Annotated in this window: 45 protein-coding genes; 19 read left to right on the forward strand and 26 right to left on the reverse strand. The window is 43.6% G+C overall.

The features are described from left to right. Nucleotides 1–280 precede the first annotated feature (280 nt). From AC1DUD_RS03900 to AC1DUD_RS03925, 6 genes are all read right to left on the reverse strand, one after another. The gene (locus AC1DUD_RS03900; protein ID WP_477371811.1) at nucleotides 281–1,297 is read right to left on the reverse strand and encodes a c-type cytochrome; all 1,017 of its coding nucleotides are present in this window, start codon (nucleotides 1,295–1,297) and stop codon (nucleotides 281–283) included. Nucleotides 1,298–1,308: 11 nt separating this feature from the next. Next, the gene (locus AC1DUD_RS03905; protein ID WP_477371814.1) at nucleotides 1,309–2,709 is read right to left on the reverse strand and encodes an aryl-sulfate sulfotransferase; all 1,401 of its coding nucleotides are present in this window, start codon (nucleotides 2,707–2,709) and stop codon (nucleotides 1,309–1,311) included. Nucleotides 2,710–2,796: 87 nt separating this feature from the next. Beyond that, nucleotides 2,797–4,317: a RagB/SusD family nutrient uptake outer membrane protein gene (locus tag AC1DUD_RS03910; protein WP_477371816.1), complete on the reverse strand. Its 1,521-nt coding sequence runs from the start codon at nucleotides 4,315–4,317 to the stop codon at nucleotides 2,797–2,799. A gap of 39 nt (nucleotides 4,318–4,356) precedes the next feature. Then, complete coding sequence (locus AC1DUD_RS03915) at nucleotides 4,357–7,467, reverse strand: SusC/RagA family TonB-linked outer membrane protein (RefSeq protein WP_477371819.1); 3,111 nt, start codon at nucleotides 7,465–7,467, stop codon at nucleotides 4,357–4,359. Nucleotides 7,468–7,943: 476 nt separating this feature from the next. Continuing rightward, a complete protein-coding gene (locus AC1DUD_RS03920; RefSeq protein WP_477371821.1) occupies nucleotides 7,944–9,293 on the reverse strand; it encodes a Gfo/Idh/MocA family protein in 1,350 nt (449 codons plus the stop codon). Between the two features lie 23 nt (nucleotides 9,294–9,316). Further along, the gene (locus AC1DUD_RS03925; RefSeq protein ID WP_477371824.1) at nucleotides 9,317–10,627 is read right to left on the reverse strand and encodes a DUF3472 domain-containing protein; all 1,311 of its coding nucleotides are present in this window, start codon (nucleotides 10,625–10,627) and stop codon (nucleotides 9,317–9,319) included. Between the two features lie 454 nt (nucleotides 10,628–11,081). On the opposite strand from AC1DUD_RS03925, the gene AC1DUD_RS03930 reads away from it, so the two are divergent. The 8 genes from AC1DUD_RS03930 to AC1DUD_RS03965 all read left to right on the forward strand — a co-directional run bounded on the left by AC1DUD_RS03930 (nucleotide 11,082) and on the right by AC1DUD_RS03965 (nucleotide 18,067). Then, the gene (locus AC1DUD_RS03930; RefSeq protein WP_477371826.1) at nucleotides 11,082–12,107 is read left to right on the forward strand and encodes a LacI family DNA-binding transcriptional regulator; all 1,026 of its coding nucleotides are present in this window, start codon (nucleotides 11,082–11,084) and stop codon (nucleotides 12,105–12,107) included. 82 nt (nucleotides 12,108–12,189) lie between these two features. Beyond that, nucleotides 12,190–13,275 (forward strand): phosphotransferase enzyme family protein, encoded by a 1,086-nt coding sequence (locus AC1DUD_RS03935; RefSeq protein ID WP_477371828.1) that lies wholly within the window; start codon nucleotides 12,190–12,192, stop codon nucleotides 13,273–13,275. Nucleotides 13,276–13,402: 127 nt separating this feature from the next. Next, nucleotides 13,403–15,262, forward strand: a complete 1,860-nt coding sequence (topB, locus tag AC1DUD_RS03940; protein ID WP_477371831.1) for a DNA topoisomerase III — start codon at nucleotides 13,403–13,405, stop codon at nucleotides 15,260–15,262. Nucleotides 15,263–15,369: 107 nt separating this feature from the next. Then, the gene (locus AC1DUD_RS03945; protein WP_477371833.1) at nucleotides 15,370–15,930 is read left to right on the forward strand and encodes a Crp/Fnr family transcriptional regulator; all 561 of its coding nucleotides are present in this window, start codon (nucleotides 15,370–15,372) and stop codon (nucleotides 15,928–15,930) included. Nucleotides 15,931–16,016: 86 nt separating this feature from the next. Further along, nucleotides 16,017–16,691, forward strand: a complete 675-nt coding sequence (locus AC1DUD_RS03950) for a hypothetical protein (protein ID WP_477371835.1) — start codon at nucleotides 16,017–16,019, stop codon at nucleotides 16,689–16,691. After that, entirely contained in the window at nucleotides 16,691–16,984 is a 294-nt protein-coding gene (locus AC1DUD_RS03955; protein ID WP_477371837.1) for a hypothetical protein, read from the forward strand. The genes AC1DUD_RS03950 and AC1DUD_RS03955 overlap by 1 nt, the downstream gene beginning before the upstream one ends. A 5-nt stretch (nucleotides 16,985–16,989) precedes the next feature. Further along, nucleotides 16,990–17,643, forward strand: a complete 654-nt coding sequence (locus AC1DUD_RS03960; protein WP_477371839.1) for a hypothetical protein — start codon at nucleotides 16,990–16,992, stop codon at nucleotides 17,641–17,643. Nucleotides 17,644–17,656: 13 nt separating this feature from the next. Continuing rightward, nucleotides 17,657–18,067 carry an SRPBCC domain-containing protein gene (locus AC1DUD_RS03965; protein WP_477371841.1) on the forward strand — a complete coding sequence of 137 codons (411 nt, stop codon included), beginning with the start codon at nucleotides 17,657–17,659 and terminating at the stop codon, nucleotides 18,065–18,067. 70 nt (nucleotides 18,068–18,137) lie between these two features. Here the strand turns inward: AC1DUD_RS03965 and AC1DUD_RS03970 are convergent, their stop codons facing one another. The 12 genes from AC1DUD_RS03970 to AC1DUD_RS04025 all read right to left on the reverse strand — a co-directional run bounded on the left by AC1DUD_RS03970 (nucleotide 18,138) and on the right by AC1DUD_RS04025 (nucleotide 32,549). After that, nucleotides 18,138–19,721, reverse strand: a complete 1,584-nt coding sequence (locus AC1DUD_RS03970) for an arylsulfatase (protein ID WP_477371843.1) — start codon at nucleotides 19,719–19,721, stop codon at nucleotides 18,138–18,140. A 9-nt stretch (nucleotides 19,722–19,730) separates the two neighbouring features. Beyond that, a complete protein-coding gene (locus tag AC1DUD_RS03975) occupies nucleotides 19,731–20,462 on the reverse strand; it encodes a thioredoxin domain-containing protein (RefSeq protein WP_477371845.1) in 732 nt (243 codons plus the stop codon). A gap of 2 nt (nucleotides 20,463–20,464) precedes the next feature. Further along, on the reverse strand, nucleotides 20,465–22,345 hold the full coding sequence (locus AC1DUD_RS03980; RefSeq protein ID WP_477371847.1) for an arylsulfatase: 1,881 nt from the start codon (nucleotides 22,343–22,345) through the stop codon (nucleotides 20,465–20,467). Nucleotides 22,346–22,472: 127 nt separating this feature from the next. Beyond that, entirely contained in the window at nucleotides 22,473–24,308 is a 1,836-nt protein-coding gene (locus tag AC1DUD_RS03985; RefSeq protein WP_477371850.1) for an arylsulfatase, read from the reverse strand. A gap of 11 nt (nucleotides 24,309–24,319) precedes the next feature. Next, the gene (locus tag AC1DUD_RS03990; protein ID WP_477371852.1) at nucleotides 24,320–24,796 is read right to left on the reverse strand and encodes a hypothetical protein; all 477 of its coding nucleotides are present in this window, start codon (nucleotides 24,794–24,796) and stop codon (nucleotides 24,320–24,322) included. Between the two features lie 242 nt (nucleotides 24,797–25,038). Continuing rightward, nucleotides 25,039–26,595, reverse strand: a complete 1,557-nt coding sequence (locus AC1DUD_RS03995; protein WP_477371854.1) for a RagB/SusD family nutrient uptake outer membrane protein — start codon at nucleotides 26,593–26,595, stop codon at nucleotides 25,039–25,041. 25 nt (nucleotides 26,596–26,620) lie between these two features. Next, nucleotides 26,621–29,710 (reverse strand): SusC/RagA family TonB-linked outer membrane protein, encoded by a 3,090-nt coding sequence (locus tag AC1DUD_RS04000; protein ID WP_477371857.1) that lies wholly within the window; start codon nucleotides 29,708–29,710, stop codon nucleotides 26,621–26,623. Further along, nucleotides 29,707–29,883, reverse strand: a complete 177-nt coding sequence (locus AC1DUD_RS04005; RefSeq protein WP_477371859.1) for a hypothetical protein — start codon at nucleotides 29,881–29,883, stop codon at nucleotides 29,707–29,709. The genes AC1DUD_RS04000 and AC1DUD_RS04005 overlap by 4 nt, the downstream gene beginning before the upstream one ends. 195 nt (nucleotides 29,884–30,078) lie before the next feature. Then, a complete protein-coding gene (locus AC1DUD_RS04010) occupies nucleotides 30,079–31,221 on the reverse strand; it encodes a formylglycine-generating enzyme family protein (protein WP_477371861.1) in 1,143 nt (380 codons plus the stop codon). Further along, entirely contained in the window at nucleotides 31,221–32,186 is a 966-nt protein-coding gene (locus AC1DUD_RS04015) for a sterol desaturase family protein (RefSeq protein ID WP_477371863.1), read from the reverse strand. Before AC1DUD_RS04015 ends, AC1DUD_RS04010 begins: the two co-directional genes overlap by 1 nt. Further along, the gene (locus AC1DUD_RS04020) at nucleotides 32,179–32,376 is read right to left on the reverse strand and encodes a hypothetical protein (protein WP_477371865.1); all 198 of its coding nucleotides are present in this window, start codon (nucleotides 32,374–32,376) and stop codon (nucleotides 32,179–32,181) included. The genes AC1DUD_RS04015 and AC1DUD_RS04020 overlap by 8 nt, the downstream gene beginning before the upstream one ends. Beyond that, nucleotides 32,373–32,549, reverse strand: coding sequence for a hypothetical protein (locus AC1DUD_RS04025; RefSeq protein WP_477371867.1), 177 nt, complete (start codon nucleotides 32,547–32,549; stop codon nucleotides 32,373–32,375). Before AC1DUD_RS04025 ends, AC1DUD_RS04020 begins: the two co-directional genes overlap by 4 nt. A gap of 609 nt (nucleotides 32,550–33,158) precedes the next feature. Between AC1DUD_RS04025 and AC1DUD_RS04030 the strand changes: the two genes are divergently transcribed. Next, nucleotides 33,159–33,770 carry a hypothetical protein gene (locus tag AC1DUD_RS04030; RefSeq protein ID WP_477371870.1) on the forward strand — a complete coding sequence of 204 codons (612 nt, stop codon included), beginning with the start codon at nucleotides 33,159–33,161 and terminating at the stop codon, nucleotides 33,768–33,770. A gap of 266 nt (nucleotides 33,771–34,036) precedes the next feature. On the opposite strand, the gene xth is transcribed toward AC1DUD_RS04030, so the two are convergent. Further along, the gene (gene xth, locus AC1DUD_RS04035; RefSeq protein ID WP_477371872.1) at nucleotides 34,037–34,819 is read right to left on the reverse strand and encodes an exodeoxyribonuclease III; all 783 of its coding nucleotides are present in this window, start codon (nucleotides 34,817–34,819) and stop codon (nucleotides 34,037–34,039) included. Between the two features lie 112 nt (nucleotides 34,820–34,931). After that, nucleotides 34,932–35,123, reverse strand: a complete 192-nt coding sequence (locus AC1DUD_RS04040) for a hypothetical protein (protein ID WP_091211519.1) — start codon at nucleotides 35,121–35,123, stop codon at nucleotides 34,932–34,934. A gap of 123 nt (nucleotides 35,124–35,246) precedes the next feature. Between AC1DUD_RS04040 and AC1DUD_RS04045 the strand changes: the two genes are divergently transcribed. From AC1DUD_RS04045 to AC1DUD_RS04070, 6 genes are read left to right on the forward strand one after another with little or no spacing between them, the layout of a single operon-like run. Next, the gene (locus AC1DUD_RS04045) at nucleotides 35,247–36,095 is read left to right on the forward strand and encodes an ABC transporter ATP-binding protein (RefSeq protein WP_477371875.1); all 849 of its coding nucleotides are present in this window, start codon (nucleotides 35,247–35,249) and stop codon (nucleotides 36,093–36,095) included. Further along, the gene (locus AC1DUD_RS04050; protein ID WP_477371878.1) at nucleotides 36,088–36,858 is read left to right on the forward strand and encodes a hypothetical protein; all 771 of its coding nucleotides are present in this window, start codon (nucleotides 36,088–36,090) and stop codon (nucleotides 36,856–36,858) included. The genes AC1DUD_RS04045 and AC1DUD_RS04050 overlap by 8 nt, the downstream gene beginning before the upstream one ends. 11 nt (nucleotides 36,859–36,869) lie before the next feature. Continuing rightward, nucleotides 36,870–37,274: a GntR family transcriptional regulator gene (locus AC1DUD_RS04055; RefSeq protein ID WP_477371880.1), complete on the forward strand. Its 405-nt coding sequence runs from the start codon at nucleotides 36,870–36,872 to the stop codon at nucleotides 37,272–37,274. Continuing rightward, nucleotides 37,261–37,998: a hypothetical protein gene (locus AC1DUD_RS04060; RefSeq protein WP_477371883.1), complete on the forward strand. Its 738-nt coding sequence runs from the start codon at nucleotides 37,261–37,263 to the stop codon at nucleotides 37,996–37,998. Before AC1DUD_RS04055 ends, AC1DUD_RS04060 begins: the two co-directional genes overlap by 14 nt. Before the next feature lie 17 nt (nucleotides 37,999–38,015). Further along, the gene (locus AC1DUD_RS04065) at nucleotides 38,016–38,903 is read left to right on the forward strand and encodes an ABC transporter ATP-binding protein (RefSeq protein ID WP_477371885.1); all 888 of its coding nucleotides are present in this window, start codon (nucleotides 38,016–38,018) and stop codon (nucleotides 38,901–38,903) included. A gap of 22 nt (nucleotides 38,904–38,925) precedes the next feature. Further along, nucleotides 38,926–42,564: a hypothetical protein gene (locus tag AC1DUD_RS04070; protein ID WP_477371887.1), complete on the forward strand. Its 3,639-nt coding sequence runs from the start codon at nucleotides 38,926–38,928 to the stop codon at nucleotides 42,562–42,564. 281 nt (nucleotides 42,565–42,845) lie between these two features. Here AC1DUD_RS04070 and AC1DUD_RS04075 read toward each other — a convergent pair whose 3' ends face one another. From AC1DUD_RS04075 to AC1DUD_RS04095, 5 genes are all read right to left on the reverse strand, one after another. Further along, a complete protein-coding gene (locus AC1DUD_RS04075; protein WP_477371890.1) occupies nucleotides 42,846–44,474 on the reverse strand; it encodes an alpha-L-fucosidase in 1,629 nt (542 codons plus the stop codon). Between the two features lie 73 nt (nucleotides 44,475–44,547). After that, nucleotides 44,548–46,080, reverse strand: coding sequence for a SusD/RagB family nutrient-binding outer membrane lipoprotein (locus AC1DUD_RS04080; protein ID WP_477371892.1), 1,533 nt, complete (start codon nucleotides 46,078–46,080; stop codon nucleotides 44,548–44,550). A gap of 19 nt (nucleotides 46,081–46,099) precedes the next feature. Then, on the reverse strand, nucleotides 46,100–49,549 hold the full coding sequence (locus AC1DUD_RS04085) for a SusC/RagA family TonB-linked outer membrane protein (RefSeq protein WP_477371894.1): 3,450 nt from the start codon (nucleotides 49,547–49,549) through the stop codon (nucleotides 46,100–46,102). Between the two features lie 11 nt (nucleotides 49,550–49,560). Continuing rightward, nucleotides 49,561–50,595, reverse strand: a complete 1,035-nt coding sequence (locus AC1DUD_RS04090; RefSeq protein ID WP_477371896.1) for a FecR family protein — start codon at nucleotides 50,593–50,595, stop codon at nucleotides 49,561–49,563. A 78-nt stretch (nucleotides 50,596–50,673) separates the two neighbouring features. Then, nucleotides 50,674–51,294: an RNA polymerase sigma factor gene (locus tag AC1DUD_RS04095; protein ID WP_477371898.1), complete on the reverse strand. Its 621-nt coding sequence runs from the start codon at nucleotides 51,292–51,294 to the stop codon at nucleotides 50,674–50,676. A 258-nt stretch (nucleotides 51,295–51,552) separates the two neighbouring features. On the opposite strand from AC1DUD_RS04095, the gene AC1DUD_RS04100 reads away from it, so the two are divergent. Continuing rightward, nucleotides 51,553–52,587 (forward strand): LacI family DNA-binding transcriptional regulator, encoded by a 1,035-nt coding sequence (locus AC1DUD_RS04100; protein WP_477371900.1) that lies wholly within the window; start codon nucleotides 51,553–51,555, stop codon nucleotides 52,585–52,587. 219 nt (nucleotides 52,588–52,806) lie between these two features. Here AC1DUD_RS04100 and AC1DUD_RS04105 read toward each other — a convergent pair whose 3' ends face one another. Next, nucleotides 52,807–53,571, reverse strand: a complete 765-nt coding sequence (locus AC1DUD_RS04105; protein WP_477371902.1) for a DeoR/GlpR family DNA-binding transcription regulator — start codon at nucleotides 53,569–53,571, stop codon at nucleotides 52,807–52,809. 151 nt (nucleotides 53,572–53,722) lie between these two features. On the opposite strand from AC1DUD_RS04105, the gene AC1DUD_RS04110 reads away from it, so the two are divergent. From AC1DUD_RS04110 to AC1DUD_RS04120, 3 genes are read left to right on the forward strand one after another with little or no spacing between them, the layout of a single operon-like run. Further along, nucleotides 53,723–55,303 carry a glycerol-3-phosphate dehydrogenase/oxidase gene (locus AC1DUD_RS04110; RefSeq protein WP_477371904.1) on the forward strand — a complete coding sequence of 527 codons (1,581 nt, stop codon included), beginning with the start codon at nucleotides 53,723–53,725 and terminating at the stop codon, nucleotides 55,301–55,303. Nucleotides 55,304–55,360: 57 nt separating this feature from the next. Continuing rightward, the gene (gene glpK / locus AC1DUD_RS04115) at nucleotides 55,361–56,875 is read left to right on the forward strand and encodes a glycerol kinase GlpK (protein ID WP_477371906.1); all 1,515 of its coding nucleotides are present in this window, start codon (nucleotides 55,361–55,363) and stop codon (nucleotides 56,873–56,875) included. A gap of 24 nt (nucleotides 56,876–56,899) precedes the next feature. Continuing rightward, complete coding sequence (locus AC1DUD_RS04120; protein WP_477371908.1) at nucleotides 56,900–57,628, forward strand: MIP/aquaporin family protein; 729 nt, start codon at nucleotides 56,900–56,902, stop codon at nucleotides 57,626–57,628. Nucleotides 57,629–57,671: the final 43 nt, after the last annotated feature.

Genomic DNA, 57,671 nt, shown 5'->3' on the forward strand with positions numbered 1-57,671 from the left:
GCATCTATTATTTAGTGCAATTGTTAAATAGCAGGCGTAATACCCTTTTTATTTACTTTTTTTTCATGTCCCCTCAGGGTCTCTCGCAGAGGACCCTGAGGGTCACCGCGCGGATATTTAAAACAACGATCTGCATGGCGTATACCTCAGGGTCCTCTGCGAGAGACCCTGAGGGAACGTTTAGTCTATCGTAAAAACCCCTCCCTACACCCTCCCAAGGGAGGGAATCTCACTGCCCAACGCTTCATGGATCCCGACAATCAATCGAATAGTGTGTCTTTTAAATAGCAGGCGTAATCCCCTTACCTTCCCAATAATCAATAATGGGTTTATAAGGCCCATATTTATGCTGTTGTTCAGAGAAAGGATCTTTAAAGGGCCCTTTATCATAATCAATCGCTTTTTCTTCGTAATGCGGATAATCAACCTCTTTTGTGGTTGAAGGTAAAGGACGTTTATGCTTTTTATCATCATTAACAAAAGCGGCTATATCAAGCGCTTCGGCATCGGTCAGAAAAGCTTTTCCTGTGGTTGTTTTATCATAAGGCATATTGCCCTTTAACCATTGGGCCAGTTTAACCACCCTATGCATGCTCGAACCCGGACGATAAGCCAACATACCCCATACGGGCGGATACTCGTAAGTTACATTATCAAAGCGCATTTTGCCCTCGCCGTTTTTAGCATGGCAACGTTCGCAGTTTTGAGCGTATAACACTTCGCCCCTGTCTGATGATGCCGCAACGTCCGGTAACTCAACTTCCATGTTCTTTAAGCCTTTAGTAGTTTTTGCAACGTTTGATGAGTCACTCAAAAACTTCAGATAAGCCATGATCGAGATCATCTCCCTGCTATCCAGTGGCAGCGGTCTGCCAAGGTTTGGGCGCATTACGCAATTGTTGATCCGCTCGGCCAAAGATAAGATCCTGCCTTCTCTTGCACGGTATTGAGGATAATCACGAAACGACCTTACCAAATTAAAAGCGTATGGCCTTGTACCTGCATCGCGATGGCAATTGGTACAGTTCATTTTATTGCCGGTATAATGCCCGTTAACACCCTCCGGACCTATGTAATAGGCGGTATGCAACATCAGTTGCCTGCCGTAACGCACAGCATCACCGTATTTACCACCGGGCATTTTTGCGGTATCGACAGAAACCAGATTATTTACAGTTGCTGAATCGGCGTTATCTGCTTCTTCAGCTTTGCTTCCGCTGCACGACACCAACTGCCCCACGTTTGCCAAAGCAAATAGCACTAACAGGAAAGTTATATATTGATATTTCTTTTTCATATTCAAATGAGTTATGGTTTTAAATATGGATCAAGCTGTTCGTATTTGATAAAACCGGCGCGATAGGTTGGCACGGCAGTTTCCATTGTCCACTGCAAAACGCCTTTGTTATCGGCCAGTACCACGATATGCCTTTTTGAGCAGCATACCAGTGTGGTTGTATCGTTGATCATGTACGCACTGCCCATCCGGCCATTAAAAATTTCTTTAGGCAGTTTGATGTGCATGGCAATAGTTGAAGTTTGATTTTTCTCATCAATTTTCATGGCATACACGCCCGACTGATGTTTCTCCACTCCATTATCAAAAAACATGAGATTCCCCTGCTTATTGATATGGGCGGCGTGGGCCTGGGTAAAGTTGCAGTCGGCAGGCATAGCAATGGTGCCGCCCTTTCCAAACTTGTAAATTACTTTGCCATTATGCGCATCTATCTTCCAGATCTGCCCGTTGTTATAAAACGACATCAGGTAGTTACCATCAACATCATAATTGAGGCTGTTGGCGTGCATCCAATCTTTTTTAGTTTTCAGGATCTTAGGGTCTTTCAGCGGATCCATTACATCAAATACGCTCCATTTATAAAGCTGTTTACCTGTTTTATCCATCACCATAATACCATCGCCGTTAACGGTATCCTGCTTATTGCCTCCTACCGATGTCAAATCCATTAGCCGTTGATCAACAAAAATGGTTACCAGCTGGCCTTTATCATTCTTCAGTATTTCGTGGTGGATGGTTTGTTTAAAATCGCCCTGTCCCTTGGTGAGGTGCAGTAGCGTATCGCCCAGCATATTGATCTCCAAAATTTCGCTGCCGTAACTGGTTGGCTCGTCATTTCGTCCCAAAATAGAAAGCAGGGTTTTATCCTTTGTGAAATTGATCACCTTAAAACCCAGCCTGTCAATCATATGGTACCACCTGACCTGCCCTTTGGTATCAACCAAAAATGCTACGCCCGGCGCATAGCGTTTGTTAATGAGCATCAAACCGTCATTAAACTGGGCCGGCAGCGAAGCTTTTGCAGCTGTTTTTGCATGAAACTGTTCCTGCAAAAACAACGGTAACTGATGCGATTTAAAAGTATGAGTTTTACTGACAACGGTATCACCGCCATCAACAGTTACGATATGGTATGAATAGGTAGTATCGGGTAAAATATTGCAAAGTACAAGCTTGTATGATGTAGCATTGCCGGTAGTGGTCGACCGGTATTTTACCGGCTGCTTACCCTCTATCCAATACTCTGCATACAGATCAACAGGTTTACTGGTCATAACATCAAGCTTTATTTTCAGCTCGTTGTTATTGTATAAGCCTATATGGATTTCTTTCACCAGGTTGCCACCCGAACACCCGCAAATGATCGAGACTAAAAAACCAACCGCTAAAATTTTAAACCATTCCTTCATCACTAAATTTTGTAATCCAGGTTAAACAATAAAGAATATACAGCGCATTAATGCTGTATACTCTTTATCCATAATAAATTTCAATGCTTATTGCTGCCTGCCCGCATTGTTTAGGCTTGGGTTAATAGTAACCTGCGCAAGCGGATAAGGAAAATATTCATCACGCGGCAACTGTACAGTGTTGGTTTGGCCAATCCGTTTCAGGTAAGCATTCACGATCACATCATATTTACCGAAGCGTTTCAGGTCGGCCCTTCTTTTACCTTCATAATACAGCTCCCAGCCACGTTCCTGTAATAAGGCATCGCGGAAGGTTGCCTGGGAAAGATTAGCCTGTACCAACAACTTAGCGTGCGATCTGCCTTTAACCTGGTTCACCAATGAAACAGCTTCGGCGGTTGGCCCGCCTAATTCATTTAAAGCTTCGGCACGGCTCAGCAATACATCCGCATAGCGCAAAATATCGACACTGTGACCATCATAATAGGTGTTGGCACCGTTAGGATCAGCATACTTCATGGTCGCAACATCCGGCATATACAATACACCATCAGGAGCAGTAGCGCCTAATGAAGGAGCCTGTTTGTGGGTTAAGCCATCAACACCCTGGTATTGGGTAAAGAACATTTTTTTACGATCGTCCTCATCACCATAGCTGTTATAGAAATCCCAGGTTACGGCATAGTACTGCCACCTGTCGGTTAATACGGGGTGGCTTAGCGGACCAAAGTGGTTCAATAACTCGGTGCCGTTAACGTTAGCATCGCTCAATACCGAGAAAATATTTTCGGAGCACCATGTATTTGACTCCTTAAACAAACCTTCATAAGTTGAATATAACTGGTAAATACCCAAATCCATAACCTGTTTCGTCAAATCGGCAGCTTTTTGCCATTGATGCTCGCGCAGGTAGACCTTAGCCAACAGGAACATAGCGGCTCCTTTTGTAGCACGGCCAACGTCATTGCTTGTATAGATATCGCTTTTGGTATAATCGGCAGGTAATACGTTGATCGCGTTTTGAAGATCGCTGATCATTAACGCGTCAACATCCGCTACCGGGCTTGGAGGAGTTTTGGCTTTGTAGTCGGGATTGGCTACATCTTTTTCGGTATTCAGGATCACCGGGCCCCAGGCATCGGTAAGATCAGAATAAGCTATAGCACGCAAAAATTTCATCTCGGCCAAAAACTGACTTTTTTGTGCATCGGTGATGCTTTTCATTCCCGAGATATTGTAGATAGCATTGTTTGCGTTGGCTACAAGCTTATATATCTGCCTGTAATCTTCAGCTATCAAACCGTTTGCTGAATTCCATTGCACCAATGATAGTTGCCCCGGGTCACCAGCGTAGCTACAGTGGCCTACATCGGTAGTTAAATCGGTGAGGGCGAAGTGCCTTACTGTCCAATAATCAAAGTTATCACCTACCGCCGGGCCTTTAAGCCGGGCATAAACCGCGTTTACAGCCGCAATAGCGTCAGACTTGGTGAGGAACGCGTTTTGGCTTGTTAAGCTGCTATATATTTTAGGTTCGAGGCTGGATTTATTACAGGAAAACTGTGTAACTACCGCAGCTGCAAGGAGTAGAATATTATATTTTTTCATTTGATTTAAATTTTGTTGATCCCTTAAATGGATAATTCATTAATGGATAGATGCCTTAATACCGAATGTTACCGTTTTAAATGCCGGGAAGGAGTTAAAATCCAAACCGCCTCCGAGAGCTGACCGGATCGGAACCTGACCAGGGTGTGCGCCAGTATCATCGGCATGTACGTTTGCTTCCGGGTCAGTACCTTTATAACCGGTAATGGTCCACAGGTTTTGCGCTTCGGCATAAATCCTGATGCCTTGTAAAATTTTCATATTTTGAAATAACGAGGCCGGGAAATTGTATGCCAGTGTAAGCGATTTTAAACGCACGTAAGAGGCATTTTCAACAAATCGTGAGTTTACATAGCTACCGTAGGTGCTCAGGTAATAACCTTCGCGCGGGATAGCTGTATTTTCATTTTTACCTGCAACAAACCTATTTAATGCGGCTGCACCGGTGGTTGATTCCAGTACCATGTTATTCATATTGTACAGGTAGTAATCAAATGCTCCCTGGAAAAATATCCCCAGATCAATGCCTTTGTAATGAAAATCGTTACCAAAACCGGCCATGTAATGCGGATTTGAATTGCCCAGGTAAGTACGGTCGGCCGGGGTAATTACACCATCGCCATTAACATCTTTATATTTAGGATCACCTGCTTTTGAATTTGGCTGCGGACCATATTTTTCGCCGGTTTTAACAACACCTTCATAAACATAGCCATACAGCTCACCTAACTCAATACCAGGCACAACCCTTGTAAACTCCTGCCCCGAAACGGTACCGCTTGGGTTAGCCGTGTTAGTGCTTATAATAGAAACGCCAGGACCTAAGTCTAACGCCTTTTGTTTGTTGTAGGCAAATGTAAGGGTAGTATTCCATGACAGGTTTTTGCTGCGCAGGTTGCTGGTATTTACCGAAAGCTCAATACCCCTGTTTTGGATGGCACCGCCATTTATCCATTGTGTTCCGTTACTGGCGCCCCATTCTGCCCCAATCGGAACCTGGATCAGCAGGTCGGTAGTTTTTTTGCTGTAATAATCAACACTTGCGTTGATACGGCCATTAGCAAAGCCCATATCCAAACCAATATCTAATTGCCTTGTGGCTTCCCACTTAAGGTTAGGATTTGCAAGGTTTTTGGGCTCGATACCCGGTTGTAATTGCCCGCTTCCGTTAATTACCGTGTTATAGGAGCCAAAAGTTGCAAGATATAAGCTTGCAGGGATACGGTCATTACCGGTAACACCATAACTAACACGAGCTTTTAAATTTGAGAAAGTATTCAGATCTTTTACAAAATCCTCATCAGTTAATTTATAAGCTACAGCACCCGCCGGGAAAAATCCAGAACGTTTGTTTGAACCAAACTGTGACGAGCGGTCATCGCGATAAGAGAACGATGCCAGGATCTTATCTTTATAAGCATAGTTTAACCTTGTGAAGTACGAGGTAAGAAAAGCCTCCGCTTTGCTGCTTCCGTAACCGTTACTTAATGATCCCGCATTTAAATTATAGTATAAGAATGCATCAGTTGAGAAACCTTTTGCACCAGAAAGTAATGATTCAGCAACATCTTTTTGGTTTGATGTACCCAACAATATGGTAAAATCGTGATCTTTTTTGATATTGAATTTATAAGTGAAGTAGTTCTCAGCAATCCACCTGAAGTTTGAATAGATCTGTTCTGCAGCTACACCACCTTGTTTTGCACCGGCAATTGTGGTAGTTGGCAAATACTGCCCTGTAGTGGTTTGGTTAAACTCCGTACCCGCAGTAAGGTGATAAGTTAAACCGTTGATGATCTTGTAATCCAAACCAACATTGGCGTTAATTAATTTATTACCGCTATTATTTATTGGCTCTAACAAACCGGCCAATGCGTTGGTCTTTGTGCCTTGGGTAACATAATAGTTATAAGTACCATCTGCGTTGTAAGGCGCTACGTTAGGCGGTGCGGTAAGTAAACTGAACAATGGCGCAGTGATATCGCCTGAGTATGATTGCAAAGTTGCACTTGAAGTAGCACCGTAAAAGTTACCGCTGATCTTAATATTTTCATTCACGGTTTTCTCGGCACCAATCCTTGCAGTATACCTTTCAAAACCGGTACGTTGTAATACACCTACTTGTTTAATGTGATTACCAGCAACATATATCTTTGAATTCTGATCGCCTGCACTTAAACTGATGCTTTGATTTTGAACAGTAGCGTTGCGGGTAGCCAGCTTTAACCAGTCGGTATTTGCCACCTGGAAACTTGAAGGATATGGCTGAGGCTTACCATCTTCAAGAGCCGTAGCATTTTGAATGTCGGTATACTGCTGCCCTGTCAACAGATTGGGCTTGTACGTCAGGTATTGAGTACCACCAGAAATATCAGCATCTAAAGAAACTTTACCATTTTTTCCTTTTTTTGTGGTGATCAAAACAACACCATTACCACCTCTTGAACCGTAAATGGCAGTTGCAGATGCGTCTTTCAGTACCTGGATATCTTCAATATCGTTCGGGTTAACCTGGCTGCCAGCTTCACTTATGAAACCGTCAACTACATAAAGCGGTGCTGTAGAAGTATTGATGGAGTTGCCCCCCCTTACGGTAATATTGATACCTGAACCCGGTGCAAAACTGGCCTGCTGTACCTGCACACCAGCTGCTTTACCCTGAATAGCCTGGCCGATGTTAGATGTAGTACCGCCAAGGATAAGGTTATCACTTTTTATAGAACTGATTGAACCGGTTAGGTCGCCTTTTTTAACGGTACCATAACCAACCACAACTACCTCGTTCAGTTTGTTGAGATCTTCCTGTAAAGTAACAGTTATATCGGTTGAGCTTCCAACGGATACTTCCTGGGTTTTAAATCCCACATAAGAAACAACCAATATCGTCGAATTACCTTTTAATGTAATTTTAAACTTACCGGTAACATCGGTAGATGTAGTATTTTTAACCCCTTTTTGGGTTACTGTAGCTCCTATGATGGGGCCGTCTTTATCTTTTACATTACCACTGATAATTGTTTGCGCATTTGCAAGCGCAGGCAATAATAAAAGCAGGCAACAGCACATCAATTTAAAAAGGCCGCTTATCTGCCTCCTTAAATAAATGTGTTTGCTGAAGCCCTGATCGGGGTGTGAGTAAATTTTAATCATACGTGGTGGGTGTTGGTATTAATTAATTGTTAGTTTTTTATTGTGATTTAGCTTGTTTTTGAATAATGGAAATTAGAGATACAGGATTTTGAAAGCAAAAAAACACCCCTCCAAATACAGCGCAAACGTTTGCTTTGAGCAAAATCAAGCTTACGCAAACGTTTGACTCAAAGTATTTTGCGGCGATAAAACTGTGTTTTGGAAGGCTTTTGGCGCGATAAATGAAATGAATTGGGGACAAATTTTATGGAATCTGCGTATTCTCGGATTATACCTAAAGAATTTGATTATGAGCAGGTTGATATATATATCATTGCGAGCGCAGCGTGGCAATCTCACCAAGGCAGAGCCGCTCTGTATAGTATGCTATTGCCACGCTGCGCTCGCAATGACATGATTTTTAGCTATATCCCTTAAAAAAGTAAAGCCCGGCTTTTGGCCGGGCTAAACATAGACATGCAAAAATAAAACAACTCTTAAAAGCCACTATCGTCAAGCGCGAAAGTGTTTTTACGCTCTTTCCATTTTCCTTTAGTAAAATCAGGGAACTCCACACTGGCGTTACCTTCTTTTAATGATTTGGTTGATAAAGGTGTAATCACACTCATAGTAACCGAATCATAAACATCAATAGGGGTTTGGCGTTTTTGCTTTACCGATTCAACAAAGGCATTAAACACAAACCAATCCATACCACCGTGACCGGCACCTTCGGCAAACTTTTCATATTTTTTCCATAGTGGATGGTCATATTTATCAAACCAATCCTTTGCCGGATCCCATGAATCATCCTCTTTTGATTTATGGTCGATGTATACGCTTTTGTTAACATCCATCCAAAGCCCTTTGGTACCCTGTACACGGAAACCTAATGAATACGGACGCGGCAGGTGTGTATCATGGCTCAGCAGTACCGTTTCGCCGTTGGCACAATTGATCATGGTGGTAGTAACGTCACCGTTTTTATAGTTGATCTTGGCATTCGGGTGGCCTGGAGATAATTCCTCTACATAGGCCGACAAACCGCGGGCCTTCGAGCTGAATGAAACAAGGTTCGTAAAACGGTTCCCCGCATTGATATTGGCATAGTGCATACACGGACCAGCCCCGTGCGTTGGGTAGATATCGCCATCCACATCAATATTGAACTGCGTACGCCATTGTGCTTCGCTCAAGGCTTTAGGGCCAAACTCAACGCCGCCACCATAATAATGCTTGCCGTCATTGAATAATACCCCTCTTAAATTGTGCTGATATCCGCCTTCCAAATGAATGATCTCACCAAACAGATCCTGGCGTGCCATGTTCAAAGCCGCCATTACATCACGACGATAGCATACGTTTTCGAGCGTCATGTATGGCATACCTGTTTTTTCGGATGTACGCACGATGTCCCAGTGATCTTCCACAGTAAGGCCTGCAATCACCTCGCAGCCCACATATTTGCCAGCCTTCATAGCATCAATAGCCTGCGGATGGTGAAACTGCCAGGGTGTGGCAATAATTACCGCATCAATGTCCTTATGATCAAGCAGCTTTTTGTAGGCATCCAATCCGCCGGTGTATTCCTTTACAGGTGCATGGCCTTTTTTGGCGATGTATTCGCGGCAAATTTTCAATGAGCTTTCCTGTGTGTCGCAAATGGCAACGATCTCCACATCATCCCGAAGCAAACCTTCGGCTATATGGCTCATGCCTCGCGCACCTACACCAATGTAACCTAAACGTACTTTTGCCGGTGCTGATGCAAACAGGCTCCCTGAGGGTAAAATGCTAAAACCGGCTGCCGCTATTGCACTGGTCTTTAAAAATTGTCTTCTTTCCATATATGATTCTTGGTTTTTGGGGCTTATTTATTGGGGAGTCTTTCAAAATCAATTACAGGCCTCTGCCTTGTGGCCTCACGGTCGTACGGGTTTTTAAGCTGAATATAATTATTAAAGAAACCTCCGTTTTGCAGGTAAAACTTGTTGCCTTCTTTTCCGCCGGCATAATCTTTACGATAGTTGGCATTAGCTGTAGCATCGCCGGTATAAATAGCATGTGTAAGCTCCAGCCAGTTATTTTCGCTGTCAGCTATCCACTGATTGGTAAAATAGGCCTTACGGATTTTGTCTCCGTTTTCGGGTTCAAAATTTTCCACAAATGAATACAAATGCGTTAGATAAGTGGCTTTCTGCGGACGTGTGAAGCTGGCTATCAAAAACCATTTACCGGCGGCCACATCTTTAAAATAGGCTGTATAGGTGGTGGTTTGCTTTGCATTATCCGGCTCGGCACTGAGCAGGAATGCATAGGCCTGTCCTGCTTTCCATGGAAAACGCATATAGCTTTGACCTCCTGAGCCTTCATTACCAAACTCACCTATATGAACATTGCTGCCACTTTTTACCAGTTTAATACGCATGCTATCGGGGATGCTCTTCGGGTCTTCGGTATTAAAAGGGCTCCATACCGAAAATAATACCCTACGCTCTGAAGCAGAGTTTACCTGCATCCCAAAATAGCCCTCGCCAAAACCATCGGCCATAAAATATGATCCGATTATGTCCTGCCCTTTAGGTACGATGATCTCGTTATAAAACCATTTTACTTTATTCTCTTTATCCGCTGCTACAGGATATCGCAAATGAACTGAAGGCCCCCTCCTGCCGAAATGAAACGAGCTACCTTTTGCAACATAGGCAATATCATTATCTGCTTTTTGAAGCGTAACCACCAGATCAGATACATCGGCATAAGCGGCGCCGGTTTTATCAATCCCCCTTAAGCTTACCTTTATATAGCCAGGTTGGCTGATATGAACCTTTCCAAAACTAACGGTATCAAACGTTGTATTGTTCAGTTTTTTACTGATGGTATTTTTCCCGGCCGATAGCTGTATAGTACTGCTGCCCTCGGGTACCCTTACTACAAGCGCAAGCTGAATGTCCTGCGCAACGCTCACCCTGAAATAAATGTTGGCTGTTGATTTAGCACTTTTAAGACCAACTAAACCCTCGTCGGTAATAGTATCAGGCGCACTTACCCAGGCATTGCCGCCAAGCGGGATCACATGGCGCAGTTTTGAAGCGTCAATTTGTGCAGTTTGTGCAGTAGCAAACCTGCCGCTTATGACAATAAACAATATCGAAAGGCAAATTATAATGGTTTTCTTCATCGCTGGGTTATAACACAAGTACCGTTTCATAAATGTACTCGCATTAGTGGCTTTAATAAAGAATTAAATGTTTCTATTTCAACGCAAACGTTTGAAAAATGGCTATAATTATCTTTTAACTGGCATTATTTGAAATAATGTTAATTATCAAACATCCTGGAGTTTATAACTTTTGCTTCAAAATATGAAATAAACATGCTTGCCAGGCAGTTATTTCAATCAATATTTTTATTGTGGATGAGCGCGCCCGGTTTTTGGTCATGGATAAAACCAATAGTTAAAAATGCCACACAGCAAATACTAAAATCTCCATTATACCAATCAGTTAACATTTCTAAACCCACACCTTAGATCGACAAACGCTACGCAAACGTTTGCAATAAGGCTAATACAGGCTATAATTTCATAATAATCGCTTAACTTTAACTATAAAAACAACATTAGCCCATCATTAATGCAAACAAAGCCAACTACTATAAAAGAGATAGCGCAAATATTAGGCATCTCTGTGTCTACAGTCTCCAGGGCATTGCATGACCATCCAAGCATAGGGCTAACCACAAGGGCAAAAGTTAAAAAGCTGGCAGGTGAATTAAATTATGAACCTAACCAAACTGCCATCTTTTTACAAAAGGGTAAAACTCATACCATCGGTGTCATTTTACCTGAACTTTCGGAAGCTTTTTTCTCCTCGGCCATAAGTGCCATTGAAGATACTGCCTACAAAAAAAACTATACCGTACTGCTGGCACAATCGCATGATGATGAGCAGAAGGAAAAACAACTCGTTGAAAAGATGAAAAACCACCGGGTTGATGGCCTGCTCGTATCCGTTGGTAAAAACACTTCCTCCTACCTGCATTTTGAAAACCTAAAGAAATACAACATCCCCGTAGTTTATTTCGACAGGATCCCGGCCATACCAAACATTCATTATGTGGCCTGTAACATGGAAATCGGCACTATTGAAGCTGTTAGTTATCTGTTAAAAAAAGGACATCGAGCAATAGGCATGATCAACGGGCCGCAAACCATGGTAGCCACCGGCGAACGCAAAGAAGGTTATATCAAAGCCATGACCAAAAACAGGCTTAAGTACGATCCCTCACTCATTGTTTCATGCGATTTGACTGAAGAAGGTACCCAAAAAGCGCTAAATGAGCTATTAGCAAGCAAACGCAAACCAACGGCAATAGTAACCTTTAATGATTATGTGGCGCTTTTTGCCATTAAACATGCCAGCAAATTAAACATGAAAATAAACAAGGACCTTGAGTTTGTAAGTTATGCCAATTTACCACTGATCCATTATATGGAGAATATCCCGGCTGCTTCGGTTGAGCAATTTCCTTATTTACAGGGGCAAAAAGCAACTGATATTTTGATGGACCTGCTGCATCATCAGGGTACAGGCGGCAACGAACCAAGTGCCTATTATAAGGTGATCATCGAATCGCAATTGGTTGAAAACAAAAAATAAACCTCAACAAAAAAATACTCAAACGTTTGCGCATGGCTATCGTGCTCCAATTAGCTATGTTTGAAGAGTTAACGAATACAATATGTTTGATGATATCCTTATAAATTTTGGATTAAACGTTTCTGAATATACTATCAGGCCTTTTGGTTCGGGTTTGATAAACCATACTTTTAAAATAAGTGGTGTTAATCAGGCATATATCCTTCAACAAATCAATGACTCGGTTTTCAAACATCCGGATCATATTGATAACAACCTGGCGTTGATCAAACAATACCTTGATGAAAGCACTCCGGATTATTTGTTTGTAGCGCCATTAAAAAGCAAAACCAAGAAATCGATCATCCGATCTGTCGACGGAAAATTTTACAGATTGTTTCCATTTATTAAAGGGTCACACACGGTAAATTTTTTGCAGGATACCGAGGCAGCTTACAGCGCCGCCGTGCAATTTGGCAGGTTTACACGCCTGCTAAACCATTTTGACATCAGCAAATTAGAATATACACTTACCGATTTCCATAACCTGAAACTGCGGTTTGAGCAGTTTGAACAGTCCTTAAAAACGGCCTCTGATGAAAAACTGAAACAGGCCGATAATGAAATAGAGAAAGCGCGTGGTTATATTGAAATATTACATACCTACAACCAGTTTACCACAACCCAGGAAATTAAGCTGCGGGTGATACATCACGATACCAAAATAAACAATGTATTATTTGATGATGAACAGAATGCACTTTGCCTGGTAGACCTGGACACCGTTATGCCCGGTTATTATTTAAGTGATGTCGGTGATATGATGCGTACCTATCTGTCGCCTGCAAATGAGGAAGAGAAAGATCTCGGGAACATCGTTATACGGACAGATTTTTTCAGGGCGATATATAAAGGTTATATGAGCGAAATGGGCACGATACTCACCGAAACTGAAAAACAGTACTTTATTTTTTCGGGTAAGATGATGATCTACATGCAAGGCCTCCGCTTTTTAACCGATTTCTTAAACAACAATATTTACTACGGCGCTCAATACGAAGGGCATAACCTGATCAGAGCTAAAAACCAATTTAAATTACTTGAAGATTATACCAATGCAGAGCCAATATTTAAAGAAATAATTGCCGGGGTTGATAAGGAGCTACTGGCTACTACGAACGGCATTTAACAGGTTGCCCATTGTACCGGGCGGCACAATGTTACCAACAAACCTTGCACAGCCCTCGTTAAATTCATACTTTCGACGCCCGTATCAGCAGGCACCGGTATGAACCGGCGCATTGGGAACAGCATTTATGAAAGTAATTATAGCCGAAAAACCATCTGTAGCCAGGGAAATTGCCAAAGTTTTTGGGGCGACCACTAAAAAGGACGGCTATATTGAAGGCAAAGGTTTCACTTTTACCTGGGCTTTCGGTCACCTGTTGCAGCTTGCAGCGCCGCAGGAATACGGCTATTATGGCTGGAGCGTTCAGCACCTGCCCATGCTTCCCCCAAAGTTTAAACTTTCCATCCGTAAGGTAAAAACCAAGGATGGTTTGGTAGATGATCCTTCGGTAAAAAAACAACTGGATACTATCCAAAAGCTATTTGACGAATCCACCGAGATCATCGTGGCAACGGATGCCGGGCGCGAGGGAGAACTCATCTTTCGTTACATCTACTATTATTTAAAATGCAAAAAGCCCTTTAAAAGGCTTTGGATCTCATCCCAAACAGATGAGGCCATCAAAGAAGGCTTCCGCAACCTAAAACCCGGCAGCGATTATGATACACTGTTTAATTCCGCTCATTGCCGTTCACAGTCGGATTGGCTTGTGGGAATGAACGCTACACAGGCGCTTAGTCTTTCTTCAGGTATTCGTGGTGCTGTGCTTTCCTTAGGCCGTGTGCAAACCCCTACCCTGGCCATGATCTGTTCCCGGTATCTTGAAAACAAAAACTTTGTTCCCGAAACATTTTTCCAGGTAAGTGTTCACCCTGATAAAGACGGTCAGGTATTTAAAGCGATCTCGGCCGAAAACTATAAAACCAAAGAAGAAGCACAAGCGGTGGTCGATCAGGTGCAGGATGTTGAAGGCGGTTTTCCGCAGGGCGGCCATATTTTACAAGTGGAAGCCAAACCGCGTAAAGAACCACCTCCCTTATTGCACGACCTAAGCAGCCTGCAGCAGGAAGCTAACAAACGCAAAGGTTTTACTGCCGATCAAACGCTTAACATCCTCCAAAACCTTTACGAAAACAAACTGGTTACCTATCCCCGTACTGGCAGTCGCTATATAGGCGATGATGTTTTTGCGGGCGTACCCGTGCTTATTGAAAAACTGGAACAACACCCGCTTTTCGGCAAACAAGCCATTGCACTGGGCACTGCCACATTGAATAAACGGAGTGTGAATGCTAAAAAAGTAACGGATCACCATGCTGTACTCACAACCGGCGAAACACCTCACCAGCTTTCGGCCGATCAGCAGGCTATTTATGATATGGTGGCAGGCCGCATGCTTGAAGCTTTTCACCAGGATTGTATCAAGGAGATCACTAAAATTGTTGTACAATCGGGCGCTAAATTCAACGCCAGCGGAACAGTGATCCACACCGCCGGATGGCGTGCTGTTTTCAATGATAAGGAAGACGATAAAAAAGACGAAGAAAACGCCACCCTTCCAAAAGTTGTTCAGGGCGAAAACCTACCCATAACAGCTAAAGCGCTGCTCGAAAAGCAAACCAAACCACGGCCGTTGTACAACGAAGCAACTTTACTTAAGGCATTAGAAACAGCGGGCAAAGAAATTGATGATGAAGAGCTGCGCTATGCTATGAAAGACAGCGGCCTCGGTACCCCGGCAACACGAGCTGCCATCATTGAAACCCTGCTTAAACGCAATTACATTATCAGGGAAAAGAAAAACCTGGTGCCGACCCCTACCGGCATTGCCGTTTATGAGGTGGTAAAAAACCAGCAAATAGCCCAGGCCGAGCTTACCGGAACATGGGAGAAACGCCTTGAAGAGATCCGCTCCGGGGCCTCTGTTACAGATTTCCAGAATGAGATCAAAACTTATACCCGCGCTATCACCACAGAGTTATTAGCACAAGGCAAATCATTGAAAATCCCGGCTGCGGTAACAACCGGGGTTAAGGTGACTGCTTAAGCTTAAATATTTTACAGAAATTTTCCGGAATACAGCTTTTATAATATGCCGCTTTAAAAATTTGAGATTTAAACCCCGATCTTTATTTTTAAAACACAATTGCCGGCATGTTAGGTACACTGATAAAAAAAATAAAATCAATTGATCACTTTTCTGAAAGTGAGATTGATTTTTTTGTCGCTTGCCTCGAACCTTTCTCAATTAACAAAGGAGAGCATCTGTTGCAGGAAGGGCAGGTATGCCGGCATCTTGGCTATATTGAATCAGGATTGGTGATGTATTACCGGGTGTACGATGGTGTAGAAATACCCACCGACTTTGCTGCAGAAAATGAATGGATGGGCTATCTTAACAGTTTCAGCAATAAAACCCCAGCCGATTTAAATATAAAAGCTTTGGAAGACACCCGAATGATTCGCTTATCTGCAGGGAATTTTGAAAAGGTTTACCAGTTGCAACCCCGATTTATAAAACTGAAAGATTATTACACGGAGCTTTCATTTATCAGCCATACGCGGCACACTGCCGATCTGGCGATGCTTGATGCTAAACAGCGCTACCACAAATTTGTGAAAGAAAGACCCGATCTGGTAAACCGCGTGCCGCAATATTACATAGCTGCTTACCTTGGTATCAAACCACAGTCGTTAAGCCGGTTACGAAAATAATTCCCCTAAATGCTTTCTTAACAAATGTGAACGAAACCACATTTTTAAGACCCCAATTTTGCTTCATCATTTAAAACAAAGAAATCATGAAGCACTTAAAAGCAAACATTTTAAAAAATTTCCTCATACCTCTTGCATTAATTTTGTCGCATGAAATCCATGCGCAAGAATGGAAATCAGAGAAAAAGGTCAATGTTCTATTTGGCCTCGCCCAACCCTTACTGGCATCGGGTTTTAATATCGAAGGTAACTATATCAATAATCGGTTCATTATTGATTATTCACACGGCGCCTCGCTTGACTTTGGGAACAATCTGGTTCCGAATGACCTGAAAAAGCAAGGCCTTACCATTCACGAACCCTGGACTACAGGCTTCGGCGTTGGATACAGGTTGAAAGAATGGATCAATATCCGGGTAGAGCCTAAATGGCACAAATTTGAATTTTACTATGCCGGCGAACCGCAAAACCCAGGTACCCGGATTACTTCCTATAACACGTTTAGCCTCGGCGTTGGCTTATATGGTTCATACCAGCCATTTAAAAAGAAAGATAACTTTTTGAAAGGTTTCCTCATTTCGCCAAGTATCAGGTTTTGGCCAACAGTAAATTCAAGTTTAAAAGATGACAAGTTTACCTATTTTAATAAAAAGACAAACGCATCTGAACAGATCAAAACGCTTGATGCTGGTACAGGTTTTACGCCGGTGGTTATTAATGTAAGTGTCGGTTATTCTTTTCAGCTTAAAAAGAAGGGATAATGCAGGCCCTCAAAGCCATCGTTTTTAAAACAAACAGGCTTAAAGAAACAAAGGCCTTTTTTAAAGACAAGCTCGGGATGGTGATAAAAGAAAGTTCGGCAAGACATTTCGCTATTTACTCGAAAGGCATCAGACTTGTTTTTCTTGAATCGCCTGGCGATTTTGAAGTAGGGCTATATCTAAGCAATCTATCAAACTGTATCCATCCTGAAAAAGAATCAGAATTAACCCTATCCAAAATTCAAACTTGTACCGATCCGAATGGGATTGATATTATAATTATCAATTTATAACAAAAATGAAAAATCTAACAACCATACAACAACTCAGTTTATTAGCAGCAATAACATTTTGCATTGCTATGCCTATATTGGGCTATATCACAATCGGCCTCCCTCCTATTATTATTATAGGCGGTTCAGCAATTATTGGTTTTACTTTCTGGTACCTCACTTATTTTAAAAATCCAACTGATCCGAAAATTATTTTACCAATTTTTGTTTTAACGGTTGCTTGCCTGCAAATCCACATCATAGAGGAATATTTAACGGGGTTTGGCCCAGCTATGAGCCGCCTGTTTAATATTTCATGGAGTGAAAAAAGCTTTTTGATTGTATTTGCATTAGTTGGGCCAACCATATATACACTTACCACACTGGGGTTATATTACAGGGTGCCTATAGCCGGCTTTATTGCATGGTTTATTTTTATCGGCCCTGGGTTTGCGGAGTTTACTCATTTTATATTTCCACTAATCCAACCCCATCTTGAACCTGGTAATTTAAATTGCATTTCACAAACCATTAATGGGACACCTGTTGCAGATATGCCCAACTATTATAGCAAAACAACCGGAAAATATTATTTCTCCGGAATGTATACAGCAGTCCTGCCAATGATTCCGGGCATTTATGCAATCTATCGCTTAACAAGAAAAATAACCTCCAACTAAAAAAGTAGCGCGAATGAAACTCTCTTATAGGATCAATAGATCCACCGTTTACGTTTTTGATTATTTAACCGATATGGACAAATTTGCTTCGGCTCACCCTGTGATAACAAAAATCAATAAGCAAGCTGATGGTATTTATTTGGTTTATGAAACCTTAACACTGGGAATCATTCCATTCTCATTTAAATATTCTGTAGCTGTTTCCGGATATCCACTTGAAAATATCATCGTAATGAAAGCAACCATTTCGGGATCAACAGCAATTGAGATGACTTTTTCGTTGAAGGCGGATAGGAATTTCACTGTTGTAGAGGAAAATATAGCATTCAAATCTTATTGGCCAGTTAAATCAATTTTGCAAAGGGTATTTAAAAATCAGCATGAAAAGCTCTTCAATAATATCGGGACAGGGCTCAATAAGTAACTGTTCAACATATAAAATATCAACGCCGGTAATCTTCTTCCGGATCACCGGCGTTAGATTTTACATGTGGTTACAAGCCTTTAATCGTATTCCAATCAACAACAACAACCTTTTTAGCCCATGCAAGATACTCCGTTTCCAGTGCTGTAACTTTATCAGGATACTTTGCAGCAAGGTTGTTGATTTCAGATCGGTCGGCTTCCAGATCGTATAACTCCCATGGGTCACCGATTTCGGCAACCAGTTTCCATCGGCCTTTTCTTATGGCCCGGCTGCCTTCATGTTCCCAAAACAAAGTTTTATTGCCGATGTAGGGTTTCCCTTTAAAAGCATCAAGCAAACTGATGCCCGCCAATGGCGTCAACTGCCTGTTTTTAAATTGAATTGGATAACTAATACCAGCAATGTCAAGACAGGTAGGCATCAGATCAATCAAATGGCCCGGACTATTGTTGCTGCTTCCAGCTTTGATATGACCTGGATACCAGGCAATGAGCGGTGTTGCTATACCGCCTTCGTGCGTATTGCGTTTAAACAGTTTAAATGGCGTGTTGCTCAGGTTTGCCCATGGGATATCGTAACTATCAATTGAATTTACAGAGCCCGGAGTTCCATTCTTTTGTATTACTGTCGATAAGCTCTTCACCTCATCGGCACTCCCCCCATTATCTGATGCAAACAGAATGATGGTATTTTTATCCTTTCCTAACTGTTTCAGTTTCGCCATAATCTCACCTATACAAGCATCCATCCGGTAAGCCATAGCCGCATATATGGCCATACGGGTGTCCCATTTATCTTTTTCTTCGGGAGATAACAAGTCCCAAGTCGGAGCACGTTTATCCCGTGCCGATAACTGCCATTCTTTTTTGATGATGCCTGCAGCCAATTGTTTTTCATACCGCTGTTTCCTCAACACATCCCAGCCTTTAAGGAATTGACCTTTAAACTTTGCAATATCTTCGGGCAGGGCCTGAATGGGCCAGTGCGGAGCATTATAAGCCAAATACAGAAAGAAAGGCTTTTGTTGACCTTTGATCTCATCTAATGATTTTACAGCAAAATCGGTAATGGCCTGCGTCAAATATTTTGAAGTATCACTGCGGGTGATTTCCTTATCATTCAGCATAAAGGTAATCTTGCTGCCATCATTATACAGCGGTGCCGAGTTAAAGTAGCTACTGCCATTGTTTAGCATGGTAAACGATTGATCGAACCCACGGTTATAGGCTAATGCGGATTGCTGCAGCCCAACATGCCATTTACCGGATACTATGGTATTATAACCGGCCTCATCCTTTAGCAGCTCAGCAATGGTGGCGCTGTGTTCATTCAAATAGCCCTGGTACGCAGGCGAACCCTTATATTTTACCATATCACCAACACCGGCCTGGTGCGGGTACAGTCCGGTTAGTAATGCCGCGCGGGATGGACAACATCTGCCGGCATTGTAAAACTGTGTCATCTTCAGACCCTCATGGGCAAATCTGTCAATATTGGGTGTGGTGATCTCAGAGCCAAAGCAGCCGATATCAGAAAAGCCCATATCGTCGGCTAAAATGATGACGATATTGGGCTTTTGTTTAGGGGCCTGCGCTAATGCAGGCCCCATGTAAAATATAGCGATGAGTAAGTAGCAGATATTTTTTAGCATGGCTGTGATTTATTTGCCACTTGCAGCCAGCCCGGTTTTGGCCTGTTCAGCAACAGCCTCAACTTGTGCTGTCGACGAAAAGCCCTGCTTTTTCCAAACTTCCTTGCCGTTTTTATACAGCACCAGCGTTGGCAGCACATTAACCTTTAACTTTTTAGCCAAATTGGTATTATCATAAACCTCAATGCTGATCACCTTGGGTGTAAAAGCAGAATTTGCTTTGAGCGAATCAAGCACCGGAACCAGTTTTTTACAAGCCCCGCAATACCTCGACCCAAAATCAACCAACACCAATGGCGATGAAGCTGCCAGTTCATTAAACTGGGCTTTCGACAAGGAAACTCCCTTTTTCGTAGTAGAAATAATTGGATAACCCGAACCGATCCAGTTGGCTAAACCGCCGGGCAGTTCCTCTACGTTTGTAAAACCTTTAGCACGTAATTCGCGCGAAAGCACCGTACTGCGGCCATTCGCTATCGAATACACAAAGGTTGGTTTATTCTTATCCAAACCATCCAGCTTTTGCTGATAATCTGTTGCTTTTGCATCAACATTTACAGCATCTTTAATATGGTTCTGAACAAACTCTTCAGCCGAACGGGCGTCCAGGATCTGCGGTTCTTTTGCCTGTTTCAGTTTAGCAGCAAAAGCTTCGAGCGATAATAAAGCAGGGGACTGTGCTTTCACTTCGCCGGTGAAAACTACCAGCAAGGCCAGTAATACAATTTTAAAGTTTTTCATGATTAATTGTTGTTTTCGAGTTTATGGATCCTTTTGTTGTTGATATCATCTCTGTCAATAAATGGATAGATGTGGTTCTTTTTGGCTTCCGCATCAAACAGGTCTTTTAGCTCTTTTAATTTTTCAGGATATTTTTTGGCGAGGTCAACTCGTTCGTTAAAATCCTCATTAAGGTTATACAGCTTCCAAACATCCTTATCATAGTTACGCTCAGGGATCGTTTTCTCTTTCGGGAAGTTCAGCAGGTCCACATTATCCGGGCGGTGTGCTGCTTCGGCCTTCCAGCCATCTTTGTAAATAGACCTTGAAGTGAAGATGTAATAGTACTGCTGCGTATGCAGTGATTTTGCCTGTACATTGTTAAACGAACTGAACAGCGATTTGCCCTGCAAAGTATCCTGTTTAATGCCTTTAACATACTCCGGCAGTTTTAAGCCTGCTGCCTCAATAGTGGTTGGGAAGATATCCGAAACATGACCGTACTGGGTACGGATACCGCCTTTTTCGGTGATCAGTTTTGGATAATAAACAATAAGCGGATTGTGGGTACCACCTTCGGCATCAGCATCCGATTTCCAATATTTAAACGGTGTATTAGCAGCCTGTGCCCATCCTAATGGGTAGTTGGTTGAAGCTTCGGGCGTGCCGATGGTTTCGTAATCGCTTTCGTTCTTTTTGATGTAATCGGCTTCAAGTGTGGTTGCTGCAGAGTTTTTTGGATTGATAACACCGTGCACAGTTCCTTCTTTGCTGGCACCATTATCACCTATCATCACAAAAACCAATGTATTATCAAACTGGCCCGAAGCCTTCAGGTAGCTGATCACGCGGCCTACCTGGTTGTCAATGTAAGTGAGATAACCGGCGTAAACTTCCATAAAACGGGCGTACAATTTCCTTTGATTGGCAGGCAGGCTATTCCAAGCCTTGATCCGCTCATTACGCTCGGGCAATTTGGCATAAGCAGGGATATAACCGGCCTTTTTCTGGTTTTCAAATACTTTTTCACGGTATACATCCCAGCCTTCATCAAACTTGCCTTTGTACAGATCGCTCCATTCATGGCTTACCTGGTGAGGGGCATGTGTAGCTCCTGGTGCATAGTATAAAAAGAAAGGCTGATCCGGTGCCGCCTTATGCGCGGCATCAATGTAAGCTATAGCTTTATCGGTGATCTGCTCGTTCAGGTTACGGCCATCGGGTTTGATATGGAAATTATCCTCCACCAAATGCGGCGGGTTATACTGATCGGTAGCCGATTCAAGGAATCCAAAGTGATGATCAAAACCTTTACCTGTAGGCCAGCGGTCAAACGGACCAACGGCTGTGGTATCCTCATCAGGAGTTACACCCCATTTACCAACGGCAAAAGTGCTGTAGCCATTAGCACGTAAAGCTTCGGCAATCGTTCCTTTATCTGGCGGGATCCGGCCATCATAGCCCGGAAAACCGGCAGCTGTGGAAGCATGAGCAAAATTACCCATGTGTACATAGTGGTGGTTACGACCGGTGAGTAACGATGACCGAGTAGGCGCGCAAATGCCCGCCGTGTGGAAATTAGTGTACCGCAATCCATTATTGGCCAGGGTATCAAAGTTTGGGGTATTGATCAATCCGCCAAAAGTTCCTGAAGCACCGAAGCCTACGTCGTCAAGCAAGATCCAAACCACGTTAGGAGCACCTTTGGGGGCTTTGAGGGGTTTATTCCACCACTCCTTTGATTCGGCAAGTGTTTTGCCTTCCAAGCCCTTGTAATTGGCGGGATCAATAGGCGCTATATTAGCGGGAGTTACCTTTACCTGAGGCAGTTGCGCAAAGGCAGGCGCACTGAACGCGACAGCCATTGCCGATAAGGCGACAATTCGTTGATAAGCGTATTTCATAATTCTAAATGGTTATATAAAGTTTATTAATCAGTTCACAAACAGCAATCAACCAAGTCTGACAATCAAGCTATTAGCCTTGGGCTTTCTGCCTTCTGCTTTTAGCTTTTAGCTTTTATGTTATTGGTTACTTTTTATAGTTTTTATGGATGCGCTGGTGATAAACATCATACCAGTCGATAAAAGGATACAGGTGGTTCTTTTGAGCCTGTGCTTCAAAAACAGCCTTCAGTTCTTTTAACTTTTCAGGATATTTTTTTGCCAGATCGATCCGTTCATTGAAATCCTCGTTCAGGTTGTAAAGCTCCCAGGTATCCTCATCAAAGCTTTTATCAGGTACGTTCTGCCCAACTTTAAAATCTCCCAGCTCTACGTTATCGGGATGATGTGCAGCTTCGGCCTTCCAGCCATCGCTGTAAATCGACCTCGAACCAAAAATGTAATAGTGCTGCAAAACGTGTTTTGATTTTGCTTCGGGATGATCAAACGAATACACCAGCGATGTGCCCTGTAAAGTATCCTGCTTAATCCCCCTGATATATTCCGGAAGCTTAATGCCGGTATATTCAAGCGTGGTAGGCAGCACGTCAATCACATGGCCATATTGGTTACGGATGGTACCTTTATCCTTAATACCTTTAGGATAATAAACGATCAGCGGGTTACGTGTGCCGCCTTCCGAATTGGCATCCTGTTTCCAGTATTTGAATGGCGTATTGGCTGCTTGTGCCCAGCCCAGTGGGTAATTGGTACTGGCCTGCGGAGTACCGATATCGTCAATATCCTCTATGTTGGTTTTCAGAAAAGCTTCTTCGGTAGCCAGTTTGGGCGAGTTCTTTTTAGGGTTGATAACACCGTGAACCGTACCCTCTTTACTTGCGCCGTTATCACCAATGATCACAAACACCAATGTGTTATCCAGCTGACCGCTTTGCTTCAGGTGATTGATCAAACGGCCAACTTCATGATCGGTATAGGTCAAATATCCTGCGTAAACTTCCATGAAACGGGCATATAGTTTCTTCTCGGCATCAGGTAATGATTTCCATGCAGGGATGCGTGTATTGCGTTCAGGCAGTTTGGCGTAATTTGGTATAATGCCCAACTGCTTTTGCCTTGCGATCACCTTCTCCCTGAAATCGTCCCAGCCGCTATCAAACTGGCCTTTGTACAGGTCGCTCCATTCTTTAGCCACCTGGTGAGGAGAGTGTGTAGCGCCCGGTGCATAGTATAAAAAGAATGGTTTATCAGGTGCCACTTTGTGCTGGCGGGTTAAATAAAATATCGCCTTATCCGTGATCTGATCGGTAAGGTGACGGCCATCCGGTGTCACGTGGGCGTTGTCCTCTACCAGGTCGGGTTTATACTGATCGGTAGCCGATCCTAAAAATCCGAAGAAATGATCAAAGCCTTTACCTGTAGGCCAGCGGTCAAACGGACCGGCATCGGTGGCATCTTCATCAGGTGTAAGGCCGTATTTACCTACCGCAAAGGTATTGTAGCCATTCTCGCGCAGAACCTCGGCAATAGTGCCTTTATCTGATGGGATGCGTCCGTCATAACCCGGGAAACCGGCCGACATGGCGACATGCGAAAACCCACCCTCATGAACGTAATGATGGTTACGCCCGGTTAGTAAAGCAGATCGCGTTGGCGCGCAGATCCCTGCTGTGTGGAAATTGGTATAGCGCAGGCCATTGTTGGCCAGCGTATCAAAATTGGGAGTTTTGATGATGCCGCCAAAGGTGCTTGTAGCGCCAAAGCCAACATCATCTAAAATGATCCACAATACGTTTGGCGCGCCGGCGGGCGCTTTATGAGGCTCGGGCCACCACTCCTTCGAATCATCAAGCGTTTTCCCCACCGTACCGCCAAATGCCGGTGATTGTCCGTTTTGTGCTTTGGCTGTAAATGCTGCTAACAAGCCAAGCGACAAGAACAATGTTATTTTTTTTGTTTTCATCTGCATGTAGGTTATTCGGCATAACTGGAGCGGAACTTTACGCCCCAGCGGCCGTTTTCTTTGGTTAATATGTATAGTGATTCATAATGCCCGATAAGGCTACCATCGGCCCGGAAGCGTGAAAAGCGGGTATCTACATGTACCTTATCAGCCGATGCCTGCACAATATTGCGATGGTCCCACTGGCTGTGGTCCCACCCTGCTTTTTGCAACTCGCCAAATACTTTGACAGAATCGCGCAAACCGGCTTTTTCCAGTACCGACATTTTGCCGCCGGCTAACCGATAATGCGGAAACTGGTAGGTATCTTCCCAGCCTTTAAGGTCTTTGGCATTAAAGGTGGCCATGTATTCGTCAAGCACCTGAAAAACGGCAGCACTTACCCGTGGGTCTATGCCGTGTGAGCCGCTTTCGATAGGGACACTTTGTGCTGATGCCTGGCTGGTTAGGGCGACCAGGATGAGCAGAAACATTGTTATCTTTTTCATAGATATTGCTTTTAAATCGCTTGTATATTTACTCACCCCGACTTCGCTTCGCTTGTCACCCCTCTCTGCGCTGCGCGCAAAGAGGGGATTTTTTGGTTTTTATTTTATTTACCCTTTTACAAGCTCAAGCGCTGACGCTTGAACTTGCGGGGGGATTTTAATTTTCCCTACCCTCTTTGCGGCTTGCCGCAGAGAGGGTGGTCCAGCGCAGCGCAGACCGGGTGAGTAAACTATGCGCCCTGCTATTGCCAGCCGGGATTTTGCGTTAGCTTACCATTACTGTTATCTATCTCCTGCTGTGGAATTGGGAACAGATAGAATTTACCCGCCGCGCCTTTGCTTACATTGGTTTTGCCAACTTTGAGCAGGCTTGCCTCCAATATGCCGTTACCGGATGCATCCCGTTCACGGATCAGGTCAAACCAGCGCTGGTATTCAAATACAAACTCTAACCTCCGTTCTAAATAAACGGCTGTACGAAAGGATGCCTGATCAAGTCCGGAAAGATCATCAAGTCCCGCACGCTTCCTTACCCGGTTGATGGATGTATAAGCTTTGGCAGTTGGCCCGTTCAGTTCATTCTCAGCTTCGGCATGGATCAGCAATACATCCGAGAAACGAATGATAGATACATTGGCACCTGATTCTGATTCGTTGGCTACAACACTTGGATCAAAGTATTTATTAAAGAAAGGGATCGAATCGTTAGCGATGGTCGCATCGTTCAGTTTACCATACCACAGATTGGTTGCAGGGCTTTGAAAGCGGGTTACAAAACTTACGCGTTTGCGTTTATCGTTAGCCGGATATAGTTTATAAACACTGAAAAACTTGTCTACGCCGTTAGGCTTGGTAGCGTCAGGTACCGAGTAAAACACAACCTGGTCAGCATAGCTGTCCACTATACCGGGGATACCATTCAATATTGATCGCGGCGCCTGGTTATTACCCTGACCCTGTGAATTTGATTTAAACTGTGCCGAAAAAATGTGCTCCTTACCGTTTTTGCTTGCAGGCAAAAATACATCGGCATAGTTAACAAACAGATCATATCCGTATGGGCCGTTGATCACAGTTTCGGCCTGGGTTACGGCTTTATCCCATTTACGCTCGGTAAGATAAACCTTAGCTAATAACGAATTTGCTGCACCGGCGGTAGCCCTGCCAACATCAGCGCCTGTATAACTGTTTGGCAAATCGGCAGCAGCACTGGTCAAATCAGTTTCAATTTGTGCATAAACTGTAGCAGCAGCGGTACGTTGCAACTGCAAATCGGATAGGTTAATAGAAGTTTGATCATGCAGTACCAAAGGCACATCGCCGTAAAGCCTTACCAGGTTAAAGTAATACAATGCCCTTAAAAACTTGGACTCGGCCACCAGCCGTTTATTCAGCGTGGCATCAAATTTTATATCGGGGATGGTATCGATAGCAATATTAGCCTTTTTAATAGCCGCGTAATGTTGCTGCCAGATCTGCAAAATGCGCAGGCCTGATGCTGAATGCCCCAATACCGACTGTGAACGAACGTCGGCGTTGGTAGCGCCAGGTCCCGGGCCTTCATCATCGCCCATAAAATTCATACCTGTGTTAAAAAGGGTGTTATAAGGCGTTTGGACACTATTTGCACCTGCATTCAGCAGCGAATAAACAGCAGTAACAGCAGCAACGGCATCGGCCTGGGTTTTGTAAAACTGGCTCGCCGGAATAAATGACCGCGGGTCTTCCTTAAGCTTGGCGCACGATGCGACACCAAGGGCAACCAGTATAATGAAGTATTTAATGTTTTTAGTTTTCATGTTAAAAAAAATCAAAGGTTATCGGCTACAGGGTGATACCTATACCCACAATAAATGATTTGTTGTTAGGATACGCGCCGTTATCAACCCCCGATGTAATGGCCGATTGTTCGTTGCTGCTCACCTCCGGATCATACCCGGTATATTTAGTCCAGGTAGCCAGGTTTTGCGCATTGGCGTAGATCCTGATCTTCTTGATAGGCGACCTTGAGAGTACCGATTGAGGGAAAGTATAACCCAAGCTGAGGCTTTTAAGGCGCAGGTATGAGCCGTTCTCCACAAACCTGTCGGATATAGTTGCAGCCGGATCCTGGTAAGCGCTGTGAACATCGGTATTGGTGTTGGTTGGCGTATAGCGGTTAAGCAAAGTGGTTGTCGCATTGGTATAACCGGTACCTAATTCCAACACAGCCCTTTGCTGATTGTAAATTTTATTACCGTATGATCCCTGTAAGAATACACTTAAGTCGACACCTTTGAACGAAAACGTATTGGTAATACCTCCGGTAAATTTAGGCTGCGAATTGCCAAGGATCACCCTATCGGCTACCTGGGTTATTTTGCCATCACCATTGATATCCTGGTAGTTTTGAGCACCGGGTTGTGTATTAGCTGCCGGTGTAAGTACCGGGCCGCCTGGCTGGATCAACCCATTGGTTTTATACCCGATGAACGAACCTATAGGCTCACCAACTTTAATGATAGATGGCAGCGATGAGTCAGGAATAAACTGGTTAACGCCGTTACCGCCAAGGCTAAGTACTTTGTTTCTGTTAACGGCAAACACGAGGTTGGTATTCCAAACAAAGCCACCGGTCAGGTTGCGTGAACTTATGCCAAGCTCGAAACCTTTGTTTTGTACCGAACCCACGTTTTCATACTGCTGCGGGTTGGTAATGGCGGTATTGGTAATGATAGTTAAACCGCTTGTAGCAGGTAATGGCAGATAAAGTAGCAGGTTGGTGGTTTTTTTGTAATAGACATCGGCCGTTACGCTGATCCTGTCTTTAAACAAACCAAGGTCGAAACCGAAATCATATTGGCTGGTTTTTTCCCAGGTTAAGTTTGGGTTATACAAGCTGTTCGGTGCAAAACCTGCGACTGTAGAGTTCCCGAAATTATAACGGTAGTAACCCAATTGTGAATAGGACTGATAAGCAGGAATATCGCTGTTACCTGTTTGCCCCGCACTAAAGCGCAGCTTTAACTGGCTGATAGCGGTAACATTTTTCAGAAAGTCCTCACTTGAGGCATTCCATGCTACAGCTGCAGAAGGGAATGATGCCCACTGATGGCCTGGAGCAAATTTTGATGAACCATCGGCCCGCAGGGTTAAGGTTAACAGGTATTTGCTATTGAAACCATAGTTAATACGGCCGAGGTACGATTTTAATGCCCAGATATTTGACGATGTAGATGGCGCTATGGCAAAACCACTTCCTGAAACGGAGGTAACACTGCCTGAGCCAAGGTTATTGAAAGTATCATAATCGCTCACAAAACCCGATGCTCCATTAATAGAACCCTCGGCTTTAAATTGCTGCTGGGTAAAACCGGCTAATACATTCAATGAATGCTTGCCAAACTTTTTGTTGTAGGTAAGGGTATTTTCGTTGAGCCAGTTGAAAGAGTTAAGCGTACCAACCTCTCCAAGACCCGAATATCCTGAACCCTCATAAACTGTAGAAGGCAGGTACCGGTTTTGTTTATTGTCGATAATATCGATACCTGCTAATACCCTTGCGGTAAGGTTTTCGGTGATCTTATAGTCGCCTGCTATATTGCCCAAAACACGGCTTGTAGTGGTAGTGTTGGTTTGATTATACAGTGTATTGATTGGGTTGCCGTAGGTACCTTCAAATACGTTTTTGATAAAGAATGACCCGTCGGCATTATAAACAGGCGTAGTTGGTGTCATAAGCAAAATGGCCGGTACTACGCCCTGAGGTGCAATTTGTGCAGTAGTGCGGCTTCCGGTGATAAATGACGATATTTTCAGCTTATCATTATAGTCGTGTTCCACATTCACGCGGCCTGCATAACGCTCAAAGTTGGTATTCTGCAGGATCCCGTCCTGTTTAAAATAATTGCCCGAAAAAGCAATTCTTGTGCGCTCGGTACCTGAAAATATAGAAAGGCTATGATTTTGTGAGTTCGCTTTACGGAAAGCGGCACCCTGCCAGTCGGTATTGGCATTGTAGGGATTAAGTTGAGCTTCGGTTTGTACGGTTTTACCCGTGTTTACCAAAGCATCGTTACGCAAAGCTTCCCATTGCGGTGTATTGAGCAGGGATAAGGTTTTTATCACTTCCTGCCTGCCAAAGCTGCCATCGTAATTGATAGATGATACACCGGCTTTTCCTTTTTTAGTGGTGATAATGATAACACCGTTTGCACCGCGTGTTCCATAAATTGCTGTGGCCGAAGCATCTTTTAAAACCTCGATGCTTTCAATATCTGAGGTGTTGATAGATGCCAGCGGATTAATCTTAGGGCCGTTAGCTACGCCTGCATCAGTCAATGAATTACTGTTTGAAGTAGGGAAACCATCTATTACATACAATGGTTCGGCAACGGCATTAATAGAGTTTACACCGCGTACCTGTACGGTAACACCTGCACCTGGCTGCCCGGTGGCCTGTGTAACCTGGATACCCGAAACCGAGCCCTGTAAAGCCCTGTCGAGCGAGGGAACTGGTTGCTTTAAGGCCAGTGCCGGTACCGAAGCTACCGAACCGGTGATATCCTTACGTTTTTGCGTACCATAACCCACCACAACCACCTGGTTTAACTGGGTTTGGGCATCTTTAAGCTTAATTTCAACCGGGCTGCCATCGGCAATAAATTCTTTCTTTTCGTAACCCGTAAATGTGATGATAAGCTTGTATGGAAATTTTTGACCGGTTATAAAGCTGAATTTACCTTCAATATCGGTTGAAACCACATGCGTGGTCCCCTGGATCTTAACCACAGCGCCGGGCAATGGCTCGCGGGTTGCGCTATCTATTACACGACCAACCAAATGTGAATTGATGAGGGGCTGGGTTTGCTGCGCGTTGGTTAACAACGGGAACCCGATAAACAGCAGAAATGGGATTAATAAAAGTTTTTTCATGTCGACAGGTTTTTAAAAGATGAAAACCCGGACCATTGATTAGCTGCCATATTAAACAGCTTATATAATTGCTGCGGATGAAAAGCATCCTCAATTATTTGCAGCGTAAAAACAGCTGCGTGCAGCGGAAAAGGCAACGCATAGCCAATCCCTGCATTTGCAATATTTTGCATAAATTTGGATAATTAAAATGACTCAATTGAAACAGGCTCAACGCCAATCGATCCCTGTTTCGTTGTTTTAATGATTTGGGGAAAAGCTTTGCTTTTCCCTTATTTGATTAGGTAATTGTTTACTTTTTCATGTTCCTTTCCGGTTATACCTGATCATAGCAGGCAGATCAATTATTTATTTTTAGGGGTATAATATTAATTGCTAACACAACGAAAACCGAGGTGTTCCATGCCGCTGTCTTCGGTAGTTTTCATCCGGCGCGATACGCGGTAGCCGGAACAATAGCTGTCATTACATAAAAATGAACCGCCACGCACAACCCTCTTTATGGCATAAGGTTCATCCGGATCATATGATTTTGAAGCTCCCTTTGGATTTTTAACTCCCGCCGGATTGTTCAGCGTTTTGTAATAGTTGTTATTGTACAAATCGGCACACCATTCCCAAACATTACCGGCCATATCATATAGGCCATAACCATTCGGTGCAAATGAACAAACCGGCGCTAAGTAATAATAATGATCGCGCTGGGTGTTTTTATAGGGAAAACTCCCCTCCCAGGTATTGGCCTTTGGTTGTCCTTCATTAACTTTTTCATTGCCCCATGGGTAAATTTTGTTTTCAAGTCCGCCCCTGGCCGCGCGCTCCCATTCGGCTTCAGTTGGTAAACGTTTGCCGGCCCACTTACTGTAAGCCACAGCATCGAACCATGAAACCTGCACCACCGGGTAATTGCCTTTGCCTTTAATATCGCTGCCCGGCCCGTGTGGGTGTTTCCAGTTAGCACCTGTTTTCCATTCCCACCATTGGCTGTAATCGTTTAGATTAACCGGTTTATTAGCCGGTACAAATACCAACGATGCCGCTACCAATAAGCTATCGGCAGGTTTTTCGGTGCCTGGCGGCATTTGTTTTTTGAGCTCGTTCCAGTCGGGCTTGCGTTCGGCAGTAGTTATATAACCTGTTGCTTTTACAAACTTTTCAAACTGAGCGTTGGTCACTTCAGTTTTATCAATCCAGAAACCATCAACAGTTACATCATGTTTAGGATATTCATCAGGTTCGGCCTGCTGATTATCGGCTCCCATTCTGAAAGATCCGGCCGGTACCCAAGCCATCCCCGCATGGCTGGCTTGGGTTTTACCGGTATCGGGCAAGGCAAGCGCCGCACCGCTTAGCCCTGCTGTTTTGAATCTGCCGGGAATATTTGATTCGCAGCAAACCTTCTTTTTAGTATCGGGAACCCGGGCTACCGCAATAATCGCCTTTGGTTTCTCCGGCTGCCTGCATGAAGCAAGCCACGCTACACTAAAAAGTATAAGTACAATTTTGTTCATTATGCTTTAACAGGTTGTAATTGAAATGCTGCATCAACTTGTTCAACAACAGGTTCTTCTACTTTATCCGGCCGGTACAGGTGATGAGGCTGTAATGGAACGTCATCCTTAATCATCGGGCCATCGGCAGCAAGCTCACTTCCGGGCACTTTTGATTTAAATATTGGCCACGCTAATTGTGCGTACCATTGGTCACCTTCATAATGCGAGATACCATAGGCTTTTGGATATTGACGCGAAATATGCGCTGTTCCAAAAATGATATCCCACCAAAAGAACATGTTACCAAAATTGCCTTTATAATAACCCACCCCATCATCTGTAGTGGCAGCATGGTGTGCATGGTGCGTGGCCGGAGTTGAGATGGTACGCTCCAATACCCAGGCCAGCGGGTGTAGTATCTTGTATTGGTAAAAAGGTTTATCCCATGGGATACTTGAATGCGCCAGCGTGGTAATAGTACCTTTGATACCTTTTACAATTACAGCAGGAATACCCAAACCAAGGTAAACCAAAGCAGCAGTTAAATAGGTTTGTGAAAAGAACAGCGTGTAGATGATATTTTGCCTGCTGGCCATAGCCATACCCATGTACGATGCCGAGTGGTGCGTACGGTGAAAACGCCATAACCATGGCACCTGGTGATGCAGGCGGTGGTACCAGTATTGGGTAAGGTCGTCGGCTACGGCTATGATGGCGCATCCCCATAAAAAGGGTACCCAATCGAAAGTATTTTTTAAGGTTGGTAATATAGCTGGTAAAACCAACAGACTGTAATAGGCAACCAGCGGTTTCACCACCAGTTTAGGGATGGTAAAGCAGGCGATATCCACCCATTTTTCATTCTTGTTCCAACGTTTTTTGTACAGGCCGAACGAAAATTCGAGTACGCCTAATACCAGTACCAAAACGGAAAACCCGTAGCCGTTAAGGTTATCTATTACTTGTTTTATCTGCTCAATCATTGTCTTGCGAGTTTGAAGTTTTAGTTTTTACTGTGTTTTCCTGTTTATGCTGATGCTGCTTCTTTTCCCATGGGCGTTGGCCGGTAATAGCAAAAGTGCCGAACATGAGTGCTATGGGCAGTATATATAGCAGCAGGCTTAACGAAGCGTTTTTTACTATCTGTACTTTAGTTGCTTGTTCTAATTTCATAATTGGCTATTTTTTTGAGGTTGAACAATTTGTGCCGTTTTAGTTGCAGCTTTTTTTTCCAAAAGCTTACGGCCAAGCCACAGCCCGCCGAAAATGATGATAAAAGGTATGAGGGTTACAATAACGCCTACCAATACCTTTTTCCCAATGAGGGAAACGTCGTTAATGGTCATAATGAACTTATTAAGTGATTAACAATACAGGCAGGCACAGCAATCCGCACAAAGCTGCAACGCCCGGTAAATAATGTAATGAATTGAAAAATTTGGATACCGTGCGTTTAGTGCACGATCATAGAGAAGGGATCAACCCTTGTTATGCAGCCTTAACAGCAGCAACAAGAATAACAACAAGAAGTAAAAGCAGCAGCAGTTAACTGATAATTAGCAAGGCCGTATTTAGGTAAAAGTTCGGGTTGCATGGTGGGGTGCTTTTAAGTGATTTGATTATTGTGATTAATTTTCTGAGGCAAATGTAAAAAAAGATTTGATAAATACTACTAATTCTATAGAAATTATATAAATAAATTCATTTCTATTATAAATGTGATGTATCAGCGGCAAAATATGCGCAAAAATGGAGAAATCACTGCCTTATTGCGGCATTCTTATAATAAGGAGCTGTTAAAATAGTTCGCGATTTTTCACGTAGAGATACATCAATATCCTAGAGTTTTGACCGTAGCCCTCCCATATTCGGGAAAAAATGCTAAATGTAGGTTTTCCACTAATCACACGATAAATTTATAACGCATTCACACAAAATCTTATATTCATACCATCATGGATCTAACTACCCTTATTGTAATTACCATTATCGTTTTCATTATAGCGTTTGCGGCTTTCAGGCTGTTTGATGTTAAAAAGGGAAGGAAGAAATTGGAGCTGGAGCGGTCGGCCAGGATTTTACCACTTTATAAAAAAGCTGAAACCACTGCCGGCTTAACTGCTGAAGATGTATTGCCCTTTACCCAGAACCTGCTTACCCGCTATGATACCTTTTTATATTTGAGAGAGCTTGGCGAACTGCACCTGTTTCCTGAAGAATATCATACACTCATTAAAGGGGCCGAAAGCTCACTGGCCCAATGGCTGGAGTTCCCTACCGAGCTGGATGCCTGCCCCGATGAAATAGAACATATTAAACGGGTTACCATTGATCTTAACGGGCGAGGCAACTTTATACATTACGAGGTATTTAAGTACCGGGTTAATCCGCCCCATTGGGCTACCGAATACGTATGGATATTAGGCGTTGTAGGCCCGTTTTTTGACGATAGCAAACCTTATGATTTCCCGGCGGCTACGTTTAGCCGGGTAAGCAGTACCGTAGATAAAGTTACGCCGGAAGATGAGGTTAGATGGGTACATGAAAACATCGCTATGAGGAGGTAGCTACAAAACTCCCTACACCTGTTATTTCTGTGTTTAATTTCGTCGGATTCTGAAAACGAAATGCCAGAAGAGGGCATGTCTGTCTGAGCCTGTCGAAGACTCTCGCGCAGAGGCCTGCCCACCATGCTTCGACAGGCTCAGCATGACCCACTTTAATTATGTCATGCTGAGGAACGAAGCATCTTCTTCGCCCTGTATAACGGCTCTGTATGTCGAAGAAGATCCTTCGCTATCGCTCAGGATGACAAAGACTTACGGACTTAATATCATTCAGCGTCTTTCAATTCTATCCAAACCGGCGCATGATCACTTGTTTTTTCCCAGCCGCGCACATCCCTGTTCACTCCGGCAGCAACAAGCCGTTTTTCCAGGTGCGGACTCAGTAAAAAGTGATCGATCCGTAAACCGGCGTTGCGGCCGTAGGCATCGCGAAAATAATCGAAGAAGGTGTAGATCACTTCGGTAGGATAAAGTTTGCGAATGGCGTCAGTCCAACCCTGCTCAACCAGTGTTTTAAATGCTTCGCGGGTTTCAGGGCGAAAGAGGGCGTCATTTACCCAGCGCTCGGGCTTATAAGCATCAAGTTCGGTTGGCATAACGTTATAATCGCCGGTTAATACAACCGGTTTATCGGCAGCGAGTAAACCGGCTGCATGGATTTTCAATCGTTCAAACCAGCCTAATTTATAATCAAATTTAGGTCCGGGAGCCGGGTTGCCGTTAGGGAGGTACAGGCAGCCAATGATAATACCATCAACAAGCGCTTCAATATAGCGGCTGTGCTCATCTGTTGGATCACCTGGAAGAGCACGGCAAACCTCCGTGATTTCTTTATCTTTTTTTACCAGTATGGCAACGCCGTTCCAGCTTTTTTGCCCGTGCCAAATGGCTTTATAACCGGCATCAAGTATGGCCTGCTCAGGGAAGTTTTCCTGCGGTGCTTTCAGTTCCTGCAAACAGGCGACATCAGGGGCTGTTTCCTGTAACCAGCGAAGCAAAACAGGCAAGCGCCCATTTACACCATTTACGTTATACGTAGCTATTTTCATGATGCAATTTAAACAGTTTAGGCTATATCATGTGAGTTGCAAAATATAAAAAAAGCCATGCACTCCATAGCAAACGTTGGGATGCATGGCCTACAAACAGTATCTTATTCCCTTATTTTTCAAACTCATCCGGATCTACTTCTGGCTCACCGGGTTCAGTATCAGGAATTTCATTCGGGATATTTTCCGGCGCTTCTTCTGGCATCTCCGGCTCTCCCGGATCTGTGGGCTGCCTGATCTCCGGCCGCTCGGGGTTTACCGGCATTTCATCTGGTTCGTTTGGCATGGTTCTCTTCTTTGACATATCTTATTAACTGTTAAGAAGATAATTGGTTTTCATGAAACCCCTCCCAATAAAAAATACCTCTTGCATTTTAAAAATGTTTAATTACATTTGCAGTGTACTACCACACTAATACACTACACCATGATTCAAATAACTAATTTGAATTTCAGCTACAACGGTAAAAAGCCGCTTTTTAAGAATCTGAACCTTTCATTAAAGGCCGGGCATATTTATGGCTTGTTGGGTAAAAACGGAGCCGGGAAGTCAACCCTGTTAAAAAATATTGCAGGCCTGGCTTTTCCACAATCCGGCAACTGCCTTATCAACGGAACAGAAAGTTCAAAACGCCTGGTATCTACCCTGCAAAACCTTTACTTTATTGCCGAGGAGGTTTATGTACCCGCATTAACTCCCGGCCAATTCTTGGAAAGGACGGCAGGCTTCTACCCTGCCTTCAGCATTACCGACTTTTATAGTTATCTGAAAATATTAGATATTGATCCTGATTCGTTGATGACCAAAATGTCATACGGGCAGCAAAAAAAGATGGTCATAGCATTTGGACTGGCTACCAATACCAGCTTACTGATACTTGACGAGCCAACCAATGGGCTTGACATCCCCTCAAAAGTTCAGTTCAGAAAATTGATCGCATCGGTTTTAAATGAAGAGCGCTGTATTATTATTTCAACCCACCAGGTAAGGGATTTGGACAGCCTCATAGACACTGTATTGATTTTGGATGACCATCGCATAGTAGTTGAGAACTCGGTAGATGAACTTACCGAAAAACTGTTCTTTGGTGTTTTTAAAGACCTTACCGGCATGAATGTGCTGTATGAAGAAGATACATTGATGGGCAAATACGCAATTTTAGAAAACACTGCCGGCAAATATGGCAAAATGGATCTCGAACTATTATTCAATGCAGCAACAACCAACAGCAGCAAATTATTAAACGCACTAAAACCAACTATGACTCATGAATAACTACTTCAGTTTAAAACGCTTTTGCAGGTTGTTTATGAAGCATACGGCCGAACATTACCGCACCTATTTTATGTCGGCAGCGGTTTTGGCGGGGGTATTTCTGCTTGGTGGCTCGTTTATATTTTACATGATCCCCGGCCCGGTAGATGCGGGCTTTCAAATGGCCATATTTGGCGTGCTTATTTTGATAGCTGGACCATTATTTACAAGCACCATCTTTACTGACCTGGGCGATAAACGTAAGGCAATTCCGGTACTAACCTTACCTGCTTCACAATTTGAAAAGTTTATGGTTGGCTGGGTTTATTCATATATAATATTCATGTTGGTTTATACCGGGATCTTTTACCTGGTATTATCCATACTGCTTAACCTGAAGCATTGGCCGGGGCATCATTCTGAAATGCTTTCCCTTTTGCAGGATAAATCTTTATTAGTAATTATTATTTTTTCGCTGCTGCATGCTATTACCATGTATGGCGCCATAAGTTTTGAGAAGCTGCATTTTATTAAAATAGGGTTCAGCTTTTTTATTTTTTATGCATTACTGATCCTTGCTGATACATTATTTCTGAGACTGATTGTGGGCAGGCAAATTTACCCGGCAACACCTTTTGCGTTCCTCAATTTCCCGGAGGGTACTAACTTTTATTCCATCGGTTTAAGTGAGCAGCAATCGGCCTGGGTTTTAATTGTAGTGCCTGTTGTAGTGATACTATTTTGGATTGCGTCATATTTCAAACTAAAGGAGAAACAGGCTTAAAAAAGACGATAATGGAATTTAAAGATAACGAAGCGATATACCTCCAGATAGCGGCTTTTGTGAGCGACCAGATCTTGATGGGTAAATGGCCCGCCGGGCAAAAGATCCCGTCGGTACGTGATATGGCTGTTGAGCTGGAAGTAAACCCCAATACAGTTATGCGATCATATGAGTTTTTACAAGGGCTCGAAATTATTTATAACAAACGGGGCCTGGGCTTATTTGTGGCTGATGATGGCTTTGACAAGGTAAAAGCTTACCGCAAAGAAAACTTTGTACGTCAAAATCTGCCCGAACTTTTTAAAAACATGTACCTGTTAGATATTTCCATAGATGAGATCAGCCTGCAATACCAAAATTTCCAGGCGCAACAAAATGATGAACTAAACCAACCAAGCGACAATGAAAACAAGTAATAAATTTTTACTTACCGCTATATTGCTACTGGTAATTTCGGTAGGGATCTATGATTTTCAGTTAAAAGCCGAATACCTGAAAGGTGACTATAAAAACCCTTACAATGGTTTTGTGAAATTAAATTTCAGGGATTTTAAAGTCATTGAACTTGGTTCGTCAACAGCTATCAATATCATGCTGGTAAAAGGCCCTTTCAAAATACTTGCCGATCCGGGTGCTATAGAGTTTATGAAAATTGAGCAGCGGCACGATTCACTTTTTATACGCGCCGCGTTTAAAGATAACTTTCATAATGTACGTTCGACACAAGTGTTGTATATATCATGCCCCGAACTTACTTCATTTGCTGCGGATGCCAAATACATGGCCTCGGATACACAAGTGATCGATACAGTCGCCAGTGCAGATTTTAAATGGCGTCCTAATACTATAAGTGGTTTCAGCGGAGAGAAGCTCGATATTAATGCAGATCACGCAGCCAATATCTTTTTAAAAAATAACAAATTCAACATTTTAAACGCTGTTGTTGGCAACAGTAACGGCTCTGTCTCAAATTTAACTATTGAAACAGGCAACCGATTCGGAAAAACCAACCTCGATATCCGAAACAAAAGCCGTTTATGGATTAAGGACGACAGTCTCAGCAACATAACCTATAAACTTGCCGATAGCGCCAAACTCATCCTGAACGGAAACACAAGGATGATCCATAATAATAAATGACCAAAACTTAGCAAATCATGAAATTAGTAATCAACTCCCTATCAAAAACCTATGCCAACGGCGTACATGCCTTAAAAGATGTTTCGCTGACCCTGAATAATGGCATGTTCGGACTGCTTGGCCCAAACGGGGCCGGTAAATCGTCACTGATGCGTACCATAGCCACCTTGCAGGAGGCCGATAAAGGCAGCATTTTTTTGGACGACCTGGATGTATTGAAAAACAAAACCGAGGTACGCCAGCTACTCGGGTACCTGCCGCAGGAGTTTGGTGTTTACCCTAAAATATCGGCAGAGCGCATGCTTGACCATATTGCCCAGCTTAAAGGCGTTGGCAACAATGCCGAACGTAAAGACCTGGTGCTGCAATTATTGGAAAGCGTAAACCTTTATAAAGACAGAAAAAAGCACTTGGGCACTTACTCCGGCGGTATGAAACAGCGCTTTGGAATAGCACAGGCCCTGATCGGCAACCCCAAACTTATTATTGTTGACGAACCAACCGCAGGCCTTGACCCGGCAGAGCGCAACCGCTTTTACAACCTGTTAAGCCGTTTGGGCGAAAATACCATTGTGATCCTTTCAACCCATATTGTTGAGGATGTAAGTACGCTTTGTGCCAATTTTGCCATCATTTGCCAGGGCGAGGTTTTGTATGCAGGCGACCCGGAAAGTGCAGTAAATGAGTTGAACGGGAAAATCTATAGCAAAGTGATCACCCAATCAGAACTGGGCTTTTATAAAGATGACTACCAGGTAATCTCAACGCAGCTAAAAACCGGAAAGCTCCATATCCGCATTATCAACGAAGCCGAACCCGGCAACGGTTTTATCAGCAGCACCCCAAACCTGGAAGATGTGTACTTCAGCAACATTGCTACACGAATAGATGTAGACACCATTTAAACCCACTATAAACCAATAGTTTATGTTTATTAAAATATTTCTGTTCGAGATCCGGAACCGGGTCCGCAGGCCAGCCGTTTACCTATATTTTTTAGCCGCTCTGCTATTTACAGTGTTTACTTTCTCCACAGGCTCATTGCCGTTAGGCGAAAAAGAACACATCAACGCGCCTTATGTACTTGCACTATGGTGCTCGGGCATCACCATGATGATCACCCTTGTGAGCTCATCAATTATGGGCACGGCTTTGTACCGCGACATTGAATACAACACAAAAGATTATTACCTAACCTACCCTATCACAAAAGCGGGTTATTTCTGGGGCCGTTACCTTGGCTCATTCGTTTTCATGATCGCTATTTCATCGGCAATTATTATCGGTGCATTTATAGGCACCAAACTTGGCCCGGCTATGGGATGGACAGATGCTAAACAATACGGCCCCAATAACCTCATTTACTACCTGCACCCGTTTTTCACCATTGGGCTGCCTAATGTTTTGTTTACATCTTCCTTATTCTTCGGGCTGGTGGCGCTCACCCGCAATGTAAAGGTTATTTACTTTGGCGGTATCCTGTTGTTTCTGTTTTACTTCATCGCGCTATTTTTCCTTAATCACGTTAACAATCCAACGATAATAAACCTCAGCGATCCTTTTGGTCTCAACGGCATAAGGATGCAAACTAACAATTCAAGTATTGCGGAGCAAAATACCACCTTATTTCCAGTAACCGGTACGTTTATGCTCAATCGCTTAGTATGGGGAGGTATCGGGATAGTTATTGTAATCCTCACTTATTTTAGGTTCAGCTTTGAACGCTTTTTTAGCGGGCGGCGCGACAAAGCAGCCATTGATGAGGTAGGCGTTAAAACTAAAAACCAGGTAACTATCAGGCCGGAAGTAAGATTTAGCGGTAGATATAACCGGAACACCTTACGCAACCTGGTAAAAGTGGAACTGCTCAATATTATCCGCGATAATTATTTCTGGATCATATTGCTTAGCGGCAGCTTGTTCCTCGGTTTTGTATTTTATCTTGGCGAAAGCAGGAACGGCGTGCCTGATTTTCCGCGTACGGTTACGCTGCTGGGAATTTTTAATGATGCCTTTCCCTTCTTCATTTTCTTTATCATCATGTTTTATACCGGCGAAACCCTGCACCGTGACAGGGCTACCCGCTATGCTTTTATTAATGATTCGCTCCCGCCGCCAAACTGGATCCTGAATGGGTCAAAACTGATCACCTTATTACTTATCGGTACGGGCTTATCTTTTATCCCCATCATAACAGGTGTTATTGTTCAATTATTAAAAGGTTACCACGCCCTAAACATAGCAGCATATTTAACCTACATAGGCTACATCTTACTGCCTTCTTTACTGGAGATGGTTGTATTTTGCTATGTGGTACATGTTGTTGTGAATAACAAATTTGCCGCTCACGGCATAGGTGTCTTTTCCTGGGTGATCGTATTCTTTTTGCGCAAGTCGGGCATCTTTGATTATAATCTGCTGCTGTATTCGTATACACCGTCCTCAGGCATCTCTGACATGACCGGTATAGGCCATATGGCGACGCCTATAAATTGGTTTAACTTGTATTGGCTGCTGTTTGCGGGGCTGCTCATCATTGTTTCGGCATTGTTTTATTACCGTGGAGTAACATCATCTTTTAAAGAGAGGCTACGCTTATTACCTCAGCGCTTTAACAGGAGCACGGCTTTGATCACCACTATAGTGGCAATTGCTTTTTTGGCTGTTGGTGGCTGGAACTATTATAACGTAAACTTTTTAAACGCTTATCTCATAAAATATGAAAATACCGCCAGAGCGGTGCAATATGAAAAATCGCTAAAAAAATATGAGCACCTTCCCCTGCCCAAAGTAACCAACATAAAAATGCAGGTGGAACTTTATCCCGATAAGCAACAGGTAGCTACACATGCATGGGTAACCGTCACCAATAAAAACAAGGTTGCCATATCACAAATGCTGCTTGATGGTGATGACCTGACCGCCTACTCAGTCAAAACCGACGGGGTGTTAGTTCCGTTCATTACTCCCTTGCTTTATCCCCACGGACTTTTCAATTTTTTCAGGCCGAAAGCTGATACTGCCGATTTCCGTTTATACCGGTTTATAAAACCTTTGCTACCAGGCAATTCGCTGGTACTGGAGATCAACTCAGAAATAGTTCATAAAGGATTTACCAATGGCATGTACGCTGCTACTCTTATTAACAACGGTACATTCTTTAACGGAGGGCTCCCTGGTTTAGGCTACGATGAAGACGACGAACTGGGCAGCCCTTATGAACGTAAAAAAGCCGGTCTGCCCGAAAAAAAGGAAGAAGAAATTCAACAGGATAACCCTGAGGGCATCAACACGCTTAAAGCAGGAAGAGCCGCCGATTTGTTAAAGCTTGATGTAACCATTGGAACCCTGGCCGATCAAACCGCTATTGCTCCCGGGCAGCTTGTAAAAAACTGGCAGCAGGATGGCCGTAATTATTTCCATTACGTGCAGGACAAACCCGGCATGTACATGCCAATGGGTATTATATCCGAAAAACTGGCTGTAAAAAAAGCTACTGTTCAGTTAGATCACCAGGTGAACATTGAGGTTTATTACCATCCGGAGCACAACATTAATATCGACAGGTATATTGCGGCATATAAAGATGGCTTAGCCTATTACAGCAAAGTTTACGGCAACTATCCGTTTAATGACATCCGCCTGGTGGAAACTTCTGTTTATGGCCCGCAGGATGCCTCAATGACAACCCTGAACACTTATGCCGAATATTTTGGATGGAATGCTGATTTCAGGGATCCTAACAGTTTTGATTATTGTTATGCCAATACCACAAGGCTGCTGTCCCAACAATGGTGGCGTTTCCAGACAGCGCCAAACAGCACGGTAGGAAGTTTGGTGATCCCCGAAGGTTTGTCCAATTATGATCAGCTGGTGATGGCCGAGCACAAATACGGCAAGGATAACATGCGGTATATTGTATTAGACCAGTTGTGGTATTACTTGTTTATCAGGCGGCACCTTAATGAAAACGAACATCCTTTAATAAAAGCAAATAATTGGTTTTTATGGGGAGGCAAAGCAAGTGTAGCACTGTATGGTCTGCGCGACCTGATTGGCGAAGACAGCCTGAACGTGGCCCTGCGCGAATTTAAAAAGGCCTATGCTTTTAAAACGAACGCTCCCTTTCCGGGAGCCAACAACCTTTATCAATACCTCCAAAAGCATGTACCCGACTCGCTGCAATATTACCTTACCGATACCTGGCAGAAGATAACCTTGTACGATAACCGGGTGATTGAAGCAAGCAGCAAGCCCACGGGTAATAAAAACGAATACAAAGTTACCTTTAAGCTTGATATTGATAAAGTGTGGAAGGATGCCAAAAACAACGACGTCCCGGCTCTTAACATGAACGACTATATCGATATCGGGATTTTTGGCAGGCAGGTTAAAGGTGCCGGTAACCGTATGGTGAGTAACACCTTGTACCTTAAAAAGTATAAGCTTAAACGCGGGCAACAGCAATTCAACATTGTTGTTAAAGGAGAACCTGCCTCTGTAGGTATTGATCCGTTTAGCAAACTGATTGACAGGAACCCTAACGATAACATCAAAGACCTTTAAAAAAAAGAGGCTGTAAAACCAGCCTCTTTTTTTTGATTTATTCAGATACTTAAGCAGTTATAGTTTCGGGGTGGATTTGCCCTACTAACAAAAGGGGGGTTAACAGGGTTAACACAATCCAGGATTAACATACACTCAAATTATTGATAATTGAGTGCATATTCTTCAAAAAATATGTTAACCCCCTTTTGTATAAATATTACCGGCTAAATTTCAATTCATAGGAAACACAACTGGTCAATTTGATTATGATACAGCCTCCTCCATAATCATACGAAATATTACGGCTTAAATAACTTGTTCTCCCCTTCAATTTCAACATTAGCCTGTTCAACAACTGCTTTAAATTCGTAATCGGCTTTTAAAGGGAGGGTTGCTTCAAAAGTACCATCAGCATTGATATTTACCCAGGTACCGGCTGTCCACTTACCTGCATATAACGTTTCAACCTGCCCATGATAAGGCCGATAATCAAAACGGGCTCTTTTTGCCGAAATATTCTTGTAATTCAGGATCTTCCCTTTTAAAACCGCGCCGGTCTTTACTTTTGAACCTGCACCGGTTTCAACTATGGCTGCTTCCCTAAAAACAGGGTTAACATTTTCCAATTTGATCACTACCGGGTTAGGCCAGCGGTGATCGTCATAAATGCGCTGCGCCTTTACAACAGATATTTCAAGTCCCTTATCGGTTTGTTTATACCTGCAGCTTACATCATCAGTTTTATATTCGATGATCCTGCTGTTCTGCCCCAATACACTTACTTTAGTATTATTAGTGGCAATGGCCGAACGGATCAGAAAACTTTTGCGGGTTCCCTCTTTCCAGTCGGCAGCATTGGTAACAATGGCATAAAGTGTATGCCCGTTTTTCGCAGTAAACCAGGTATCACCTTCTTTACTTATCACCCAGCTTCGCACACTGTCAATACATTCACGGTTAACAAAATACCATGCCGACATTTCCCGCAACCGTTCTTCCTGCTCAATTGGTAATGCCCCATCAGGCTTCGGACCAATGTTCAGCAATAGCGAACCGCCTTTAGCCCTGGCCTCTATCAATAAACCTATTAACTGGCTACCCGATTTATAGCGTTCGTTAGTTGGCTGATATCCCCAGGCCGTCCCCATGGTGATGCAGGAGAGCCATGGTTCATTGATCATGGCGCCCGGCATGATCTGTTCAGGTGTTTTGATGGCACCGCGGGTTATCAGCAAATCGGGTTGTAATTTCCAGCAGGTTTGCTTTACTACTTCCTTGGGATCACCATCAATAAACAAAACGTCAATTTTACCATAATTAGTCATCAGCTCTTCGCATTGTTTCCGGGTGTACTCATCATATTCATGCCGGGTTTGGGCATCCATTTTAACATCGGTACGGCTGATAGTAATGTGATGATCACGAAGAAAGTTAAAATCTTCGGGCGAAAAGTAAAAACCAACCTGCAAACCGGCTTCGCGTGTGGCATCAACAAACTCCTTTAACAGGTCTTTTTTATAAGGTGTATGGGTTATGCTAAAATCGGTAGTTTTGGTATCCCACATACAAAAACCCGAGTGATGTTTGGTAGTAAATACAATATATTTCATCCCGGCCAGCTTAGCCAGCGTTGCTATTTGACGCGGATCAAATTTGGAGGGGTCAAATGTTTTAGGCAACTCGTTAAAGTACCTGTTCACATAATCGTCACTTGCCCCAACCAATGAATGACTGATCACCACACCCAACTGGCTATCCATACTAAAATGGATAAACAAACCTAAACCGGTGTTTTTAAGCCATAGTTCGCGTTCGGGCTTATTCAGGTTATAATTACTTGCATTATCATCCTTAACCAAATCATTTTGCGCTGATACGTTTTGAAGCCAACAAACCAGCAGCAGGAAAAAAATATACTTCTTATACATCAAAACAAAAGTAAAAAATCAGGGAGAGCCCCACGCCCTCCCCTAAACAACATCAACTAATCAAACTTTAATATTATTGTTTATCCCACCAAATCCGGGTTAAAAAATCATCCGGGCCCTGGCGTGCAATGGCGGCAGCGTATGATGCAGCATTGAGGTTTTGCTCAGCAACAGGATATAACATCCGCCTGAATATTTTACCGCCGGTAGCATTACCAACATAATTATTAGGCACAAGCGCTGGGTAACCAGTACGCCTATAGCTTGCAAAAACTTCCTGCGCATCAGGAAATAAACCAACCCAAAACTGGGTATAGATCTGCGCCATTTTCTGATCAAGTGTACCACCTGTATTAAAGGGGTGCGCGTTGATGTATGAATTGATCTGTGCCGTAGTAATTGTGCCGGCGCTGCCCGCTATAATGCTCCATTGGCGCATGGATGCGGATATGCCGTTCTGGTACAATGATTCGGCAGTGGCAGCGGTATACCATCCTCTTGCAGCAGCTTCAGCTAACAGAAAATAGCTTTCGGCAGCTGTAAAAACCAATCGCGGAGAATTTAACAGCAGTATGGTTTTAGGATTAGGCTCCGAATAGGTTACAAAATCGGCAGGTTTGGCATTCAGTCCCGCCGACATGCCCTTTTGGATAGCCGAGGTAGTATCAGCCACGCCGCTGTTCCATACCACAGATAACACAGCCAAACGCGGATCTTTATTCGCTTTCAGGTAATTGATAAATACATCCTGGTACTTGCCGCCCTCGGTATTGGTGCTACCGTTGCCTGCAATATAATCGTTGTTATAAAGATCAAGCGCCAAAGGGTTTTTGTTGATATCCTGGCCTGCACCAACATAAGCTACTTTGGCGACATCGGCATCATCTAAAATAACACCGCCTGCTATAGCTTTTGTTGCCCATGTTTGCGCCTGCGCTATATCAACTTTGGTCATACGCATGGCACACCTGAGCATGAGTGAATAAGCAAACTTTTTCCATTTTACGGTATTACCACCGTAAATTAAATCCGCCGAACCAAAGGTTGTTTTGGCTGCGTCAAGGCTTTGGGCAGCCTGGTCAAGCTCCTTCAATAAATCGGCATAGATATCTTTCTGCGCATCATAAGCAGGTTTATAAATCGCCTGGTCATAACCCTGTGCAGCCTGCGAATAAGGGATATCGCCATAAAGATCGGTAAGCCTGCTAAAGCAATACACCTTCCAGATCCGTGCCTCGGCCTGCAGGTTCACCTGCGATGCATCGGTACCCACTGCCTTCAAAACCTCACCCAACTCGTTGATCTCATTTGGGTAGGCATTGGTGAAAGCGCCTGCCGACTGCGGGCTCTGGCTCAATACATATTTTGATCCGAAACCGGCCACATCATTAAAACTGGTAGTATACTGCATGGTACCCAATAACAGATCGAGCATACGGGCAGTACCATCATATTGAGCTTTGGTAAAAATGTACTGTGGTACCGCTTTTGACGATGCATCGGGGTTCACGTTGAGCGTATCAAAGTTTTTGGTACACGATTGTGTGGCGATAATGCCGAGCATTACCAGGGAACAATAAATATATTTTGTTAAATGTCTTTTCATCGTATTCAATTTAAAAGTGTTAAAACTTAACGGCAAGGTTTACACCAAGTGAACGGGTACGTGGCAAGCCGATAGACTCAAAGCCCTGTGCATTACTATTGGTAAAGCTTTGCTCCGGATCAAAATTGTCTGTCTGTTTATAGATAGTCCAAAGGTTCCGGGCCACAAAGGATATGCTGGCCGACTGGATCTTAACTTTGTTTAAAAGGCTTGTTGGAAGCGCGTACGACAGGATAACCTGGCGAAGTTTAACAAAGCTGCCATCATGCAAAAACAGGTCGGAATACGTTTTATAGTTATCATAGTATGACCTTAAGCCGCTTACAGGTACCGTACGGGTGTAAGGAGCGCCTGTTTGATCAACACCGTTCAGCACCAATCCGTTTTCACGGCCCGGCAATGTTGATTTCATCAAGCCTAAACGGGTAGCATACACTTCCATAACCGAAAACACTTTGTTGCCAAACTTGCCATCAATCAGGAAGTTTAACGAGAACCTTTTATACCTGAACTCGTTGGTTAAACCCATGGTAAGCGGGGCAACGCTTTTACCCAGCTGCTGCAATGGGGTCTGTACTGGTAAGCCGGTGGTGGCATTGAACACTACATTGCCCTGAGCGTCCTTTTGCATACGGGTACCAACCAGCATACCAAAGGGCTTACCTTCAATATTATCTAAAATACCCCAGTTACCTACCGAAGTAGCCAGCTGAATGGTGTTAAGCCCGGGAGCCAGTTTAACAACTTTGTTATCGTTGTAGGCTACGTTATAGCTCGTGGTCCAGGTAAAGCTGGCTGTTTTTACGGGTGTACCATTCAACAATACTTCAATACCTCTGTTGCTTACCTCACCAACGTTCAGGATCACGTTATTGTAGCCCGATGTTGAAGAAATAGCTGTATTTACTATATCGTTGGTTGTTTTACGATCATACAGCGTAACATCCAAACCTAAGCGGTTCTTAAGCATCTGCAATTCAAAGCCGCCTTCAAATGTTGTTGAAGTATATGGTTTAAGATTGCTGTTGGTAATGTTATTACTTGTTACGTTTTGCAGTGGCTGCCCGGCACTTGGTACGTTACTGTAAGTAAGGTTAATAACGTAAGGATCGGGTGCGCCGCCGCCTACCTGTGCCCATGAACCGCGCAGTTTGGCAAGGTTAAAAAACTCAGGGAGTTTAACCGCATCCGACAGGATAAAGCTGCCGCCTATGCTTGGGTAAAAGATACTGTTACTTTTAGGACTAAGTGTTGAAAACCAGTCTTTTCTTCCGGTGAATGACAGGAACACCAGGCTCTTGTAATCGAAATCGGCCGAACCAAAAACCGAATTGGTTACTACCTTGGCATTATATGGGGTGGTTGATGAAACCGCAAGGTTGGTAAAGCTGTAAAAATATGGAATGGTAAATTGCGAACCGCTAAACGTTAACTGGTTTGTTGTGTTTTTTCGGCTGTTTACACCACCCAAAACATTCACAGTTAAATCGCTGATGATCTTTGTTTTGTAATTAACCGTTGCCAGCTCGTTTGTTTCAGACACGTCTGACTTGATACCTGCATATTGGCCGTTGGGGGTATACAACGTACCGGTTGGCAGTACGTTTGTATAATTATAGTTGAAAAAGTCACGACTGATGGTGGCTTTAAAAGTAAGATCTTTTATGGGCGAGTAAATAACCGATCCCTGGCCAATAAAACGGTTCTTTACGTCATCTTCCTTGTATTTATTGATCACAAAATAACCGTTTGATGCGATGGATGCATCATTCCAGATCTGCTCGTTCCCCATTGCATCATAGCCAGGCTTCAACCAGCGAACATCAACCGTGTTGGCTACTTCGAGCGGGGTCCAGTTGGGGTTACCCAGGGCATCACCTGCACCGGTACGGTTATGGCCGGTTTCAACGTTATATTGTGCCAATGCTTCAATCGATAGCTTATCGCTCAGTTTACCGTTCAGAGCAAGGTTAAAGGTTTTACGATCATAGGTAGTACCCGGCAAAATACCTTTACTGTTCAGGTCAGCAGCCGAAAACCTATAGGTGAAAGCTTCATTACCGCCCAAAAATGCCAGGCTGTTAGTATAGGTGCTGCCTGTTTGATAAAAGTTTTTGAGGTTGTTTTTTTGTGCAACATAAGGGTGGGTATTTCCGTCAACAGCCACATAATCAGTTGAGCCGTCAATTTTTGAACCCCATGAGCGCCTTCCGCTTGCCTGTGCGGCTGCCAGCGTGGTTGGTTTTACCCCTCCATCGCCCTGCCCGTATTCATATTGATAATCGGGAAATACCGCCACATTATCATAGGTAGCGGTTGAGTTAAATTCAACTCCCACCCCTTTTTGCATCCGGCCTTTTTTGGTGGTGATCAAAATAACACCATTTGCCGCCCGTGAGCCATAAAGCGCCGCGGCTGTACCACCTTTGAGTACACTTATCGATTCTATATCGTCGGGATTTATGGCTGCTATACCATCGCCGCGGTCAACGTTATTGGTAATACCGTTAACTGTGGCAGCACCACCGGGCACGCTGTTATCTATCGGCATACCGTTTACCACATATAAAGGTTGATTATCACCTGCAAGGCCACCATTACCCCTGATCACCACGCGGCTTGAACCGCCCGGCCCGGTTGATAAACCAGCCGCGTTAACACCGGCAACTTTACCTGTAAGCGCATTAGCCACGTTGTTTTCGCGGGCCTGGGTAAACTCGGTGCCTTTAACTTCGGTAACCGAATAACCTAATGATTTTTTTTGCTTGCTGATACCAAGGGCGGTAACCACAACTTCGTTAAGGGCCTTGTTATTTTGCGCCAGTTTAATTTGCAAAGCTGATGCGGGATCGTTTACTGCGACTTCTTCCTGGTTATATCCAATATAGGCTACTACCAGGGTTAATGGTTTGCCCGAATACTTATCAGGCACTATCAATTTAAAGCTGCCTGTAATATCGGTAATTGCGCCTACTTTATTGTCAATTTTTAAGTAAACCGATGCGCCCACAACAGGCTGTCCATCGCCGGCATCCACAACCTTACCTGTTAATGTAACTGCTGCAACAGCTGCATTGATTACAGTAAGGTCCTTTACCGTAAAAATCGAGATCTGGTTATCATTTATCTTGCGGTATGTTAGCTGAAATGCAGATAACAATTGTTTCAAATTATCATCAAGCGTTAACTGGCTTATGTTGCTGGTCAAGTTTACCGGCACAAATTTATTGTCGAGCAAGCCTTCCTGGTAGGCTATCTGAACATTGAATTGTTTTTTTAGGTTGTCAAGCGCATCTTTTAACAGCACCTTGTTTTCAACAGCCTGCGGAGCCGTATAACCGAAGTTTTTTGCGTGGATCCTGTTGTTACTGGTTAATGCCATTTGGGCATAGCCGTATGCCGACCGGCCGAGCAACACCATCAGGAAACAGCAACATCTTAAAAAATTGGATGAGTCGAGTTTTCTCATAAGTTATTCATTTAGGGGTTTAATTTTGTTATGGTGATATTTTTGTCTGTTCGGGTGATTTTCACAGGGAGTGTAGTCGAGATAGTTTCTATCAACTCATCAACATTGGGAACGCTGATCTCCCCTTCTATTTTGAGGCTGGCTAAATCCGGGCTTGAAAAATCAACATGATAGCCATAGTCATCGGTCATGATCTCGCTGATCTGGGCCAGTGTGGCGTCATTAAATAACAGCTGATGTTTTGTCCATTTGGTGATCTTTTCGGGAACGGGAAGGACAATTCGGGTAAGGGCCTTTTTATAGGCATGCTGTACGTAATCGCCCGGTTTCATAATAAGCGATTGTTTCCCTGATGTGGCGTCAACATAGTCAAGCCTGATCTTTCCCTGCACCAAACCTACATTGGTTTTATTATGCCTGCTTCTAACATTAAAGGTTGTGCCCAATACCTCAATATCCATATCAGGGCAATGCACTATAAATCTTTCCGAAGGTTTAATATGGCCGGGGTCTTTATTGATATGTTTTACGTTAAAAAGACCCTCTCCACTTATCCAAACCTCTCTTGAATTTTTGTCCCAGTTATCGGAGTAAGTTAATTTCGAGTTACCATTGAGCACCACGGTTGATCCATCGGGCAAGGTGACTGTGCTCAACTCTCCATAAGTAGTATCAATCTCATTTTGCCTGCCTTTTATCAGCCATAAGGCAATACCTATAGACGATACCAGCAATAACATGGCAGCAACACGAAGGAATCTGTTTAACGTGAAGATCTTTACCTTAACCTGGTCTTTTTGCAGCGTTGATTCAATCCGCAGCCAAACTTTTGATTGATTTTCTTCGTTAGTAAAAACATCCTGCTTGCGGTATGCAGTAATAATTTTTGAAGCTTCTGCTATTATTTCTTTCTGTTGCGGATATTTAGCAATAACCTGCTGCCAAAAAAAGGTATCGTTATGTGAGGGACTAATCACAAAACGAAGAAAATCATCGTCCTCTAAAAAATCTGGCAGGGTGTAATTACTGTATTTGGCAATCTGCATAGGTTATAAGGTGTTATTTAATCCTTATAGACAGCGGCCTACCCTAATTATCCCTACAAACCGAAAAAATTTATTTTTTTAATGATTATTTATGTAAAAACATGAATATAGGGCTAAAACAATAGCCAATTTGGATGTTTTGAGTACATCCTGAAGATTATCAAACGCCTTATAAATCAATTTATAGGCCGAGCTGATGTTTATTTCCATAATATCAGCAATTTCATCATAGCCCAAACCCTCATAAAAGCGCAGATAGATGATTTCCTGCTGCCGTGCCGGTAAGGTTTTTACGTGAAACTTAATTTTTTTCTGTAGTTCCTGCTCTTCCTCATCAGCCATGATCTGCTGATCGAATGAAATTTGGAAAGGAAAGTTATGTTCCGCTTCATCTTCCAGGTCGACAAAACGCGATTTTGATTGCAGCTTGCGGAAAATAATGCTGCGTAGAGATTTGAAAAGATAGTTTTTTACTGAAACAGGATTACCAAGCCCTGCCCTGTTTGTCCACAGCCTGATAAAAAGATCATGGATAGCGTCCTCAATTACATTGACATCCCTTGTAAATTTATGCCCATAGTTATTAAGGATCTTAAAATATTGGTTATATAATTGTGTGTAGGCATCCCAATTGCCTTCTTTAAAAGCAAGCCAGATAGCAGTATTATGATCGTCATGAACAATTTGTTCGTGAGACATAGCTTAACAAAGGGGATAAAACGTTTTACAATTGAAATCAGGTACAATGTAATAATTATAACAATAATTTCACTTCAACTTTAAAAATCAATGTAATAATAAATTGCCATGTGATTATCCCGGGTAAAATCACGCAGACCTGTGCGATAAGTTACGCGGTTTGAAAATCGAAAAGCGCTGAAATATTCATTTTTTAAAATAACTTAGCCCGTATCAATTTTTCCCTGGATATTTTAGAACCTGCTGCCGGATTAAATTATGTTTGAATCAGTTACCATTAAGGATATTGCCAAGGCTTTGGGTGTGTCAACATCAACGGTATCAAGAGCGTTGAACGGGAGTTATGAAATAGGCACTGAAACTAAAAAGCTTGTGCTTGAGTATGCCGAAAAGATAAATTACCGGCCCAACCCGATAGCATTAAGCCTTAAAGAGCAAAAAAGCCACTCGATAGGTGTAGTGGTATGCGAGGTTGCGAATGATTATTTTTCGCAGGCCATTAACGGTATCGAATCCATAGCATATAACCGCGGGTACCATGTTATTATCACGCAAACGCACGAATCATTTGACAGGGAAAGCGCCAATGTAAAACACTTGCTGTCAAGGCATGTGGATGGTTTGCTGGTATCATTATCGGCACAAACAACCGATACTTCTCAATATAAATACCTGCTGGATAAAGGTTTCCCTATCGTGTTTTTTGACAGGGCTGCCCCCGATCTGAATACCCACAAAGTGATAGCCAATAATTTCCAGGGCGCATTTAATGGTACTGAAGCATTGATCAACTCGGGCTTTACCAAAATAGCCCATCTAACTAATTCAAATAACCTGCTCATCAGTCATGAGCGTTTTGATGGTTACAAGGCAGCACTTGATCAATATGGTGTTGAATTCAGACCCGAATACCTGAAACATTGCAATCACGGCGGTATGATCCAGGATGAAGTTGAGATCGTACTGAAAGAATTGCTGGCATTGGATGATAAGCCGGAAGCCATTTTTATTGGTAGTGACAGACTCACCATCAGCAGTATGTCGATATTAAAAAAATGGGGGTTAAAAGTTCCGGGAGATATCGCGATAGCCGGTTTCACCAACTCAGATGTGGTTGATCTGTTTGATCCCCCTTTAACAGTGGTACGCCAGCCGGCCTTCCAGATAGGACAGATGGCCACCGAAATGTTGATCAAAACCATTGAAAGTAAATGGCCCGTTGAAGAATTTACTACGGAGAAAGTAGATACGCAGTTGATAGTACGGTCGTCGTCAGTGAAAGGATTTATATAAAGAACTGTCAGTCTGCGCTTGTCGAAGACTCGCGCGCAGAGGCCCTATCCACTATGCTTCGACAGGCTCAGCATGACACCCGTTTTAACTATGTTTCGAGCAGGAAAAGCCACAATGCAATCTCGTAACTATACAAATCGGACATGCATCGGCGACGGGATTGCCGCGCTTCGCTCGCAATGACATTTTTTATTTATCCTTCAACATCAGTATATCTACCTAAACAACCGTTACCTTCACCCCTTTTTCTTCCAGCATATTGAGCATTGCCGGGCTGATACCGCTATCGGTAATAATTTCATTGATCTGATCCAACGAACAGATCTTTGCTAATCCCCTTTTACCGAATTTAGTGCTATCGGCCAGTACAATGGTAGTTTGAGCTGCATTGATCATTTTTTGATTAAGGCGCGCTTCGGATAAATTGGTAGTGGTGAGCCCTATTTCGGGATCAATACCATCTACCCCTAAAAACAAAACACCGCATAGCATATCATCAAGCATCAATTCGGCGTAATTCCCGGTTACCGATGATGAAGTGTTTCGCATTTGCCCGCCTAATTGAACAATATCAACCTGCGGGTGCTGCAAAAGCTCAAGAGCTACCGGTAATGCAGCCGTAACCACTGTAAGATGCTTATTAGGCTGCATGGAACGGGCAAGGGCAAGCATGGTAGTACCCGAGGCTATAATAACCGAATCATTAGTTTCTATCCTCACAGCGGCTTCGGCGGCGATTTTTCTCTTTTCGGGACCGTTCAGCTTTTCCTTTTCGGCAACCGGCCTGTCATTAGCGTAAGGGTTTGTTTTGCTTGCACCGCCATGCGTTCTGAAAAGCAGGTTTTTATCTTCCAAAAGTTTCAGGTCCTTTCGGATAGTAACTTCCGAAACACTTAACTGGCTGCTCAGGTCCTGCACATTCACAAACCCATCTGTGTCAACTTTTTGCAGGATAAACTTATGCCGGTCGGTATTTTTACTCATGATCGCTAAATTAAACAGAAAAATCAACTGTAATGTTTTACAAAGCCTATTGTGCTGCTTATCAACAAAAGTAATGAAATAAAATTATTTTTAATTTCATTTAGTTTTATTTTATTTCGATTTTATATATTTGAATAAATATCGAAATAAAATGAATCTATTTACAAGAGAGGCCAATCTCAACCATCTTCACGACACCGAAAAGATCTGGGACCTGATTATTATAGGTGGTGGCGCTACAGGACTTGGCGCGGCTGTCGATTCAGCTTCACGCGGCTTCTCTACATTATTACTGGAACAGGCCGATTTTGCCAAAGGCACCTCGAGCCGCGCTACCAAACTGGTACATGGCGGAGTACGGTATTTAGCACAAGGCGATATAGGTCTTGTACGTGAAGCTTTACGCGAGCGGGGATTACTATTAAAAAACGCGCCTCATCTTGTAAAAAACGAAAGTTTCATCATCCCCAACTACTCGTGGTGGGATGGCGTCTTTTATACTATAGGTCTCAGTATTTACGATTTATTAGCTGGCAAGCTGAGTTTTGGCCGGGCAAAACACATCTCCAAAAAAGAAACCACTAAACGGTTGCCGGGAATACAAGAAAAAGGACTTCACGGTGGCGTTGTTTATCATGACGGGCAATTCGACGATTCAAGGCTTGCCATAAACCTGGCGCAAACAGCTATTGAACAGGGCGCTACCCTGCTCAATTACTTTAAAATAACCGGATTGACCAAAGATACAGCCGGTAAAATTACAGGCGTAAAAGCGACCGATACAGAAACCGGCACCAATTACCAAATAAAAGCAAAAACGGTAATCAATGCGACCGGTGTTTTTGTTGACAACGTGCTAAAAATGGATACGCCAGAGAAAAAGCCGATGGTTAGGCCAAGCCAGGGCGTACACCTTGTGCTCGACCGTTCATTTTTGCCGGCAGAGGATGCACTGATGATCCCCAAAACCGAGGATGGGCGCGTACTTTTCGCCGTTCCATGGCATGAGAAATTATTGATAGGCACAACCGATACCCCTATCGACTCGCACAGCCTTGAGCCGGTAGCGCTGGATGAGGAAGTGGAATTTATATTACGAACCGCCGGCAAATACCTTACCAAAGCCCCTACCCGCGCAGATGTTTTAAGCGTTTTTGCAGGCTTAAGGCCGCTTGCTGCACCACAGGACGGATCGTCAAAAACAAAAGAAATTTCAAGGAGCCACAAACTGATCGTTTCCGCGTCAGGATTGATTACCATAACCGGCGGCAAATGGACTACTTACCGCAAAATGGCTGAGGACATAGTTGATAAGGCTATTGAAACAGGCGGGCTGAACAACACACCTTGCAAAACGGCATCCTTATCCATTCATGGCAGTCGCCCCGAACCCGACCGCGCAAACCCTATGTTTGTTTATGGTGCCGATATTGAAAAAGTTTTGGCTTTGCATAGTGAAAATCCTGACTGGAAAAACCCTGTTCACGCTGAAGGCAGCTACACTAAGGCCGAGGTGATCTGGTCGGTAAGAAACGAGATGGCGCGTACTGTTGAAGATATGCTGGCTCGCCGCACCCGTGTGTTATTTTTAGATGCCCGCCTGGCTACCGCAATGGCACCCGAAGTAGCCCGCCTCATGGCCGGCGAACTTGGAAAAGATGCAGCATGGGAACAAGCACAAATTAAAGCCTTTAACGAAACAGCAAAAAATTATATACTAACACCGCATTAAAATGAACAATTTTAATGTGATATTGAATAAATAAACCAAGGTAAACCAAACCAAATTATGCAGGAATATATTTTAGCGCTCGACCAGGGCACTACCAGTTCGCGGGCCATAATTTTTGATCATGCGGGCAAGATCATTACTTCGGCACAAAAAGAATTTAAACAATACTTCCCTAAACCGGGCTGGGTTGAGCACGATCCTAATGAGATCTGGGCGGGCCAGATCTCGGTTGCGGTAGAGGCTATTGCCAAAGCAGGCTTAGGCGGCGGAAATATCAAAGCCATAGGTATAACCAACCAGCGCGAAACCACCATAGTATGGAACCGCAAAACCGGTGAACCCATTCATAATGCCATAGTTTGGCAGGACAGGCGCACTGCTGCCTTCTGCGACGAATTGAAGCAAAACGGCTATAGTGATATGATCCGCGATAAAACAGGGCTCGTGATAGATGCCTACTTTTCGGGTTCAAAAATAAAATGGATCCTGGATAACGTTGAAGGTGCAAGGGCGCAGGCCGAAGCAGGCGAGCTTGCCTTTGGCACAGTTGACAGCTGGCTCATCTGGCAACTCACCCGCAGCGAAGTACATGCAACCGATGTAACCAATGCCGGCCGTACCATGCTGTTCAACATCCGCACCCAGCAATGGGACGATGAGCTGTTACAGCTCTTCAATATCCCCAAAAGTATATTGCCCGAAGTAAAACAATCGAGCGAATTATATGGCCATACTGCCAATAACATATTTGCGCAAAGGATCCCGATAGCAGGTATAGCCGGCGATCAGCATGCGGCCTTATTCGGGCAGATGTGCATTGATAAAGCCATGGTTAAAAACACCTACGGTACCGGCTGTTTTATGCTGATGAATATCGGTCACGAGTTTATTAAATCAAAAAACAACCTGCTTACCACCATCGCCTGGAAAATAAACGGCGAAATAACCTATGCTTTTGAAGGCAGTATTTTTATAGGCGGCGCAGTAGTGCAATGGCTGCGCGATGGGCTGGGCATTATCAAAACATCTGCCGATGTTGAAAAACTGGCAACATCAGTAAAAGATACCGCGGGCGTTTACTTTGTACCGGCATTTGCGGGACTGGGTGCGCCCTACTGGGACCCGGAAGTACGCGGGGCCATAGTTGGCCTAACCCGTGGCGCTACTGCAGCCCATATTTCAAGGGCTGCACTGGCATCTATCGCTTACCAAACCATGGATGTACTTAAAGCCATGGAAGCCGATGCCGGAATGGAGATAAAAGAACTACGTGTGGATGGTGGCGCAACTGCCAATAACATGCTTATGCAGTTTCAATCGGACATACTGAACTGTAAAGTGATCCGGCCGGAAGTTACTGAAACAACGGCGCTTGGCGTAGCTTACATGGCCGGACTGGCCGTGGGCTATTGGAAAGACATCGCTGAGATCCAACAATTATGGGCAGCCGAAGCTGAGTTTACACCGGGCGATGACCTTGATGAAGTAAAAACCGGCATAGCAGGCTGGCAACGCGCGGTAAGCACGGCCCAATGCTGGTCGAACTCCGGGCATCCGGTAACAGTTATTTAATATCCACCTTTAAAATATTTTAACATGTCTCCATTTGTAGCCGAGTTAATAGGCACCATGCTCATGATATTATTAGGCGATGGCGTAGTAGCCAACGTAGTTTTAAAAGATACCAAGGGAAACAACAGCGGATGGATAGTAATTACCACGGCCTGGGGCCTGGCTGTTTTTGTAGGCGTGGTTGTTGCCGGGCCGTATAGCGGGGCACATCTTAATCCGGCCGTAACTTTAGCACTTGCTATTGCGGGCAAGTTTGCCTGGGCAAATGTTATACCATACATTATTGCCCAGTTTGCGGGTGCCTGCCTTGGTGCATTTTTAGTATGGATAATGTATTATGATCATTTTAAACGCACAAATGATCCAGCCTCTATACTGGCCGTATTTTGTACAGGTCCTGCCGTGCGTAATTATGTATCGAATATTGCCAGTGAAGTGATTGGCGCTTTTGTACTGCTGTTTACTATTTTCTATATAGCAGGTGCGGAAATTACGCCGGCTAAAACCCCTATCGGCCTTGGTTCTATTGGTGCAATTCCGGTTGCGTTATTGGTTTGGGTAATAGGCCTGTCATTAGGCGGTACAACGGGCTATGCTATCAACCCGGCTCGTGATTTGGGTCCACGGTTTATGCACATGTTATTACCAATAAAAGGCAAAGGGACGAGCGACTGGGCCTATGCCTGGATCCCGGTGGTTGCGCCTTTGGTTGGGGCATCTCTTGCTGCGGTGTTATATCTATCAGTTAAGTAATAAACTTCAAACCCGGCATGCCATTAAAAACGTCATTGCTGTA

Source organism: Mucilaginibacter sp. P4_A11 (assembly GCF_056402535.1).

Bases quoted from the DNA above. Each gene is read 5' to 3' on its own strand.
- AC1DUD_RS03900 (WP_477371811.1), bottom strand. From the start codon at position 1,297: ATGAAAAAGAAATATCAATATATAACTTTCCTGTTAGTGCTATTTGCT.
- AC1DUD_RS03905 (WP_477371814.1), bottom strand. From the start codon at position 2,709: ATGAAGGAATGGTTTAAAATTTTAGCGGTTGGTTTTTTAGTCTCGATC.
- AC1DUD_RS03910 (WP_477371816.1), bottom strand. From the start codon at position 4,317: ATGAAAAAATATAATATTCTACTCCTTGCAGCTGCGGTAGTTACACAG.
- AC1DUD_RS03915 (WP_477371819.1), bottom strand. From the start codon at position 7,467: ATGATTAAAATTTACTCACACCCCGATCAGGGCTTCAGCAAACACATT.
- AC1DUD_RS03920 (WP_477371821.1), bottom strand. From the start codon at position 9,293: ATGGAAAGAAGACAATTTTTAAAGACCAGTGCAATAGCGGCAGCCGGT.
- AC1DUD_RS03925 (WP_477371824.1), bottom strand. From the start codon at position 10,627: ATGAAGAAAACCATTATAATTTGCCTTTCGATATTGTTTATTGTCATA.
- AC1DUD_RS03930 (WP_477371826.1), top strand. From the start codon at position 11,082: ATGCAAACAAAGCCAACTACTATAAAAGAGATAGCGCAAATATTAGGC.
- AC1DUD_RS03935 (WP_477371828.1), top strand. From the start codon at position 12,190: ATGTTTGATGATATCCTTATAAATTTTGGATTAAACGTTTCTGAATAT.
- topB (WP_477371831.1), top strand. From the start codon at position 13,403: ATGAAAGTAATTATAGCCGAAAAACCATCTGTAGCCAGGGAAATTGCC.
- AC1DUD_RS03945 (WP_477371833.1), top strand. From the start codon at position 15,370: ATGTTAGGTACACTGATAAAAAAAATAAAATCAATTGATCACTTTTCT.
- AC1DUD_RS03950 (WP_477371835.1), top strand. From the start codon at position 16,017: ATGAAGCACTTAAAAGCAAACATTTTAAAAAATTTCCTCATACCTCTT.
- AC1DUD_RS03955 (WP_477371837.1), top strand. From the start codon at position 16,691: ATGCAGGCCCTCAAAGCCATCGTTTTTAAAACAAACAGGCTTAAAGAA.
- AC1DUD_RS03960 (WP_477371839.1), top strand. From the start codon at position 16,990: ATGAAAAATCTAACAACCATACAACAACTCAGTTTATTAGCAGCAATA.
- AC1DUD_RS03965 (WP_477371841.1), top strand. From the start codon at position 17,657: ATGAAACTCTCTTATAGGATCAATAGATCCACCGTTTACGTTTTTGAT.
- AC1DUD_RS03970 (WP_477371843.1), bottom strand. From the start codon at position 19,721: ATGCTAAAAAATATCTGCTACTTACTCATCGCTATATTTTACATGGGG.
- AC1DUD_RS03975 (WP_477371845.1), bottom strand. From the start codon at position 20,462: ATGAAAAACTTTAAAATTGTATTACTGGCCTTGCTGGTAGTTTTCACC.
- AC1DUD_RS03980 (WP_477371847.1), bottom strand. From the start codon at position 22,345: ATGAAATACGCTTATCAACGAATTGTCGCCTTATCGGCAATGGCTGTC.
- AC1DUD_RS03985 (WP_477371850.1), bottom strand. From the start codon at position 24,308: ATGAAAACAAAAAAAATAACATTGTTCTTGTCGCTTGGCTTGTTAGCA.
- AC1DUD_RS03990 (WP_477371852.1), bottom strand. From the start codon at position 24,796: ATGAAAAAGATAACAATGTTTCTGCTCATCCTGGTCGCCCTAACCAGC.
- AC1DUD_RS03995 (WP_477371854.1), bottom strand. From the start codon at position 26,595: ATGAAAACTAAAAACATTAAATACTTCATTATACTGGTTGCCCTTGGT.
- AC1DUD_RS04000 (WP_477371857.1), bottom strand. From the start codon at position 29,710: ATGAAAAAACTTTTATTAATCCCATTTCTGCTGTTTATCGGGTTCCCG.
- AC1DUD_RS04005 (WP_477371859.1), bottom strand. From the start codon at position 29,883: ATGCAAAATATTGCAAATGCAGGGATTGGCTATGCGTTGCCTTTTCCG.
- AC1DUD_RS04010 (WP_477371861.1), bottom strand. From the start codon at position 31,221: ATGAACAAAATTGTACTTATACTTTTTAGTGTAGCGTGGCTTGCTTCA.
- AC1DUD_RS04015 (WP_477371863.1), bottom strand. From the start codon at position 32,186: ATGATTGAGCAGATAAAACAAGTAATAGATAACCTTAACGGCTACGGG.
- AC1DUD_RS04020 (WP_477371865.1), bottom strand. From the start codon at position 32,376: ATGAAATTAGAACAAGCAACTAAAGTACAGATAGTAAAAAACGCTTCG.
- AC1DUD_RS04025 (WP_477371867.1), bottom strand. From the start codon at position 32,549: ATGACCATTAACGACGTTTCCCTCATTGGGAAAAAGGTATTGGTAGGC.
- AC1DUD_RS04030 (WP_477371870.1), top strand. From the start codon at position 33,159: ATGGATCTAACTACCCTTATTGTAATTACCATTATCGTTTTCATTATA.
- xth (WP_477371872.1), bottom strand. From the start codon at position 34,819: ATGAAAATAGCTACGTATAACGTAAATGGTGTAAATGGGCGCTTGCCT.
- AC1DUD_RS04040 (WP_091211519.1), bottom strand. From the start codon at position 35,123: ATGTCAAAGAAGAGAACCATGCCAAACGAACCAGATGAAATGCCGGTA.
- AC1DUD_RS04045 (WP_477371875.1), top strand. From the start codon at position 35,247: ATGATTCAAATAACTAATTTGAATTTCAGCTACAACGGTAAAAAGCCG.
- AC1DUD_RS04050 (WP_477371878.1), top strand. From the start codon at position 36,088: ATGAATAACTACTTCAGTTTAAAACGCTTTTGCAGGTTGTTTATGAAG.
- AC1DUD_RS04055 (WP_477371880.1), top strand. From the start codon at position 36,870: ATGGAATTTAAAGATAACGAAGCGATATACCTCCAGATAGCGGCTTTT.
- AC1DUD_RS04060 (WP_477371883.1), top strand. From the start codon at position 37,261: ATGAAAACAAGTAATAAATTTTTACTTACCGCTATATTGCTACTGGTA.
- AC1DUD_RS04065 (WP_477371885.1), top strand. From the start codon at position 38,016: ATGAAATTAGTAATCAACTCCCTATCAAAAACCTATGCCAACGGCGTA.
- AC1DUD_RS04070 (WP_477371887.1), top strand. From the start codon at position 38,926: ATGTTTATTAAAATATTTCTGTTCGAGATCCGGAACCGGGTCCGCAGG.
- AC1DUD_RS04075 (WP_477371890.1), bottom strand. From the start codon at position 44,474: ATGTATAAGAAGTATATTTTTTTCCTGCTGCTGGTTTGTTGGCTTCAA.
- AC1DUD_RS04080 (WP_477371892.1), bottom strand. From the start codon at position 46,080: ATGAAAAGACATTTAACAAAATATATTTATTGTTCCCTGGTAATGCTC.
- AC1DUD_RS04085 (WP_477371894.1), bottom strand. From the start codon at position 49,549: ATGAGAAAACTCGACTCATCCAATTTTTTAAGATGTTGCTGTTTCCTG.
- AC1DUD_RS04090 (WP_477371896.1), bottom strand. From the start codon at position 50,595: ATGCAGATTGCCAAATACAGTAATTACACCCTGCCAGATTTTTTAGAG.
- AC1DUD_RS04095 (WP_477371898.1), bottom strand. From the start codon at position 51,294: ATGTCTCACGAACAAATTGTTCATGACGATCATAATACTGCTATCTGG.
- AC1DUD_RS04100 (WP_477371900.1), top strand. From the start codon at position 51,553: ATGTTTGAATCAGTTACCATTAAGGATATTGCCAAGGCTTTGGGTGTG.
- AC1DUD_RS04105 (WP_477371902.1), bottom strand. From the start codon at position 53,571: ATGAGTAAAAATACCGACCGGCATAAGTTTATCCTGCAAAAAGTTGAC.
- AC1DUD_RS04110 (WP_477371904.1), top strand. From the start codon at position 53,723: ATGAATCTATTTACAAGAGAGGCCAATCTCAACCATCTTCACGACACC.
- glpK (WP_477371906.1), top strand. From the start codon at position 55,361: ATGCAGGAATATATTTTAGCGCTCGACCAGGGCACTACCAGTTCGCGG.
- AC1DUD_RS04120 (WP_477371908.1), top strand. From the start codon at position 56,900: ATGTCTCCATTTGTAGCCGAGTTAATAGGCACCATGCTCATGATATTA.